Here is a 57,671-nt window from a genome sequence, read left to right as displayed (position 1 = left end):
TGCGGCAGGATCGCCGCAATGCCATCCGCCACCATTTCGCGAGCGCGAACGATATCCTTGGAACCCTTGGGCAGACCGCCGACGACGAGAACAAGACAATCGGCATTCAGCGCCGCCGCTTCGTCGATCGCCCGTCTGTTGTCATCGATTGCCGCCCTCAAGCCCTCCGGATCCGCCGCCGGGAACATGCCGCCACGGCATAATCCCGTGACCTTCAACCTGTTATCGGCAACGATCCTTGCCGCTTCCGCCAGGCCAATCGCATGCACCTGATCACGCCATGGCGCGATCGCGACGATATCCTGCTTCAAGCAGGCCTCGACCGCCTGGCGCATATCATATTGCTGGCGCACGGTCGCAAGATTGATGGAAAGGCCGGACACAGCCATTCTGATGATCCTCCCAGACCCTGTTTCCGATTAAGCGACGCCGACCGTCGCAAGGATCGTCTTCATCCGCTGCACGGCAAGATCGGGGTCTCTGAGCACACGCGCCGTATCGGCCAGACGGAACAGCTCCGACAGATGCACGATGGATCGCGTGCTTTGCTGGCCGCCGAGCATCTGGAAGTGGTCCTGGAAGCCGTTGAGATAGGCGAGGAAAACCACGCCGGTCTTATAGAAGCGTGTCGGCGCCTTGAAGATGTGGCGCGAGAGCGGAACGGTCGGCGCCATCATCTGGTGGAAGGCGTCGAGATCGTTTTCGGCAAGCTTCGCGAGAGCCGCGCTCGCCGCCGGCGCAATCGCGTCGAAAATGCCGAGCAGCGCATGCGAATAGCCCTGGCTATCCCCGGCGATCAGTTCGGCATAGTTGAAATCGTCGCCGGTATACATCTTCACCACTGGATCGAGGCGGCGGCGCATGACGATCTCTTTTTCCGCCGACAGCAGCGAGATCTTGACGCCGTCGACCTTCGCGGCGTTGTCGTTGATGATCGCAACCGCCGTCTCCATCGCGCGCATGTCGTCCGACGAGCCCCAATAGCCAGCCAGCGCCGGATCGAACATCGAGCCGAGCCAGTGGATGATCACCGGTTGCCGGACTTGCCCGAGGATGCGGTTATAGACGCGAATATAGTCGTCCGGGCCTTTGGCGGCGGCGGCAAGTGCGCGGCTTGCCATCAAAATGATGCGCCCGCCCTGGCTTTCCACGAAAGCAACCTGCTCCTCATAGGCGCGGATGACATCATCAATGGTGACGTCGGGACCGGGTGCCAGTTGATCGGTGCCGGCACCGTAGGCGATCAGCGAGTCCGAGCGATTGCGGGCGGCCGATTGTGCATGCGTGATCAGCTCCTTGGCGCCGGTCCAGTCGAGGCCCATGCCGCGCTGCGCCGTGTCCATGGCTTCCGCGACGCCAAAGCCGAGATCCCAGAGATATTCGCGGAAAGCGATCGTCCGCTCCCAATCGATGTTGCGGTCGAGCCATGGATCGTTGTCGGCCAGGGGATCGACGACGACATGCGCCGCGGCATAGGCGACGCGATTGAAGCGATGGCCACCTGCCGGGCGCTCCGGAGGGCTAAGCGGCGAATTGACGACCGTGAATTCGGTAAGCTTGCCATCGGCGCCGGGCAAACGAAGGGTCTTTGTCATGATCCTATATCTCCTAGCGAGCGGAAAGCGAGGGAACGTCGACCCAGCGGCGCTCCGCCCAGCTCTTTTGGGCGAGTTCGGCGAGTTGAACGCCCTTGGCGCCCTCGCGCAAGGTGAATTTCCACGGCGTATCGTCAACGACGTGGCGCAGGAAATCTTCCCACTGCGCCTTGAAACCATTGTCGAAGGCCTGCGTGTCCGGCACCTCATCCCAGGTCTCGAAGAAGTTGATCGGCTGCGGCTGGTCCGGATTCCAGACCGGCTTCGGCGTATTGACGCGATGTTGCGTCCAGCAGCGCATCAGCCCGCAGACCGCAGACCCATGCGTTCCGTCCACCTGGAAGGTGACGAGATCGTCGCGGCGGACGCGCACGGCCCAGGAGGAATTGATCTGCGCGACCACGCCGCCGTCGAGTTCGAACGTGGCATAGGCCGCATCGTCAGCGTCAGCGACATAGGTCTTGCCGTTCTCATCGACGCGGCTCGGAATATGCGTCGCGCCGTAGCAGCTCACGGCTTTGACCTCGCCGAAGAGATTGTCGAGCACATAGCGCCAGTGCGGCAGCATATCGAGGATCATCCCGCCACCCTCGGCCTTGCGGTAGTTCCAGGAGGGACGCTGTGCCTTTACACCCCAATCGCCTTCGAAGACCCAATAGCCGAACTCGCCGCGAACGGAGAGGATCTTGCCGAAAAAGCCGCTGTCGCGGAGCATGGCGATCTTGCGCAGACCCGGCAGATAAAGCTTGTCTTGAACGACGCCATTCTTGACGCCGCGGCGCTCCGCCGAGTCTGCGACCGAAAGCGCTTCGTCCAGCGTCTCGGAAATCGGCTTTTCGCAATAGACGTGCTTGCCGGCCGCAATGGCCCTCTCCAGCAGCGAGACGCGCATCTGCGTCGAGCCGGCGTCGAAGAAGATCGTGTTGTGGGGATCGGCGAGGGCGCTGTCGAGATCGGTGGTCGTTTTCGTAAGACCGTGCTTGCGGGCGACGTCCGCGATCTTTTCGGCGTTGCGGCCGACCAGGATCGGGTCCGGCATCAACCTGTCGCCATTGGCAAGCAGCACGCCCCCCTGCTCGCGGATCGCCAGAATCGATCGCACGAGATGCTGATTGTAGCCCATACGGCCAGTGATGCCGTGCATGATGATGCCGATCGGCTTCGTCACCATATCCCACTCCTCCCGTAAATAACTATATAGTTACATGACTGACACGACGAAGCGACACTGTCAACGGCCATCATCGACAGCCGCAGCGGCAATTGCGCGGATTCGGCGGAGTTGCGAGGTACTAAGGACGGAGGTAGGCGAAGATCACGTCGACGATATGCTCGCCCCAGGCATCGATCTCCGACTTGTCGGAGAGGTTCCGCCGGAAGATCGTCGACAGCGTCCATCGGTTTGTCAGGAAAAAGGAACCGAGGGCCGCGATGCTCATATAGATCTTGACCGGATCGCAGCCGGGGCGGAAATCACCGGCCGCAGCGCCACGATCGAGCAAACCGGAAATCTCTGAAACCAGGGGCGAGTGCAGCTCGAAAATCCGCGCCGATCGCTTCAGAAAACGGGCCTTATGCAGGTTTTCCGTGTTGAGAATGCCGAGAAACTCAGGGTGATCCAGAAAATATTTCCATGTAAAAACAACAAGCTCCCGCATCCCTTCGCTAGAGCTGCGGTGCGAGAGATCAAGCCTTGCCTCCGCTGAGCGGATGGCAACGTAACTGCCTTCCAGAACAGCGACATAGAGCGCGTCCTTGCCACCGAAATAGTGATAGAGCATGCGCTTATTGATCTTGGCGCGCTCGGCTATGGCGTCGACGCGGGCTCCGCCATAACCGCGCTCGGCAAATTCCTTAGTCGCCGCAGCCAGAATCGCCTTGCTCGTGCGTTCCGCATCCCTGAGGCGCGGTCGCTCAGTGGGTGAACCCGATGCCGGCTGACCGGTGGGCTCGACCACAGTTTCAGCCTCCGGGCTCTTTGATCGGCCCTTTGTGATTTTGGCTTCGCTCATCGCCGCCCCCGATTGCATCTGGCAAGGCCTGTGCGGCCTCTTAACCGCCGACAATTACTCGATCATGGCACAAGTTGACAGTCCTTCGAAAATCGAAGGCGATAGTAACTATATGGTTATATAAAACCACGACAATGGCAATACGAGTTTAACGCGCAAGCTTGAAGCGCCGCGACGGTCACCGATCATGCTTTCGTGGAACATGGGCGAGCGGAGCGGCGGATTTTCGGCAGCTCCGCTCGCAGCCCGCACTTACATCGGTAGTGCCTCGCCGGCTTGTTCCCGGACCATGTACTCGGCGTACCAGTCCGGCCAATTCTCATCGCGTTGGCCCCCGGTTCGCCTCTCGTGTTCGCCATGCGCCTCCGCCGCCCGTCGGAGCGCAGCCGCAAGCTCCGTTGGCGAGGTGAATGACGTGACATTCGTGTCCACACGGCCGGGCAATCGCGCGGTCACCTCCTGCAGCAGCCAGGTGTTGCCGTCCGGATCGTTGAATGCGGCGAGCGAAGCGTAGCTGCGGCGCTCGGGATCCGTCCCGCTCACACGGCCCGGCCCTTCGCCGCGATGGAATATCTCGCTGACCTCGACGCCGTGTCTGGCGAGCTCGGCATGGGCCATTTCGATATCGGATACGACGAGAAAAAGGGCCGGTTTCTCTCCCAAATGGATCGAACATGGCGAGCCGGGAGGCGTGAATTGGACGGCGCGAGATCCATCCTTTCGAACAAAGTCTGCATCCAGCCGCCAGCCGAGGTCTCCATAAAAACGTTTGGCACGCTCGACGTCCGCGGCGGGAAGGACGGCGACCTCAAGCTTCAGCGCGACCGTCGGTGTTGTCGAGGCCTCCCTCGCCGTTGTGCTTTGTGCCTGAATGTTGCTCATGCTGGGCTCCCTAGTTTAGAGGTTTAAGACGAGGTCGGGGATTATGAAACTGCACGAGTAGCGATGACTTAGAACAATCGTTCGGCTGATAGATAGCCAATCAGTGATCTAGGCGGCATGGCGGCCTTGGCTAGAGAGGCAGCCACTCCATAGTTGATGATCGGACACGCGTCAGACACCTTGCTTTCAACGCCGGCTCGGCTCAAGAGAACGAAAACAATTCAACACCGGGCAGCTTCATGACAGGAAAGCAAATCGCGATCATCGGTGGCGGCCCAACGGGCCTGATGGCGGCCGAAGTGCTATCGCTCTCCGGCCATCAGGTCACCGTCTACGACAGCATGCCGACGGTCGCGCGCAAATTTCTGCTGGCAGGGAAATCCGGCCTCAACATCACGCATTCGGAAGAATACACCCGCTTCGCCGGTCGCTTTGGCCAAAGCTCCAATCGGCTGCGTTCGGCGCTCGACGCTTTCACCCCTGACGATATCAGGACGTGGGCCTCTGGGCTTGGCACGGAGACATTCACCGGCTCCTCGGGCCGCGTCTTTCCAAAGGTCATGAAGGCCTCGCCGCTGTTGCGCGCTTGGCTCGGCAGGCTGGAGGCGCAAGGCGTAAAAGTTCTGACACGGCATCGTTGGTCCGGTTTTGCCGAAGGCGGCTTTGCCTTCGAGACGCCGGAGGGACGGACGATCGTTCAATGCGACGCCGCCCTGCTCGCGCTCGGCGGTGCGAGTTACCCCCGGCTTGGCTCGGACGCAGCCTGGACTACCCGGCTTCGCGATAAGGGCGTCGATATCGGCGACTTCGAGCCCGCCAATTGCGGCTTCGACGTTGCCTGGCGCGCGGTTTTTAGAGAGCGCTTCGCCGGCGAGCCGCTGAAGGCGGTGACGGCGACGTCCGATGCCGGCACCTTTCCCGGCGAATTCGTCATCTCCCGGCACGGTATCGAAGGCAGCCTCGTCTATGCCCATGCCGCCAGCCTGCGCGACCGGCTTGCGAGCAACGGCAAAGCCGCGCTCACAGTCGACCTCGCTCCCGGCAGGACAGTAGAACGGCTATCGCGCGATCTGGCGCGGCAAGATGTCAAAGCCAGCTTTTCCAATCGCCTGCGCAAAGGCGCGGGGATCGATGGCGTCAAGACGGCGCTACTGCGAGAACTCGCGTCGCCTGCCAATCTGGCAGACCCGGAGCAACTATCGCGGCTGATCAAGGCCTTGCCAATCCCGCTCCTGAGACCTCGGCCGATCACGGAGGCCATCTCGTCGGCCGGCGGCATTCGCTGGAGCGGCATCGACAATGGATATATGCTAAGAGCCCTCCCCGGCGTGTTCGTCGCCGGAGAAATGATCGATTGGGAGGCGCCAACCGGCGGTTATCTTCTCTCCGCCTGCTTCGCCACCGGACGCGCGGCAGCGAGAGGAATGGAGGCTTGGCTGCAGTGATGAGGATTTCGGCCTCTGTTGAAGTGAAGGCCGGTCACCCAATCCGCCCGTTCGCCATCAGCCAGGTCACCGACTCCTGCACAGCCTGCAGCGAAGTGTAGCGCGGTGCATAGCCGAGAAGCCGTTCGGCCTTGGCGATCGAGCAATTCGGGCTGCGGGCGATATGCTCCCATGTCGCCTCCGCATCCTCCGGCGTCTGGCTTTCGGCCCATTTGTCATAGGGAAGAAATTCCAGTTTCGGCTCATGGCCGAACCAGCGCGACATTGCCTCGGCATAGCCTCTGAGCGTCAGTGCGCCGCTCGATACGGCATGGAAACTCTCGCCGGTCGAGGCACGCCAATTGGCAATTGCGCCCATGAACATCTGGGCGACATCGTCCGCATGCACATGATGGACCGTTTCCAGGCCGAAATTCGGCAGTACGAGCGTTTCACCCCGCGCCAACGTCGAAAACGCAGCGAGGTTGAAATGGCCGGCCGGATTGAGCGGCGCCCAACCGGGGCCGACGATATGGCCGGGGTGGATCAATGTCGCAGGGAAACCTTTTGTGCGCGCTTCTCCGAGCAGATAGCTTTCAATAGCGGCTTTCTGCGTTCCGTATTCGCCGAACGGACGCTTCGGCGCCGCCTCCAGCGTCGGCACGACGGTCGGAAAGCCATGCGTCCAGATCGTGCCCGTATGCAGGAAGTGGCCGACATGGCCGGAGAGAGCCTCAGTCAGATGTCTGGCGCTTTCCAGGGTGAAACAGATCATGTCGATGACGATATCGACTTTCAGCGCCCGGATCGCCGGCCCGAAACCGCCGTCCTTTTCCATCGCCGCGCGATCCATCGTCAATTGCTCGACGGCATCCCATGTCCGGTTCGGCGAATAGGGTTTTGCCTGGCCGCGGCTCACCGTCACCACCTCATGCCCGGCCTCCACCAGCCGCGGCACGAGATACGTGCCGACATGGCCGGTTGCTCCTATGACCAATACGCGCGTCATGATGTCCTCCCAAGGATATTTTCAAAATCGGGTGATGTCGGAATCTGGAACGAAGAGAATGATCCCCCAAAGAATAGGCGCATACGTCGCCTTGTCATCCCTACGGGAAGGAACTTTCTCGCTGCTAGGCGCCGCTGCGCAGCCTTAACGGTTCAAGCTCGCCGTCCTCATCCTCGGACTTGATATAGACCTGCAGCGTATAGCCTATGTGCTCGGTCATCAGCGCTCTGGCACGCTCGATATCGCGGTCGAGGGCCGCTTCCATCAGCTCCGTGTGATGCTCGATCGCCATCGCGTCGCGCAAGGCGGCGACCGCCGTCTCGTAGCCGATGGTCAGGCCGGCGGCGGCGCGCTGCGTTGGCGCCAGACCGAGAAAGCGGTGATGACGGCGGAGCTGGTCGGAAATCGTGCTCTGAAAGCGCAGGAGCCAGCTCGATGTCGCAGCACTCAAGAGAGCGGCATGAAACGCCGCATGCTTTTCATCCCATTCGTCCGCCATCTCCTCGGAGGCGGCATCGGGTACGATCTTGCAGCGGGAGAGGCGGTAATGCGCGGTGACCACAGCGGATTCCCAGACCGGTCCGCCTTTCTCGATCGATTCCAGCAGCAGCGGCAGCTCGACAACCATCCGCGCCCGCATCAGGTCTTCCAACTCCGTGCGGGAAACCGGCGCGACGGCAAAGCCGCGATTGCTGATGGCCGTTACCAGCTTTTCGGCCTCCAGCCGCGACAAGGCTTCGCGCAGCGGAGTCCAGCCGACCCCATAGGCATCCCGCAAGGCGCTGAGCTTCAACGCGGCACCCGGCCGGAGCTTCGTGTTGAGAATATCCCGCCGCAGCAGCCAATAGGCCGCTTCCGTCTTCGTAAGGGGTTCCTTGTCCTGCATCGCGTCGTTCCCGGTCTCCGCGGTAGGATTATATATAAATCGCGCTCTACGCCAAATTATATATCAAACGCGTTGATGGGGCATATCATATATCGCAAATTGACAGGGACACCGTAGCCGCTATGATCCCTGGTAACAAAGCTGAGAGAGCTAGGCTCTCTATAAAATCCGGGAGGAAATCATGAGGAAGTCCACATCCAGATGGTTGTCGGGGCTGGTTGTCGCCGGCGCGTTCATGGCGAGCGTCGTCACGGCAAGCGCCGAGCCGATCAAGATCGCGATCGCCAATTTCGGCGAACATCCGCAGCTCAATGCTTCGATCGCCGGCTTCAAGAAGGCGCTGGCCGACAATGGCTTCGTCGAAGGCAAGGATGTGGTCTATACCGAGAGCAACACCAGCTTCGATGCGTCGCTGGTGCCGCAGATGATCGCCAAGCTGCAGTCGGACCATCCGAAACTGATGTACACCATCACGACGCCGGTCTCGCAAATCGCCAAGAAGGCGCTCGCCGGCTCCGGCATTCCGATCGTATTCTCGGCCGTGACCGATCCGGTCGCCGCCAAGCTCGTGCCTTCCTGGGACGCCGGCGATGAGGGCATCACCGGTGCAAGCGACCTGCAGGACATCGCTGCCATCTTGACCTTCACCAAGAAGCTGCTGCCGAATGCCAAGCGCATCGGCGTGCCCTACAATCCGGGCGAGGCCAACGACGCCGCCCTGATCGAAAAGGTCAAGCAGGCTGCTCCGGCCGCCGGATTCGAAGTGGTCCCCGTCGGCGTCGACAACGTCAACGATATCCAACAGCGCATCGCATCGCTCGCCGGCAAGGCCGACGTGATCTACACGCCCGCTTCGAACCTGTTGCAGCCGGCAATCACCGCCGTTGCCGCGGCCGCTCGTCAAGCTCAGATCCCGATCGTCAATTCCGACGATGCAGCCGTTCGCAGCGGCGTCGTCCCGGCAAGCTTCGCGGTCAACTATGAGCAGGTCGGTGAAAACGCAGGCAGGATCGCGGCAAAGATCCTCAAGGGTGGCGATCCCAAGACCATCGCGCCGTCGCGTCCTGCCTATGAGGACCATGCTCCGTTGATCAACAAGACGGTCCTGAAGGCTTTCGGGGCCGACGTTCCGGCCTCGCTTGCCGATTGCAATTGCTTCACGAAGTAATAGGCGGCATCTTCGAAGGATCAATCTGATCCATGGCGGCGTTCAAAGCGCCGCCATTTCATAACCCTACAGTACAGGGGAGGCACGGATGCTGGACATCAAATCCGCGCGCAAGGTTTTCTATAGAGGCCAGCCCGACGAAAAGATCGCGCTCAACGGCCTGACACTCTCCCTCAACAGCGGCGAATTCGGCGTCGTCATCGGTTCGAACGGCGCTGGCAAGAGCAGCATGCTGAATGCGATTTCCGGTGCTCTCAGCCTCGATTCCGGTCAGATCCTCATCAATGGCAATGACGTTACGAACATGCCGGTCCACAAACGCGCCGCGCGCCTCGCCCGCGTGTTCCAGGATCCGATGAAGGGCACCGCCGCCAGCATGACCGTCGGCGAAAACATGCTCCTGGCGGAGCTGCGCGGCAAGAGCCGTGGATTTCGCCCCGGCCTGAATGCCGCACGTCTCGCCGCCTATAAGGAACGCCTCGCCGTTCTCGGGCTCGGCCTCGAAAACCGGCTGGATACCAAGGTGGAGCTTCTTTCGGGCGGCCAGCGTCAATCGCTATCCCTTATCATGGCGGTCGGCGGTTCGCCCGACGTGCTGCTGCTCGATGAGCATACCGCCGCCCTCGATCCGCGCACGGCCGACATCGTGATGCAGGCGACGGTGCGGACCGTCGAGGCGCTGAAGCTGACGACCCTGATGGTCACGCATAACATGCAGCACGCCGTCGATTTCGGTGACAGCATCATCATGCTTGATGCCGGCCGCGTGCATCTTGAAATTACCGGCGACGGAAAGCGGCGCATCACAGTGCCCGAACTGATCGGCCACTTCGCCGTCAAGACCGACCGCATGCTGCTGGTGAGCTGACATCATGATGGATTTCATTCAGACAACCGTTTCGAGCTTCGTCTCGCTCATCCCGGTCACCCTGGCGCAGAGCTTCATCCTGAGCTTCGTCGTGCTGGGGATCATGGTCCCCTTCCGCATGCTGAGCTTTCCGGACCTGACCAGCGAAGGCGCATTTCCGCTGGGCGGCTGCGTCTGCGGCATCCTCTTGGCCGCGGGCATCGCACCGCCGCTGGCGATCATCTCGGCTTTCGTCGTTGGTCTTGCCGCCGGTTGCTGCACGGCTTTCATCCACCTGCGCTTCCGCATCCATACGCTGCTCGCCGGCATCTTGATGTCGACGATGCTCTACAGCATCAATCTCGGCATCATGGGCAAATCGAACCTTTCGGTCTTCGGCTCGCCGACGGTGTTCGATTGGGTGCCTCTGACCCAGCCGGGCTTTCCGGCCAGCAAGATCGTCATCGCCGGCATTCTCGCTGTTATCGTGTTGATCGCCCTCAATCTCTATTTCAAGACGGAAAAGGGCACGGCCATGCGCGCCGTCGGCTCCAACCCGGATATGGCCGAAGCACAGGGCATCAATGTCTGGGCTGCGACCATCGGCGGTGTCGGCCTGGCCAGTGCCTTTTCCGCCTCCAGCGGCGCCCTAATGGTGCAATCGCAAGGCTTTGCCGATGTGAATATGGGCATCGGCATTTTGATCAACGGTCTCGCGGCGCTGATGATCGGCGAGGCCTTCACCGGCAAGCAGACCGTGCTCAGGCAGTTACTCGCGCCCTTCGTCGGCTCGATCATCTATTACCAGCTCGTCTCGCTCTGCCTCGCGGCCGGCATGCCGCCGCCGAACCTGAAGCTCGCTACCGGCCTGTTCGTCCTCCTGATGCTGGCCCTGCCAAGCATCAAGCGCAGCCGCGGCGGCGCGCCAGCCCGGGAAACCATCCGCGAATAAAGTGAGAGCCGACGTCATGACCAGCCTTCCCGATCTCGCTGCTGTCGAGGCCATGGATGCGGCCGATCCGCTGCGTTCCTTCCGCAGCCGCTTCGCCCTGCCCGAAGGTGTCATCTACCTCGATGGCAATTCGCTCGGCGCCGCCTCGCATGACGTTTTCGCCGAATTGCAGCAGGCGGCGACGGAAGAATGGGGCAATGGTCTGATCCGTAGCTGGAACAGCGCCGGCTGGTTTCATCTGCCGCTCGACCTCGGCGACAGCATCGGCCGGCTGATCGGCGCCGCACCCGGGCAGACCGTGGTCACCGACTCGACCTCGATCAACATTTACAAGACCCTGCATGCCGCGCTCGCCATGCGTCCGGGCCGCAGCGTCATCGTCGCGGAAGGCGACAGCTTCCCGACCGATCTCTACATGGCCGAAGGTGTGGCCTCGACGCGGCCAGGCGTTACCCTTCGCCTCGAAGGCCGGGATGCGGACACCATCGAAGACCTGATCGACGATCAGGTCGCGGTCGTCCTGGTCAATCATGTCAACTACAAGAGTGCCGAGCTGCGCGATATGGCAGCGCTGACGCGCCGGATCCACGAGGCGGGTGCGCTAGTGATCTGGGATCTCTGCCACAGCGCCGGCGCATTGCCGGTCGATCTCGACGGCGCCAATGCCGATTTCGCCGTCGGCTGCACCTATAAATACTTGAATGGCGGCCCCGGCTCGCCAGCCTTTATCTACGCCGCCCGCCGTCACCATGATGCGATCACCCAACCGCTCAGCGGCTGGTGGGGTCATGCCCGCCCCTTCGCCTTTGAGCAGAATTTTGCCGGTGGCGAGGGCATCAAACGCTTTCTCTGCGGCACGCAGCCGATCCTGTCGCTGCGGGCGCTGAAGGGCGTGCTCGGCGTTTGGGATGAGGTTGACATGGGCGCGCTTCGCAAGAAGAGCATCGCGCTGACCGATCTCTTCATCCAGTTGGTCGAGGCCAAATGCGGCCAACATGGCGTCGTCTTGGAAACCACGCGCGACAGCGAAAAACGCGGAAGCCAGGTCTCCTTCATGCACAGCAACAGCTACGAAGTGATGCAGGCCTTGATCGAACGCGGCGTGATCGGCGATTTCCGCGCGCCCGCCACCCTGCGTTTCGGCTTTACGCCGCTTTATGTCGGCTATCGCGATGTCTGGCGGGCGGTGGAGGTGCTGGAGGATATTCTGCGCAGCGGTTCATGGAAGGATGCGCGTTTCGCTGTGCGGTCGACTGTGACCTGATATCGGATTGGCGCTCGCAAAGCTGGGAGATGGGGCGATGAGCTATTTCAGCATTACCGACTGGGAAAGTGCCTATACCAGCGACGCCTATGTGGTCGGCGGTGACCGCTGGCCGGCAGCCTGGGTGGAGCCAGCACAGGCCTTCCGCGATAGCCTGGCCACGACCGGTCGCGCCAAACTCGACCTCGCCTATGGGCTTGGCGAGCGCAATCGCTTCGATCTCTTCCTGCCCGCTAGGAGCCCGAAGGGATTGGTGGTCTTCATCCATGGCGGCTATTGGCTGGAACTCGACAAGAGCTATTGGTCGCATCTCGCCGCCGGCCCGATCACTAATGGTTACGCGGTCGCCATCCCCTCCTACACGCTGTGTCCTGAAAATCGCCTCACGGTCATCGCCAAGGAGGTTGCGGCGGCGATCGGCGCTGCCGCCGATATGGTCGATGGCCCCATGATGCTCGCCGGACATTCGGCCGGCGGCCAGCTCGCAACCCGCATGGTCACCGCGACCTCTCCGCTCGCGGCCTCCATCCAGGCCCGCATTCGCCATGTGGTCTCCATCTCCGGGCTGCACGACCTGCGCCCGATCATGAAGAGGGCCATGAACGAATATCTGCGCATCGACGCCGCCGAAGCCATGGCGGAAAGCCCGGCCCTACTGGAGCCCGCGGAAAATGTCCGCCTCACCTGCTGGGTCGGCGGCGCCGAACGCGCCGAATTCATCCGCCAGAATGCTCTGCTTGCCAATATCTGGACCGGCCTCGGAGCTGCAACCGCCGCTATCGTCGAGCCGGATCAAAATCACTTCACAATATTGGACGGCCTAACCGACCCCATACACCCGCTGACGCGAACCCTGCTCTCTGATTAGGCTGACGTCGACAACGCGGACTGGACATAGCCATCACAGCGGGTAGTTCGAATAGATCATCCTGAGATTCGGATCATCGGCGATGCTCACGGGTGTCACGAGGTTCTGATTGAGGATGTATTGATAGCACTGATCGAAATCGTAACCGCGCCCAGTACATTCGCTGTCGCGCTGCCATCGTGATTGCACCAGGTTTCTGACAAGCATGTTGTCGATGTGTAGCTCAGATATTTTCTGCACTTTGCCAATCTCAATGCCCATAGCTTTGTACGCGAGATAGGGCAGTTCGCTGCAGTAAATCGCATCGTTATTGAACGAGAAAAAGAGGTCGTAGGGTTTGCCGTAGAGTGCCTGGGCGTGGGACAGAAGCTGCCGTGCGGTTTCGGGCGTGAGGCGTGGATCGCGATAGATCGCTACCCGTCCCAACAAGCCGCGATTGACCCAGGTTTTCAGCGGTGTTTCCTTGACCTTTGCCGCGGCCTCGATGACCGTGACTACGCCATTGTCGTTTTTGATGATGCCCATATGTGAAAAGGCGGAGCCAGTGGCGAATATGATCGCGCTTGATTGCTTGCTGGTCGATGTCTGAAAAATCAGATCGCCGTCTTTGAGCGGCGGATAATCGCCGCCCGCAATGGCATAGAGCGTTCCTACGACAAGACAAACGCACAAGATCGCAATAGCCATCAGCTTCTTCACGCCATCTCCAGAACCGTATGAAAAACTTCGTTCAAGTTGTCTTTATCAAACGTCTTTTGCGCTGAAAGATGGCACCCAGAAGGCCGATCATAAAACTCACGGTCGCTATCGCGGCACGTCTTCGAGAAGACCAGGGTTCGCGCTCTTCGAACCCGGGCCTTGCTCTGCAGAGTTTATTTCTTAACCGGCGCGTTCATGGACCAGATGACGCCAAAGGGATCGCGAAGCTGGCCCCAGCGGTCGCCCCAGAACATCACCTCAAGCGGCATGACGACCTCGGCGCCAGCATCGGCGGCGCGTTTCCACCAGGCATCGATGTCATCGACAAGCAATTGCAGAGTAAAAGCCTGCGGTTTTTCCAGCGCGTGACCATGTTCCGGATAGGCGTCGCAGAGCATCAAGGAACTGCCGTTGATATAGAGATGGATATGCATCGTCCGGTCCTGCTCGTCGGCCGGATACATGAAGGCCTGTTCGGCACCGAAGGCGCGCTTGTAGAACTCGGCCGCCTTCACGGCGCCGCCCACGGTCAAATAAGGCACCAGGCCGCCGAGTACCGGCACCTTGGGCTGCTGTGATTGCGTTTGTTCTGCTGCATCGGTCATGATCGTCTCCTCGGAACGGATTTGCGGGTTGGCCCAAAAGGACGGGCTGTTCCAAGGACGGTCGTCGATCCAACTTTCCGACATGCGATATGAGGATTTTTCGATAGATCATTTTGTGGCAAACGCACCTGGCATTCTCACAAGGACAAGAGGCTCATGAACCGATGGCGAACACCGTTTCTCTTCCTATACCTGTTGGCTGGAGCCGCGCCGAATTGTTTGGCTTCCGGCACCAGCTATCACGGTATAGAAGACGACAGGACGAACGGCGTGAAACACGGTCTTTTCGAGATAAGGGAAAAAGCGAGGCAATTCATCGCCAGCGAAAATATGTCTGGCGGCACCCATTGGGAGGTGCTTGACCCGAATCTGAAGATTCAGGTGCCGAGATGCGCCGTCCCGTTGACGGCCAAATGGGTTCCCAAAACCTACGGCCTGTCCGCGCCGAATGTCGCCGTGACCTGCAGCAGGACGATCGACGGCAGTTCCGAAAGACATTGGGATGTCTTTGTTCCCGTCAGTTCAAAGCGATGAAAGCCGCTTCACCCAACTTCTAAAAGTTCTTCCAATGCTTTGATAATTCGTCGGTTTTGCCAATCGCGTGGATGACGCCATGCAGTTCCGCCAGGCCTTTGAGCCGCCCGATGAGCGAATAGCCGGGATTGGTCGGCTTATCGACATCGTCGCCGATCAGGTGCCCGTGGTCCGGGCGCATCGGAATCAGTTGGTCCGGCCGGCCATCGGCGCGGCGACGAGCCTCCTCCGCCAGAAGCGTGCGAAGGATCGCGTACATATCGCTGCGCCCCTCCAGATGGGCGGCCTCGACAAAGGAACCGTCCGGCTCAATCGCCACATCGCGCAGATGGGCGAAATTGATGCGCGGCGCAAATTCGCGGGCGATGGCGAGCACATCATTGTCGGCGCGCGAACCGAGGGAGCCGACGCATAGCGTCAGGCCGTTGGCGGGATGATCGACGCTGCTGACGATACGGCGGAGATCCGCCGCCGTCGAAACCACCCGTGGCAGGCCGAAGAGCGAAATCGGCGGATCGTCGGGATGGATGGCGAGCCGCGCTCCAACTTCGGCGGCGACCGGCACGACCTCGCGCAGAAAATTGTCGAGGTTCGCCTGCAGATCCTCCGCCGTCAGTCCCTCAAAGGATTCGATGGCGGCACGGATCGCCTCTCGCCCGTAGCTGTCCTCGCCGCCCGGAAGTCCGGCAATGATATTGCTCTCCAGCCGGCGAACCGCCTCCTCCGAAAGCCCCTTCAGCCGCTCTTCGGCACGCTGCAAAAGCTCTGGCCCATAGCTCGTCTCGGCACCTTTTCTGCGTAGGACGAAAATGTCATAAGCGACGAACTCCACCATGTCGAAACGCAGGGCAAGCGCCGTTGTCGGCATCTCGAAGCGCAGGTCCGTGCGCGTCCAATCAACCACCGGCATGAAGTTGTAGCAGATCGTCTTGATGCCGGCTCGGGCGAGATTGACCAGCGTGTCCTTCCAGACGCCGATCGCCTGAGTAGCGCCGGCACCACCGAGCTTGATGGCGCTCGGGACAGGGATCGATTCGCAGACGCTCCACCGCATGCCTGCCGCCTCCACGAGGGTCTTGCGCGCCTCGATCTCCTCGGGCGTCCACACGCGGGAATGGGAGATTTCGTGGAGTGCCGTGACAATACCCGTGGCGCCGGCCTGACGCGCGTGAACGAGTGGAACGAAATCCTTCGGCCCGAACCAACGCCAACAGCTCTCCATGCCATGTCTCCCTTATTTGTTGGTCAACATATCCATAAACCCGCGAAAGTCTATTATCTCCCGTGCTTGACATCCTTTATTGACCAACAATATCCTTTCGGCAGTTGGAGGACGCATGGCAATGGAAACCGCTGAGATCGAGGATAAGGGATCGGCGGTAGACCAGGTGGTCGACGCGATCCGGCGGCTGATGCGCGAGCGCAATCTCGGGCTCGGCGACGCCCTGCCCTCGGAAATCGAGCTGGCGGCGATGTTCAACAGCAGCCGCAATACCGTGCGCGAAGCGATACGCATCCTGAAGGCCTATGGCATCGTCGAAAGCCGGCAGAAGGTCGGCGCCGTCATCACCGACCGCCGCCAACAGGCGCTGATGGAACTGTTCTCCTTCGCCATCGACATGTCCGCCGAAAGCTTTTTGGACATCCAGGGGTTTCGTCGGCTGATCGAGGTCAATCTCTCCGATCTTCTGTTTCAGACCATCGACGAAGCCGCCATTGCGCGGCTGGAAGCCATCAACGACGCCATGAGACTTGCACCGGAACTGTCGGAAGCGGCGGAATTCGATTTCAAGTTCCACGCCGAGCTGATCAGCTTTGCCGACAACCGCACGCTGTCACAGGTCTATGGTATTCTGCAGCCGCTGCTGCAGCGACTGATGGAGGCCGGCAAGCGCTCCCGCGCCGCTGTGGAAAGCGCCCATGACGAACATTGCGATATCATCGCTGCCTTGAAAGAGCGGGATCGCATCGCCTATGCCTATCATATGAATCGTCATCTTCATGCCGGGCTGCAGTTCATCCAGCCTCCCAAAGAGCCACGGCAGATTTGACACAATCCATTTCATGACGGACCGCAAGCATGAAGAAACTGGCACTCGACACGGGCTGGACCGTTTCCCGCCTTCGCGCACCGTCCACGGCCCCCTCCCTGCCCGCGACGATCCCGGCCGCCGTGCCTGGAAATGTACATCTCGATTTGCTGTCGGCCCGGCTCATCACCGACCCTTATCTGGATGTCAACGAGATCTCCCAGGACTGGATCGGCCGCTCGGCCTGGCGCTATCGGGTAGCTTTCGACTGGGACGACGAAGAGGCGGATCGCGTCGATCTCTCCTGTCTCGGGCTCGATACGGCGGCGCGTCTGGAGCTGAACGGCACATTGCTCGGCGAGACCAGCAATATGCACCGCGGCTATCGGTTCGATATTCTCGAGCATCTCAAAGAGGGCCGGAACGAGCTGATCGTCGACTTCGATTCCGCCTATGCTCATGGCGAGGCAGTCCGCAGCGCGCTCGGTTCGGCCGCCGATATTCCGGCCAACTATCCCGGACCCGGCAACCTCATTCGCAAGATGGCCTGCAATTTCGGCTGGGATTGGGGGCCGAGCGTCGTCACCTCAGGCATATGGAAGCCGATCGCCATCGAGAGCTGGTCGAAGGCGCGTCTCGCCGTTGTCCGTCCGGAAATCGCTTTGCAAGGCAGTGACGGTGTCGCGCGCCTGCGCATCGAGATCGAATGGGCCGCCGAAGGCACGGATAGCGCCGCTCTCGTGATGTCGATCCGCGGCAAGCGATCCGAGGTCCGAATAGCGCAGGGCGAGACACATGCCCTCGTGGAATGCCGCATCGACAATCCGGAAATCTGGTGGCCGCATGGGCTCGGCGATCAGCCGCTTTACGATCTCGATCTTCAGCTTCTGGGCTCCGACGGAGCGACGCTGGATCGCTGGCAACGCCGCGTCGGCTTTCGCTCCGTGCGGCTCGACACCGCGCCTGATGACATCGGCTCCGCCTTTACCCTCGTCATCAACGACGTGCCGATCTTTGCCCGTGGCGCCAATTGGATTCCGGAGGATTGCTTCCTGCCGCGCGTGACGCGCGAGCGCTATCGCGTGCGGATCGCCCAGGCACGCGACGCCAATATGAATATTCTTCGCGTCTGGGGCGGCGGCATTTACGAGACCGATATCTTCTACGAAGAGTGCGATGCCGCGGGTATCATGGTCTGGCAGGATTTCCTCTTCGCCTGCGCCGCCTATCCGGAGGAGGAACCGGTCTATGGCGAGATCGAGGCGGAGGCGCGCGAGGCGATCACCCGGCTGATGCCGTATCCCTCGCTGGTGCTCTGGAACGGCAACAACGAAAACATCTGGGGCTATTTCGACTGGGGTTGGCAGGATGTGCTCGCCAATCGCCCCTGGGGCGCCGGCTACTATCTCGACCTGCTGCCGAAACTGGTCGCTGAGATCGATCCGACGCGGCCCTATTGGCCCGGGAGCCCCTATTCCGGCTCGATGGATATTGCGCCGAATGCCGACGAGCATGGCTGCAAGCATATCTGGGATGTCTGGAACGAGGTCGGATACGAGACCTACCGCAACTATATTCCGCGCTTCTGCTCAGAGTTCGGCTGGCAGGCACCGCCGACCTACGCGACACTTACCGAATCCGTGCGGGAGAAAAATCGAGCGCCCGCATCGCCCGGCGTCCTGCATCACCAGAAGGCGACCAGCGGCAACGACAAGCTGATCAAGGGATTGGAAGGTTGGTTTCCTGCCCCGGGAAACTTCGACGACTGGCTTTTCGTCACCCAGCTCAACCAGGCGCGAGCCATCAGCGTCGGTGTCGACCATATGCGTTCGCATCGCCCCGCCTGCATGGGAGCGATCGTCTGGCAGCTCAACGATTGCTGGCCGGTGACCTCCTGGGCGGCGATTGACGGTGCGGGTCGCAAGAAGCCGCTCTGGTACGCCCTGCGTAACAGCTATGCGCCGCATCTCCTGACGATCCAGCCGCGCGGCGATGGTCTCGCCGCGATCGCCGTCAATGATGCGACCCTGTTCTGGCGCGTCCCCTTCGCCATCGAGCGCTTCGATTTCAACGGCACGCTTCTCGCCCGCCACTCCGTCTGGCGCATCCTCTGCGACCGCTTCGAAAATGCCGAAATCCCGATTCCCAAGGATGTTGCGACGCCCGGCAATCCTGAGCGCGAGTTCCTGCGTGCCCGCCTCGGCGATACTGAAGCCTGGTGGTTCTTCGAAAAGGATATGAAGCTGCAATATCCGGAGCCTCGCTTCGAGCTTCAGGCCGAACAGATCGCCGACGGCATCGCCGTCACGATCACGGCGCAATCCTTCCTGCGCGATCTCTGCCTATTTGCCGACCGCATCAGTCCGAATGCCGAGGTCGACGATATGCTGGTCAACTTGATGCCCGGCGAGAGTAAGACGTTTCGCATCAAGGGCGTGTCGAAAGAGGCTTGGGACGATGCCGATCTTTCCTCTGTTGTTCGCACGGCCAATCAGGTTGCAGGTACAGCCCGGCCTCGATGATGCCGGTCACGGACCGAAAAGGGCGTTGCGAAACATTGCGATCGGAAACGGCAAATTGCCTCCTATGATCGAGCGGCGGCTTATGATCTAGTGTCGCTCACCCGACCCATGAATCAGCGAGACACCGGTTATGTCCTTGGAATCCAATCGCAGCTTTCAGACGCCACGGCGCGAAGAACTCGGTCTTTCCACGCTTTCCAATACTGCCGGCCTGTCGGTATCGGCGCTGCCGAACGGCACGCTGTTTGCCATCGACTTCGCTGACAAGCAGGGTGGCGTGATGATCAACCAGGTGCTGGGGTCGCCTGTCTATGGCGGCATCGGGCGCCTCTATCTGCGCGTCGGCGGCTCGCAGCCCGAGGTCGCCGAAATCGTTGGTCCGAAAGCTGCGGTGCGTTTCGGCCAGGACGAGGCGAGCTTTTGCTGGGGCGGCGAAACCGCTGGCATCAGGCATACGGTGCGGTTGCAGCTCCATTCCAACGAAAGCGCCTGGTTCTGGCAGGTTTCGCTTGAAAATACGACCGGCGACGCGCTTTCGGCCGATCTCGTGTTGGTGCAGGACGTCGGCCTCGGCGATCGCGGTTTCCTGATGAACAGCGAGGCCTATGCTTCGCAATATATCGACCATCATATTGCCGAGCATTCCGCCTTCGGCCCGGTCGTGATGAACCGACAAAATCTCAAGCAGGGCGGCGGGCGCAATCCTTGGCTGGCGCAAGGCTGCCTCGATGGCGCGGCCGCCTATGCCACGGACGCGATCCAGTTGGTGGTGCCTGCCCCAAGCGGCGATGCGCAGATGGTGCCAGGCTTTGGTGAAAGCCTGCCGAGCACGCGCCGACAGCACGAGGTCGCGTGCCCGGCAATCCAGTCGAAGCCGCTCACGCTCACGCCAAAGACTGCGGCAACCACAACATTCTTCGGCCTGTTCGTTGCCGATCATCCCGCAGCTTCCAGCGATGCCGACCTTGCAAGGCTTGATGTCCTACCGCAGGCCCCGAGCGAACTGGTAAAGACCGATATTGCCGGCGAAACGCCGGTTCGCAGCCTCGTGCAGGACGCGCCGCTGTTCGTGACCGAGCCTTTGGACGAAGCGACGATCGAGCGGCTTTATCCCAAGCGGATGCTGGAAGAACGCATCGATGGCCAGCTTTATTCCTTCTTCGTGCCGGAAGGCACGCTGAACCGCCATATCGTACTGCGTGAGAAAGAGCGTGTCGTCGCACGCCGTCACGGCGCCATCGTCCGCAGCGGCCAGAACATGCTGCTGGATGACCAGACGCTGGCCGCGACCTGCTGGATGCAGGGCATCTTTGCCGCTCAATTGACGATCGGCAATACCTCCTTCCACAAGCTCTTCTCGGTCTCCCGCGACCCCTATAATCTGACGCGGGCGAGCGGCCTGCGTATCCTCGTGGATTTCGGCGAAGGCTGGCGCCTCCTCAGCGTTCCCGCTGCTTTCGACATCGGGTTGAGTGATGTCCGCTGGATCTACCGGCTCGCCGGCCGGACCATCACGGTGACTGCAATTGCTTGCGGCGACGACCCGTCCATGCAGTGGAATGTTGCGGTCGAAGGCGCGGCCTGCCGTTTCCTGGTATTCGGCCATATCGTGCTCGGCGAACGCGACTATGAAGCCGTTGCAAACATCGAGATCGACGCTGCGGCCAAGCAGATCTCGTTCCGGCCCCAGCCGTCCTGGCTTTGGGATCGCTATCCGCAAGCCGCATACCACCTCGTCACCTCGACGCCGGATGTTTTCGAGGCGATCGGCGGGGATGAGCTTCTCTATAGCGACGGCACGTCTCGTAATGGCCCCTTCATCGCGCTCAAGTCGCGCCCGACCCAAAGCTTCAGCTTTGCCGTCACCGGATCGATGACCGACACGGCGGCGGGTGAGCGTCTTGCCGCACGGTATAAGGCTGGCGTCAGCAGTGAAGAGATGCTCGCTCCTGCACAGCGCTTCTGGAACCATGTGACGCGGGGCGCCCGCATCGACGGCGATGGGCCGGACCTTACCGCGCAGGCGGTGATGCTGCCCTGGCTTGCGCATGATGCGATCGTACATCTGAGCGTGCCGCACGGCCTCGAACAATATACGGGTGCCGCCTGGGGGACGCGCGACGTCTGCCAGGGACCGGTGGAATTCCTGCTCGCCTATGAACACGATGTCGAGGTGAAGCAGGTTCTGAGCACCGTCTTTTCCGAGCAATATCGCGACCGGGGCGACTGGCCGCAATGGTTCATGCTGGAGCCCTATGCCAATATCCGCGCCGGCGAGAGCCATGGCGATATCGTCGTCTGGCCGCTGAAGGCGCTCTGCGATTATATCGAGACGACCGGCGATCTTGCCTTCCTGGCCGAAACCGTGCCGTGGCGCGCCGACGACACGATGCAACGGACCGAAGAGACAGCGACGATTTCCGCGCATATCGATAAGCTGCTCGACACCGTGCGCAGCCGTTTCGTGCCCGGCACCAGCCTGATCCGTTATGGCGAAGGCGATTGGAACGACAGCCTGCAACCGGCTGATCCGCATTTGCGCGATTGGATGGTCAGCAGTTGGACCGTCTCTCTGCTTTACGAGCAAGTGGTGCGGTACGCCGCGATCCTGACGCTGTGCAGCCGCAGCGGAGAAGCGGAGGCGCTCGAGGAAACGGCCGCCGCCATGCGCAGCGATTTCAACCGCCTCCTGATGCGCGACGGCGTCGTCGCGGGCTACGGCGTCTTCGATCCGAGCCATGATGGCGTCGAGCTGCTGCTGCATCCGCAGGATACGCGCACCGGCCTGCATTATTCGCTGATCGCAATGACGCAGCCGATGCTGGGTGGCCTCTTTACGCCGGAACAGCGGCATGCGCACATGAAGCTGATCGAGGACAATCTCCTTTTCCCGGATGGCGTGAGACTGATGGAAAAGCCGGCGACCTATGCCGGCGGCCCCGAGACTTTGTTCCGCCGCGCCGAATCCTCGTCCTTCTTCGGACGCGAGATCGGGCTGATGTATGTGCATGCGCATCTGCGCTATTGCGAGGCGCTGGCTATCGACGGGGATGCCGAAGGCGTCTGGAACGCGCTGGCACTCGCCAATCCGATCGCGGTCAGCGGCCGGCTCGACCATGCATCGCTGCGCCAGCGCAACACCTATTTCAGCAGCAGCGACGCCGCGTTCGCTGATCGCTATCACGCGTCCGATGATTGGGGTCGCGTCAAGGCCGGCGACATCGCCGTCGATGGCGGCTGGCGCATCTATTCGAGCGGCCCCGGTCTCTATACGAAAAGCCTGATCAACAATGTCTTCGGCTTCAAACGGCACTTCGGCAAACGTAACCGCCAGCCGCTATTGCCGTCGTCAATTGCCGTTTCCAAGGTCGAACTAGATTTCGAAGCGTAATCGCGAAAGGAGCCGCTTGTTGCGGCTCCCTTCGAATTTTGCGGTAGGGCAGTCTTAGAGCAATTCCAGGAAAAGTGCGTAGCGGTTTTCCGTCCGGAATTGCGTGAAAACAAAGAGATAGAGCAGTTCCGCGATTCCGTGAAGCGCGGAACTGCTCTAGGCGATAGCCCCACCGACCTCTCAATAGCCGCTATCGTGCACTACGCCCATAATTTCGCCTCCTCGAGATACGCTCACGAGGAGATTATCGTCGCCGCGCGTCGCCTCAACCAGATAACGGACCCCGACGTCCTTTAAATTTCTGACTTGATAACCGCGCCGTTCCAGGAGGCGTATAACATCATCCGGACCGAAATTGTCGCGACGCTCGCCCCATCTGTTGGCTGCATCGTGATGTCGGTTCCAGGCATGAAGAAAATCGGACTCCGTTTGGTCCCGATCAGAGTAGTCGTCGCTCGACGATTGATCCTCGTGAACGACAACTTGAGCAATAGCGGGACTGACAAGGCCCATCGTAATTGCAGCCGCCACACTCAAGGCGATGAAGGTAACCCTCATTGGCATTTCCTCTGTCGTTTCTTTCCAATAGGAGAGCGATCTAACGCGCTCCCGGCACTGGTCCCTTCAGCTTATGTGCAGGCCTCTTGCGATGAGGCGCTTGGAGTTGGCTTGGCAGCAGACATGGCCTTCCGGCTCGCGCGCTGCATCCAACTCGCCCACTATGCTCACTGGTATTTTGCGTTGTGTTCTTATTTGTTACGAAATTTAACGGTCGCTGTGACTGAGCCATCAGGCGGCGCAGGAGATAGGCTGCGCCACAGAGGCAGAGCGGCGGTCGAGCGCGCCGCTCCAGAGGGTGAGGCCAAGGGCAGCGGCGACCAGGATCGCACCGACCCAGGGCGTGGCGCCGAGGCCAAGCGAGGATTCCACCACCAGGCCGCCGATCCAGGCGCCGGCGGCGATACCGAGATTGAAGGCGGCAATGTTCAGCGCCGAGGCAACATCGACCGCGGCTGGACGCACCTGACGGGCAAGCTGGACGACATAGAGCTGCAAGCCCGGCACATTTGCGAAGGACAGGAAGCCGAGAGCCGCCAGTGTCGGAATTGTCAGCCACGGCGAAACGGCCGTGAAGCTGAAAAGCACGAGTACGATCGCCTGAGCGATGAAGAGTCCCGTCAGCGCCTTGACCGGATTGCCGTTGGCAAGGCGGCCGCCGACGACATTGCCGATCGCGATGGCAACGCCGTAGAGCACCAGGATCAGGCTGACGGCGGAGGCCGCAAAGCCTGTCACTTCCTGCAGTATCGAGGCCAAGAACGTAAAGGCGACGAAGGTGCCGCCATAGCCCAGCGCCGTCATGGCGAAGACGATCAGCAGCCGGCCGCTTCCGAGAACGCGGATCTGCTCGCCGATACCGGCCGGCGGCGCCTTCTTCAGATTTGACGGCAGCAGCAAGGCAATGCCGGCAAAAGCGATGACGCCGAGGACGGCGACGGCGGCAAAGGTAGCCCGCCAGCCGAAGGTCTGGCCGATGAATGTGCCGAGCGGCACGCCGGTGACGATTGCGACCGTCAGCCCCATGAACATCATGGCAATCGCCGAGGCTCGGCGGTTTTCCGGCACGAGATCGGCCGCGATGGTCGATCCGACGGAAAAGAAGACGCCATGTGCGAAGGCCGAAAGCACGCGGGCGACAAGCAGCGGCTCGTAACCGGGGCTCAAAGCCGCCATGCCGTTGCCGGCGACAAACAGCGCCATCAGGCCGAGCAGCAGCGGCTTGCGCTCGATGCGGCCGGTAAGCGCCGTCAGGATCGGCGCGCCGAAGGTGACGCCAAGCGCGTAGACGCTGACGATGAGGCCGGCAAGCGGCAGGGTAATATGAAGATCGGTCGCGACCGTCGGCAGCAGACCGACGATGACGAATTCGGTTGTGCCGATCGCATAGGCCGCGATCGTCAAGGCAAAGAGAGCTGATGGCATGGGATGACCCGATCGAAAAAGGCAGTCGGCAATATCCGGCGGCACTGGTTCTTGTTCGGACAGAATATGGCCCCAAGACATTCGATCGATAATTAGCTACATAAACTCAACACTTGTGAATTGAATTCAAAGATAGAGGGAAGCGTGGATAATCGAGCCGGTGAAATGGACGTCTTCGCGCAGGTTGCCGAGCTTCGCAGCTTCTCGGCGGCGGGACGGAAATTGCGCCTGTCGCCGTCTGCCGTCAGCAAGCTCGTCACGCGCCTGGAGGACCGGCTCGGGACGCGCCTGCTCGTACGCACCACGCGCTCGCTGCAATTGACGCCGGAGGGAGAGGTCTATCTCGAGCGGGCTCAACGTATCCTCGCCGAAATACAGGAGACGGAGCGCATGGTGACTGCCGGAGGTGCCGCGGTCCCGCGCGGGCGTCTGCGCGTCAGCGCCTCCGTTGCCATCGGGGTGCGCTGCATCGTGCCGCTCATCCCGGATTTCCTGGCGCTCTACCCGGAGGTCGAACTCGATATTTCGCTCAGCGACAACATCATCGATATCGTCGGCGAACGGGCCGATGTCGCCATTCGCTCCGGACCATTGCGCGACAGTTCGCTGAAAGCCCGCAAGCTGCTTGAAAGACGACGCGTCATCGTTGCGTCACCGGCCTATGTGGCAAAACACGGCATGCCGGCGACACCGGACGATCTCGACCACCACAATTGCCTGACCTTTAATTTCCGCCCGACCGTCGAAGGCTGGCCCTTTCGCGATCCGGCCACCGGATCGGAATTCGTGAAACCGGTCTATGGCAATCTGCAAGCCAACAATGGACCGACGGTGCGCAGCCTCTGTCTCGCCGGTCTTGGCCTTGCCCGCGTCGGATATTTTCATGTGCAGCCGGATATCGAGGCCGGCGTGCTGGTGCCAGTGCTGGACGATTTCAATGCGGGAGATGTCGAGCTGATCCACGCCGTTTATGCCGGCCATGACTATCTTGCCGCCCGCATCCGCGCCTTTATTGACTTTCTGGCATCGCGAATCACGTAGAACGCTGACTATAAGATATGCAGAGGGCAGGATTTGGAGACGGCGCTTTATCTTCCGATCAAGAATTTCCTGGAAGCGGCCGGCTACACGGCAAAGGGCGAAATCGGCAGTTGCGATCTTGTCGGCCTAAGTGGCGACGAGCCGCCTGTCGTCGTGATCTGCGAATTGAAGCTGGTCTTTAATCTCGAACTCGTGCTGCAGGCGGTCGATCGGGCGGCGGCAAGCGATGAAGTGTGGATTGCTGCTCGCGTCTCGGCGAAGGGCAAGGGGCGAGAAAACGACCGCCGTTTTCGCGATCTCTGCCGCCGCCTCGGTTTCGGCATGCTGGCCGTCTCCGACAACGGCACGGTTGACGTCATCGTGAGCCCCGTCTCGCCGATGCCGCGCAAGAATGTCCGCCGGCGGTCACGTCTTGTCGAGGAACATAAGCGGCGCAAGGGCGACCCCGCGCTCGGCGGCAGCACGCGCGCACCGATCATGACCGCCTATCGCCAGCAGGCGCTTGCCTGTGCGATGGCAATCCAGAACGGACAACAGCGTCCTAGAGATATTCGCGCCAACGCTCCCGAAGCCGCAAAGATCCTGCAGCACAATGTCTATGGCTGGTTTGAACGCGTCGACCGCGGCATTTACGCTCTGACCGAACTCGGTTCGGAAGCGTTGAAGCGCTGGCCTCAGGCGGACGGCGCATAAACAATAAACGTGAAGAAATTCGGGCATTTCAACATTAAATTCTAGTAATGTCTTGCAAAATTGTAATATAAACATGATCAATATTTAATTTGTAAATCTCATCGGGCGGATCATATAAACATCCAGCGCCATTTCTTCTTTCTACTGCAAATTCCGCAGTAACTTCGAATAATCGCAGTTCTCCAGAAGGACTAGAAACGGCACTCCGTTCGACGCCTGGTTCCCGGCATGGGCCCAAGTCGCCATATCGCAACGATCTCGTAAGGGACATTTGCCATGTCAAATCTACTTCGCAAGCATCGCGCCGCAGCCATCGTCGGAGCGGCCATCATCGTCGGCGCAGGCGCCCTGCCCTTCGCCTTCAGCACACCCGCTGCCATAGCCGCCGCCGAACCCAGCGGTATCATTGCGCCAAGCGGTTCCTTCGCGTCGATCGTCGACGCCGACAAGCCGGCAGTCGTCACCGTCACCACGACGATGAAGGCCACCGACACCAGCGCGGATGTCGGCGACTCCCCGATGGATGAGCAATTCCGCCAGTTCTTCGAGAACCAGGGCATCCCCTTCCCGCAGCAACAAGCGCCGCAACATCGTCCATCGCAGCGCCCCATGGCACTCGGCTCCGGCTTCATCATCAGCGCGGACGGCGTCATCGTCACCAACAACCACGTCATTGAAAATGCCACCGACATCAAGGTGACGCTCGATGACGGCACCGAGCTGCCGGCCAAGCTCCTCGGCGCCGACGCCAAGTCCGATCTGGCTGTATTGAAGATCAAGGCGCCGAAGCCACTCGCCACCGTTGCCTGGGGTGATTCCGACAAGTTGAAGCTCGGCGACCAGATCCTGGCGATCGGCAATCCCTTCGGTATCGGTACGACCGTCACCGCCGGCATTGTTTCGGCCCGCGGCCGCGACCTGCACAGCGGCCCCTATGACGATTTCATCCAGATCGACGCTCCGATCAATCACGGCAATTCCGGCGGCCCGCTGGTTGACCGCGATGGCAATGTCGTCGGCATCAACACCGCCATCTACTCGCCCAATGGCGGCAGCGTCGGCGTCGGCTTCGCCATTCCCTCGGATGAAGCCAAGGCGATCGTCGCCAAGCTTGAAAAGAACGGCTCGATCGATCACGGCTATCTCGGCGTCGCCATTCAGCCGGTCACGGCCGATGTCGCCGCTGCCGTTGGCCTTTCGCAGCCGCAGGGCGCCTTGGTCGCGAATGTCAGCGATGGAACGCCGGCCGCTGATGCCGGTCTCAAGAGCGGCGACATCGTCACGGCCGTCGGCAGCGAAACCGTCAAGACGCCCAAGGATCTGTCGCGCCTGGTTGCCGATCTTTCTCCGGGTGACAAGCGGTCGCTCACTGTGTGGCGCAATGGCAAGAGCATCGATGTGAACGTCACTGTCGGCGGCAACGACGACAGTAAGCAGGCGGCCAACGACAAGGGTGACGGTAAAGTTCAGCCGTCCAACCAGCCGAGCATCGGCGTCGGTCTCGCCAACCTGACCCCTGATGTCAAGCAACAGCTAAACCTGCCGCAGAATGTCGAGGGCGCCGTTGTCGCCAGCGTCAATCCGGACAAGCCGGCAGCAGCAGCCGGCATCCAGCAGGGCGACATCATCGTCTCGGTCAACGACAAAGCGGTCCATAATGCCCATGAAGTCCAGAGCGCGGTCGCTGAAGCCGGCAAGGCAGGCCGCAAATCCGTCCTGCTCCTGATCCAGCGCGACGGCAACAAGACCTTCGTGGCTGTGCCGTTCGCAGCAGCATAAGCACCTTTAAAGGACAACTGCTGTAGGACCCGCGCCTCGTCTCCGTCATCGGAGGCGGGGCGCCGGCGTGTTTATTTGGCGTGATAGCGGCGGCAATTCTCCAGACATCGCGTTTTAAGCGACGGCGCAGCGAGGGAATTTTTGAACGGGAATATTGTCGTCAACGACTGATTTACGATGTCGCCACAGAAGACCGAGATACCACAGTCCCGCAACGGGACTTTCACTGATACATAACGATTTGCTCACACTGTAGCAAAGCGTGGATTGTGAGGGACAGATGTACAAGGCGGCAAGTGGACAACAGGTTGCGGCTACGGTACCGGCGGATGCCGAAGAACCGGTTGCGCACGCGCACTTGGCGGATGAGCTTCCGCAGTCCAGCGAGCCCAGTCTTGCCGAGCGTTACGACTGGCTCGAGGCCATGATCAACCATGTGCCCGACTACATCTACGCAAAGGATCTGGAAGGCCGATTCCTCTTCGCCAATAGGGCCATTGTCCTGAACAACGGACTTGAGCGCATAGAGGATATGGTCGGGCTGACTGAATCCGATATCCATCCTTCGGCGGCGGCTGATGCCATAGCTGTCATCGAGCGACGCGTCATGGAGACCGGCGAACCCGATCTTGGATTCGAGGAGCGCCGCCTGAGAGGCGAAGGCTGGCTGATGATGTCGCGCGTTCCGCTCAGGGATAAAACCGGAAAAGTGATCGGCGTCGTTGGCGCATCGCGGGACATCTCGGCCCGTAAACGCGGGGAAGCCCTGATGAAGGCCCAGGCGCAGCTCCTCAAAGCGGTCGCAAAGGGAGTACGCCTTGACCCATTCCTCAGCGACGTCGCCGATCTGCTCGAAGAGGTCATCCCCGGTACGGCCACCGTTATTCTCCTGCACGATGAAGGCGCCCAGGAACTCCATATCGCGGCGGCTTCCCCATCCGCACGCACCGCTTCGGTCTTGCCGGCAGACATCCTCGACAATCCGGCATCATGGCGCCGCCTTGCAATCTCGTCGGGTGACGGCGGACAGCACGGCGTACTCGCCCTCCGAATATCCTGCCATGAAGCAAGCCTGTGGGAGTTCCTGACGGGCGTCGCACAGACGGTCGGTATCGCGATCGACCGTCACTATGACGCCGAGCGCATCACCTTCCTTGCGGAGCACGATGCCCTGACCGGATTGCCGAACCGTACGCTGCTCGACCGAAAGCTCGATGATATGCTGCGGCGGGCCAATAAAACGTCGCGGAAAGTCGCGGTCGTCTTCCTCGACATCGACAATTTCAAACTCGTGAACGACAGCCTCGGCCATGCGGCCGGCGACGAGTTGCTCAAGATCGTGGCGAACCGGATCTCCGCGGAGATCGGACACGGCAATATGATATCGCGCATTGGTGGCGACGAGTTCATTCTGGCGCTGGAGCAGACCGAGGAAGACTTCGTCTCGTGGCTGGCGCGGATTCGCGAAGCCGTCGCAAGGCCACTTACTTTGGCGGGAATGAACCTGCAGCTCACCTGCAGCATTGGAATGGCCTGCTTTGACATGCATGGCAAAACGGCCACGGAACTGTTCGCCAACGCAGATATGGCAATGTATCGCGCCAAGGAGAACGGCCGGAACAGCATCGAGGTGTTCGATCCGGCAATGGCGGAGAGTGCACGGCAGAAACTCGGACGTTCCGAGGAGCTTAGGCGCGCAGTGGAACGGGATGAGTTCGTCCTGCACTTCCAGCCGCAAAAAGATATGATCTCCGGCGAGATTATCGGCGTAGAGGCGCTCGTGCGCTGGAACCATCCGACCGACGGGCTCGTCTTCCCCGGAGACTTCATTCCGCTCGCCGAGGAGTCTGGCCTCATCGTTCCGATCGGAGAGGCCGTCCTGCGGAAAGCCTGCAGCCAGGCGAAAAAATGGCAGGAACAGGGGCTCCCTCCTGTGAAGATCGGCGTCAACATGTCCGCCCGGCAGTTCCAGGAACATGGCATGACCCGGCAGGTGGCCGCGGCCCTCGCCGAGAGTGGTCTTGAACCGCAGTGGCTCGAAATCGAGGTTACCGAGAGCCTTCTGATGCGTGACGTGCAGGGAGCGATCATGAAAATGCACGAACTCAACGCCTTGGGCGTCAGTCTCGCGATCGACGATTTCGGCACGGGTTATTCCAGCCTGAGCACGCTGAAACGCTTCCCGTTGTCGCGCCTCAAGATCGACCGGTCGTTTATCGCCGATATTCCGGACGATGCCGACGACATGGCGATCACATCCGCGATCGTCTCGCTGGCGCGATCGCTGGAACTCGATGTGATCGCTGAAGGCGTGGAAACGGAAGAACAGGCCCGCTTTCTATCGCGGGCCGGATGCCATGCCATCCAGGGATACCTGTTCAGCAGACCCATTCCGGCGGAAGAGGTCACGCGCATAATGCGCAAGCAGCCTTAAAGTCTTTGTCTGCCTGATCTAATCTGACAGGAACGACACGCATGGTTTGGGGTCACGAGAAACCCCATGCAAAAATCCTCAAAAGACCTGTGGCTTTCAACAGAAGGAATGTTTCTGCGCCCAGTGCTGACGGTTTTTGTCCAAACTCTGCCCAGGTGATGATAGAGAAGAAACGGGGACGGATACGAAGCGTCCCTCGGCAGGCACCGCGTCCTGCCGAGATCATCGACGGCATCAGGGCTTCAGGACTTTGGACGGTGCTGAGCGGCAGCAGGAGTTGGAGTGACCGATCCATACGAGATTCTCCGCATCGGACGCGATGCGAGCGAAGAGCAGATCAAGACCGCCTATCGCAAGCGGGCAAAGTCGACGCATCCGGATTCCGGCGGCGACGTCGAGGCGTTCGGGCGGCTGCAGAAGGCCTACGAGCTGCTTCTGGACCCGGTACGCCGAAAGGTGTTCGACGATACTGGCTATGACGTCGAACTGACCGACGCCGTCGATCTGCAGGCGCTGGTCGCCATCGAGAAGCTCATCACCGATATGGTTCTGGACGAGCGCGAGCCTGGAACCTTCGATCCGGTCGCCCATATGCGCGCCAGCCTCTTGGAAGAAATCCGCAAGGCACACTTCAGCAAAAGCGAACTGGAGCGTCATTCCGACCGCATTCGCCTTCATCTGGATCGCCTGGGAAAGCGCCCCGGCAAGGATGTCGTCGGCCACATGCTGCGCGCCCGCATCAAGGCCATCGCGACCGCAATCAGCGAAACGGAGGCAAAGATCGACGCCACCGAGCGCGCGTGCGACATGCTCGACGGCTATCTTTATGTCATGGACGCACCGATGCTCGAGAACGAGGAACAGACATCGGAAGTCGAATGGGGTGACACCGCCGGGGTCCGCTCCGCCGCCCAGTGATTCCCGTCTGTCCAATGCCCGGTCGAATGCTGGAACTTTCGATCGGCAATCGGGTTTTCTCCGGCGTCAGGTCGAATTCCGACAGTGCCATACGACTAGGTATCGGCCCATGGAATCGCAAGGGAGAACATCATGATCAACGAAGATGGATATACACCTGCGGCAGAACTGGCGCAGAAAAACGGTGCCAGATTTCCCAACGAGACCAATGAATATCGGCAGGCACGCAACGCCCTGCTGGCGGAAGAGATCGAACTTCGGCGCCATATAGAGCGCGTCGCCGCGCAACGGCGTGCGCTGCCGCCGGGCGGCATTGTGAAGAAGCGGTATCAGTTCATCAGCCCAGACGGTCCGGTCGATTTCGAGAATTTGTTCGACGATAAGGAAACCCTGCTGATCTACAGCTATATGTTCGGCCCGGAGCGGACACGGCCCTGCCCGATGTGCACCTCGTTTCTTTCGGCGCTGGAGGGCGAAGTGCTCGATATCGAACAGCGAATGGCGATTGCCGTCGTGGCACGATCACCGATCGAAAAACTGCTCGATTTCAAGACGGAACGCCACTGGCAGAATTTGCCGCTCTATTCCGACCCGACGGGCGAATATAGCCGCGACTACCGCGCGCTTGGCGCCAATGGCAACGACAATGCCGCGGTGAATGTCTTTACCCGCAGGGATGGGACGATCCGGCATTTCTGGAGCGAGGAGATGGGTCCCGTGACCGCCGATCCCGGCCAGGATCCGCGCGGTGCACCCGATCTTATGCCGCTCTGGACAATCCTCGACATGACGCCCGAGGGACGGGCAAGGGACTGGTATCCGAAGCTCACCTACGGACATGCCTGAACGGACTAACATTGCCCAGCGATGCCTACGCCTCGCCAGCAGCAGTGCCGGCAAGCGGCGCCTCCATCACGGCTTTTGCAATTACTGCGGCAAGCTGGTCCTGATTGAATGGTTTCGGCAGGCGGAGTAGATCGTTGTTGCTGCCAGCCGGAAGCTCGGCATAGCCGGTCGCGAGAATGACCGGCAAACCCGGCCGCCGCTCGGCGAGCGCCGCGGCGAGCTGAGAACCCGTCATCCTTGGCATGGCGTGATCGGTGATGACGATATGGATGTCATTGTGATCGTCCAGCAGCTTCAGCGCTTCCTCTGCGGAATGAGCCTGCAGCACGGTATGGCCGAGATCTTCCAGCATAATTGCCGTGTTCATCAGGACGAGTACGTCGTCGTCGACCGCCAGGATATTGAAGAAGCCTCCGCCTGCGGGCGCGGCTTCCATCGCCGGCTCTTCCTTCCTCGCCTCCGTTTTCGCTGCGACAGGAAGCCAAAGCTCGGCCGTGGTTCCCTCGCCCTTCCGCGATTTCAGGATCAGCTTGCCACCAGACTGCGCCATCAATCCCTCTATCATAGGCAGCCCGAGACCCGTTCCCTTGCCGACACCCTTGGTCGTGAAGAAGGGCGTGGTCGCATTGGCAAGCGTCGCGCTGTCCATCCCCTCTCCCGCATCCTTGACGGAGAGGCACACATAGGCTCCTGCTTTCGGTCCGTCGGGTTCATCCCTCGCGATCTCCCGGGGTTCCGCGGCAATGACGAGCGGTCCACCCTTTGACATCGCATCGCGTGCATTCGCGACCAAATTCAAGAGAGCGTTCTCAAGTTGGTTCGGATCGGAGGTCACTCTCGGAAGGCCGAGGGGGAAACGTGTCTCGATCGTCATCGACGGATTGATGGTGCGCTGCAGCAGGTCAGCCATATTGCGAACCAGCTCGGTTACGTCGAGCGGCTCGATCTTGAGTTCCTGACGCCGCGAGAAGGCAAGCATGCGCTGCGTCAGCGCGGCACCGCGTTGTGCGCCTTGCATGGCATTGTCGATCAATGGAGTGATATCGGGATTGTCAGCGGTCCGCTTGCGCAGAATTTCCAAACTTCCGAGAACGGCCATCAGTAAATTGTTGAAATCGTGAGCCATTCCGCCCGTCAATTGGCCGACGGCTTCCATCTTTTGTGCCTGGAACAGTTCTTCCCGCACCTCTTCCAGCTTGCGCTGGGCCTCTCTCTTCTCGGTGATATCGCGCGTGACCTTCGCAAATCCCAGAAGCGATCCATCGCCATCACGAAGAGCATCGATGACGACGCTTGCCCAGAACCGGGATCCATCCTTTCGGACCCTCCAGCCTTCGTTTTCGAACCGGCCCTCTCTGGCGGCAATATCGAGCGCTCGCCAGGGAAGCTGCGTCGCGCGGTCTTCCTCCGTATAGAACCGGGAAAAATGCTGGCCTAGAATCTCTTGCTGGGTGTAGCCCTTGATGCGCTGTGCGCCGAGGTTCCAACTGGAGACGTAACCTTGGGGATTGAGCATATAGATGGCGTAGTCTGCGACACCTTGAACGAGGATGCGAAACTGCTCTTCACTCCGCCTGAGCTCGGTTTCCACCTTTTTCCGCCCAGAAAAATCACGCGCAATCTTCTCAAATCCCAACAAGTCGCCTCCGCATTTCTGACTGCATCGATGACCAAATGCATTCGACATCGCGGAAGCATGCTTCCGCTGTCTGCTTTTGGTCTTCGAGTCGCCGTTAAACTACGGAAACGTGATTTGGTTCCGCGGAGGGGCGCATTGTTTCCTGTCAGCGAGTGCGGTTCGTCACTTACGAGAACGGCTCGGTCGGCCCTTTGGCTGGATTGGTGAACCAGCGCGGCCCTTCCGCCGTCATGTAGATATGATCCTCCAGCCGAATACCGAATTTGTCGGGAAAGACGATCATAGGCTCGTTGGAGAAGCACATGCCGGCGGCAAGCGGCGTGATGTTGCCGCGCACGATATAGGGCTCCTCGTGGATCTGCAGACCGAGGCCGTGGCCGGCGCGGTGGGGCAGGCCTGGCAGGCCGTAGTCGGGGCCAAGACTGTGTTTTGAAAGCACTTTGCGCGCGGCATCGTCGAGGCTGGAACAGGGTGCGTCGAGCTTCGCTGCGTCGAAGACCGCTTGCTGGGCTTCCCGCTCGATCGCCCAAGCCGCTTCGAATTCGCGGTTGCCGCTTTCGAGCACATAGGTCCGGGTGAGATCGGAATGATAGCCGTCGATCTGGCAGCCGGTATCGACAAGCACGACGTCGCCTGCGCCAAGTGTCTGATCGCCGTCAGCGCCGTGCGGCAGGGAGGTTGCCGTCCCGAAGGAAACGATACAGAAGGTCGAGCCGCCGTCTGCCCCGACCTGGCGATGCCCTCGGTCGATGAAATCGACGACCTCCGAAGCCTTGATACCTGGCTTCATCATCGCATGCGCCTGCTTCTGAATGTCGAGCGTCAGGTTCATGGCGTATTGAATGAGCACGATCTCGGCTGGAGATTTGATGCGCCGCAGGCTCCGGATGATTTGACCACCGTCCTGCAATCTTTCGGAGCCGAACTCGGCGACGAGCCTATGGTAGAAGAAAAGCGGCAGCTCGTCGTCGAGTGCGAGCGTACCGGCTCGACCCAGTTGACGCACTACGAGCCCGGCACTGTTCTCTTCCTCTTCCCACACCAGGATTTCGCCAGGCAGATGCGGTAGCGTTTCCACGCGGCTGCGCTCGAAACCCGGAACGACGTAATAAAGTGTAGCTGGCGTGACGAGCGCGCCGAGGAAGCGTTCGCTTGGATGCCAGACGAGACCGGTAAAATAGCGCAGGCTCTCCGTGGAGCCGAGCAGCATGCCGGCAATTCCGTTCGTCTCCAGCGCCTCTCTCAGGCGTTTCAGCCGGAGCTGCCTCTCGTCATCGGTGATGCGGGGGATAGGATGGGACCATGTCATCTTGCTTGCCAGTTCCTGTTACGCCGGGCTCTTATGCGGCTGATACCTGTTGAATCGACACTAATGCGGTTGTGGGCAATACGTTGACAGCGAACCGCCTCACGAAATCTCAATCGCAAGGGGACGTTCGAGGTCACGTGCGATGTATTCCTGAATCTGGCGCACGATCTGCGCCGCATGATCGATCGCCAGCCGGTCGGCGCGCTCGACATCGCCAGCCTCGATGGCGGCGATCATCTCCTCGTGTTCGTCCACATATTGACGCGGCAGGCGATCGTCGAAGGTCGAATAGTAGAGACGCAGGATGCGCCGGCCCTCGTCCAGCAGCCGCGCAAAGAACGTGGTGTAGTAGGAATTGCCGGCAAGTTCGGCGATGGCGACATGAAAATCACGGTTCGCCTCGATCATGCCGAAAGCATCGCGGGCGGTCACCGCATCGGCGAATTCCTTCTGCCGGGCGCGCACGCGCTGCATGAGTTCGGCATCCTTCCGCCCCGCCGCCCCGCGCGCTGTCACGCGGTACATCAGCGTCAACGCCTCGAAATAGGTGGGCAGGCTGGCAAAATCGATCGTCGCAACGATGGTGTTGCGGTTGGGCAGCGTCGTCACCAGCCCTTCTGCGGCAAGCCGAAGCAGCGCCTCGCGGATCGGCGTTCTCGACATCTTAAAGCGTTCGGAAAGCCGGACTTCGTCGAGCGGGCTTCCCGGCTCCAGCGCCATCGACAGGATTTCGCGGCGCAGGGCCGCATAGACGCTCTGCGTGCCCGAGCCCCGTACCCGCACATTCTCCGCCTCGTTCCGCATCCGATATCCTTCTTCGAAAGAAAGGTTTTTCTATTTCGTTTTGCCGGCTTTCAGCAACAGCGGGCAATCGACCCATCTTCGTCGTCTGGTCATTCTTGAATCTTGTCGACAGTTTGTATATAACGCAAGCACTTTCAATCGAGGATCCAAAATGACGACAGGATGGAAGGGCGTATTCCCCGCCGTAACGACCCAATTCAACGAAGATCTTTCCGTGGACCTCGCTGCGACGCAGCGCGTCCAGGACGCGCTCGTCAATGACGGCGTCAACGGCCTGATCGTCATGGGAACCTGCGGCGAGAACAATTCACTGGACCCGGAAGAGAAGCGCATGATCCTGAAGGCGGCGGTTGAGGTGGTGAACGGCCGCGTTCCGGTCGTCACCGGCGTTTCAGAATTCGATACGCGCCGCGCTGCCGCCTATGCGCGCGATGCCGAGAAGCTCGGCGCCGATGGCCTGATGCTCCTGCCCGCCATGGTCTATGTTCCGAAGCCGGAGGAGCTGATCGCGCATTTCCGCACGGTGGCGGAAGCGACTTCGCTGCCGATCATGCTCTACAACAATCCGCCAGCCTATCGCGTCAATATCGGCGCCGACGTGTTAGAGGCCCTCGCCGAGGTGCCGAACATCAAGGCCGTCAAGGAAAGCGCGCCGGACCCGCGCCGCTTCACCGACCTCATCAACGCCTTCGGCGACCGCTTCGACATTTTCGCCGGCCTTGACGACGTTGCGCTCGAAGGGCTGATGCTCGGTGCCAAGGGCTGGGTTTCCGGCCTCACCAGCGCCTTCCCGGAGGAATCCGTACAGCTCGTTGCCGCTGCCGAGCGTGGCGATTGGGAAGAAGCGCGCCGCATCTATCGTTGGTTCATGCCGCTCCTGCATCTGGATGCCGAGCATGATCTCGTCCAGTCGATCAAGCTCGCCGAGCAGATCATGGGCCGTGGCTCCGAGCGCGTCCGCATGCCGCGCCTGCCTTTGTCCGGCGCCCGCCGCGCCGAAGTCACCGCCATGGTCGAGAAGGCAGCCGCTACGCGTCCCTCGAAGGCTCGCTAAGCCGCCTGATCACGAACATGTTATGGACGGCAATCGCAGAGATGCGGTTGCCGACTTTGCCATTCCAGGCCCGTCGCAAAGAGAAGTTTCGTGGCGCGTGGGTTCTGCGGGCGACGATTGAGGTCGAGAGCTTAGACGCCGGACACGCGTCGCATTGCCAGTTTTGGCCTTTGAAGCTTCTGCGGAATTCTAGTCAGCGTCTTCCGGTATTGCCTGGATATAGCGCACGACAAGATAAAAAATCCCAAAGATAACAAGCACGGAGATCGCATGACGGATGTCGTGTAGCGCTGCATGGTGATGTCTCACCAGCAGGGAAATCGTATTGTACACGGCGATGGCGAGCGCGGTCATGACCGTTGCCAGCAAAAGCGCCATGTTCCGATGAATAAATTTGACCATCGCTCACCTCTTTTCCGCTTCGCCTCATAGAGGAGAAATTAGGGAGGAATTAGGACAGATCGGACGCCTGCGACAAATCTGATCCAACCCACTCGCCGACAGCCCGTTGAAGCAGTTGACACCTGGACGATAGCCCTATGACGAGGCTCCCTTCAAGGGGGATTACAAATTGTCCATGTCAGAAAAACGCCATAATTTCCGAACTTTCCTGACACAATTGCCTGCGAGCGTATCACCTCAGCGGTGATGCGGTGACAAGCGATGAGCCTTTCATTCCAGACCATGGCGGCACTACGGTTCGGTTACGGTTTTCGCCCCGGTGAAACGCCGCCCGCCAACAAGGACGCGTTGCTCGATCCGATGCGGATCGGCGACGGCAATTGCCTCTTTCCGGTGGGCGGCATCGAGGCGCGCCGCCAGGCGATCCGCAACGTCGCCGACCGTCTCCGCGACATCCGCAGCAGCGACATCGATGATGACGCCAAGCGCGATGAACAGAAGGCAATCTTCAAGGAACTTCAGCAGAGCTACCAGCGCGATGCCGATGCGCGGATTGCCCAGGCGGTCTTCTCGCCGAACGGTTTTTACGAGCGGCTGGCCGTCTTCTGGACGAACCATTTCTCGGTGAGCGTCGACAAGGCTCAGCCGATGAAGCTTATCGTTCCCCTCTTCGAGGCAGAGGCGATCCGACCCCGTATCGGCGGGACATTTCCGGATTTGCTGCGCAGCGCCACCCAACATCCGGCGATGCTGATCTATCTCGATCAGACGCAATCGCTCGGACCTAATTCTCCCGCCGGCATCAAACGCGGCAAGGGACTCAACGAGAATCTCGCCCGCGAGTTGCTGGAGTTGCATACCCTCGGCGCAGGCAGCGGCTATACGCAGGACGATGTGCGATCCGCCGCGATGGTACTGACGGGCATCACTGTTGATCGGCAGTCGGTCGAGGTGGATTTCCGCAAGGCAGTTGCCGAACCCGGCAGCCATCAGGTGCTGGGTGTCAATTATGGCCGAACGCAGCGGTCGGAGCGGGATTGTCTGCAGATGCTGGACGATCTGGCGCTGAACCCGAAAACGGCGGCGCATATCAGCCGCAAGCTTGCACTCCATTTTATTTCCGACACGCCGCCGCAAGCGATGATCGACGCGATGACCCAGGCGTGGCGCAAGACGGATGGCGACCTGATGGCGGTCTATGGCGCGATGCTCGATCATCCGACCGCCTGGACGAATGAAGGAAGCAAGGCCCGGCAACCTTTCGACTTTGTCGTGGCCGGGCTGCGGGCACTCGATCTTCCGAGGAATGCGGCGGCAGGTGCAGTCGTCGATCCGCTCGCCGATGACGAGGGTGCCGGCCAGGCGACGGCCGACGACAATCCGCCCATGCCGAGCAATAGCTCTGCCATACCCGGCAAGACAACTGATCCGCCGGATCCGCAGGAAGCAAAGCGTCGGCAGGCCGCAATCGACGCGACTTTCTACGCGCCGCGCGGTCTCGGCGTCTACGCGTTGCAGCGCATGGGGCAGCCGGTCTGGCGGCCACCGAGCCCGGCCGGCTTTCCCGAGGGTTTTGATGCCTGGATCAATGCCGGCGAACTTTCCGAACGGATTTCCTGGGCGCGGCGCGCGATCGGTCGTTATGGCAAGCAGTATGATCCGAGGCAATTTCTCAAGGAGACGCTGGCGGATGCGGCTCGCGACGACACGATCCGGGTTGTGTCGCAAGCGCCGAACAAGATGACGGGCCTGACGCTCGCGTTTGCTTCGCCCGAATTCAATCGTCGCTAGAGCGAGGAGCATTCTCATGGCAGACGACAAGCCCTTCTCGCTTTCCCGCCGCGGTTTCCTCGCTTCCGCCTGTTGTCTCGCGGCTGCGCCGATCTTTACGCCGGTGACCTTCGCGGCCATGCCCGCAGACAACCGCTTCGTGACCATCGTCTTGCGTGGCGCCATGGATGGGCTCGATCTGGTGCAGCCCTATGGGGAAGCATCCTTCGCCGGCTTGCGGCCGGACATCGCTCTTGCTCCCGACAAGGGGCTTCTCGATCTCGACGGGTTTTTCGGTCTGCATCCGGCGGCCGCGGATCTGCTGCCGCTGTGGAAGGCCAAGGAGTTAGCCTTCGTCCATGCCGTTTCGACGCCCTATCGCGACGCCCGCAGCCATTTCGACGGCCAGGACATGCTGGAATCGGGCGGCGGTCACGTCGCCGAGGAAAGGACGGGATGGTTGAACCGCGCACTCGGAAGCATCGCGCGCTCGACGGCGCACAAGGCGATCGACATCAACACCTCGACCGAATTAATCCTGTCCGGCCCCAATATGGTCGACGTCTGGGCCTCGGATTCCGGCCTGGCCATGGGTGCGGATGAGATGCAGTTCCTGACACGCCTTTATGCGAACGATCCCGCTTTCGCCAAGGCGATGGACGAGGCAAGACGTGCCGATCAATCGGCTAAGATGGGCGAGGCACCGGGCACCAAACGCGGCGAGCAGATAGCCGATGTTGCAGCGCTTGCCGCCAAGATGCTGCTGCGCGAATACCGCATCGCCAGCTTCTCCATCAACGGTTGGGACACCCATGTGCAGCAGGCAGCGCAGTTTCGGAAAGCGGCCAGTGACCTGACGCAAGCGGTGTTGACATTGAAGAATACGCTCGGCCCGGATGCATGGAAGACGACTGTGGTTCTGGCGATGACCGAATTCGGCCGCACCGTCCGCCAGAACGGCTCCGGCGGCACGGATCATGGCACGGGCGGTTGCTGCCTGCTGGCGGGCGGGGCCATCAATGGCGGCCGCGTGCTTGGCAAATGGCCGGGAATTAAAGACGAACAGCTCTTCGAGGACCGCGACCTGATGCCCACCGCAGATGTGCGTGAGATCGCCGCCGCGATGCTCTATCGACAGTTCGATGTCGGCGCCGACGACCTCAGCTCGAAGATCTTCCCAGGCCTGAGCTTCGATAAGTCTTCGCAATTCCTGAAGGTGTAATTCGTCGTCGCGGAGCGCCGGCTGCACTTCATTCGACCATCCAGGTCGGCGCAGCCGTCACGGCCGTTTCACCTTCCAGCTTCTGACCTCGAAGGGCAGGATGTCCGGACCGGCATCGCGTTGGGCTGGTTCCTCCATCAGATTGACAGCCTCGCTAACCGCCCAGCCGTTTGTCGGCATGACGGCAAGTCCGCCGCGCCGGCCGGCCGGTTCGTAGACGCGCAGCACGAGACCATCGCCATCCTCAGCCGGCTTGATGGCCGAAAGCGCGACCGGTGTGCCTGTTACGGCGATCGGAGTGAGCGTCGCCTCCGCAAGATTGGTGGCCGCCGCAACGATCAAAGGCTGGTTCAGGTCATCGGCCTCCTCACGCACGCCACCGGAATGCCATTCGCCGGTGTGCGGCAACAACGCGTAGGTGAAGCGTTGCATTCCCTCATCCGCCAGCGGATCGGGATAGATGGGGCCACGCACGAGGCTGATGCCGAGCACGTTGCCGCGGGCGCTGTGGCCGTATTTCGCGTCGTTGAGCAAAGCAACGCCGAAATCCGGCTCGCTGAGATCGATGAAGCGATGGGCGACCGCCTCGAACATCGCGGCATCCCAGCTCGTATTGGTGTGCGTCGGACGGCTGACGACGCCATAAGCGCATTCGAACGTGGCGGTGCGTGCCCGCGTCGCGACCGGGCTCAATGACCGCAGCAGGGTGCGGCGATCATGCCAGTCGATTTCGGTCTCGATGTCCAGCCGCCGCGCGTTGGCCGTCAGCACGTAGTGCTGCACGATGCGGGAGTCGCGATACCGATGCACGACCTTGATCGCGGCCCGACCTGGACCGTTTTCGACAAGCTCGATGCTTTCCGGCTGCGAGAGACGGATACCCTTTGCAGGATAATCGGCGTCGATATCCCAAGCATCCCAATTGCGCGGCTTGTCGACCGGATAGACCCAGAGCTGATTGGCGGGTTCCGCCAGCGCCTCGCGGCCGGTCGCCTTGTGCAGAAGGCTCCGCACCGCCCCATCCGCACCGATGATGACGGCGAGATGCTCATTCTCCAGCCGCCCCGCTTCGGCGCACAAACCACTAACCGGCTTCAATGTGGCTCGGTCGAAGACATGGATGGCAAGCGGCGAGATTATATCGCTGGTGGAAAGAACCGTGCCGTCGGCGAGGACCGCATGCAACGGCCGGGTATCCAGCGATGGATTGACGACAACGAGGGCGTCCGCAATGCCGCCCCTCGGCAGGGCCGAAACGATGGCATCCACAGCGTCCTTTTGAGCGATCTTGGCGTTATCGATGACGCCGGAAAGTTCGCGCTCGGCGTCCTGATAGACCTCGTTGATACTCGATCCCGGCAGGATATCGTGAAACTCGTTCTTCAAGGTGACACGCCAGTCGGCTTCCAGGCTCTGCGGCGCGGGTCCCCCGATCATATGGGCGACCGAGGCCAGGGTTTCGGCGGTGATCAGCGCTCGCTCCGCCCTGCGGTGCAGTCGCTTGACGCTGCTCTGGCTGGTCAGCGTTGCACGATGCAGCTCGAGATAGATTTCGCCGGACCAGGTCGGAAAGCGCTTTTCCTTAGCGGTTCGATGGGCGCTCGCAAAGAAATCGGCGACCTTGCCCCAACGGGCCTTCGGAATGGCAGGGAAATCGCGTAGCTGCACTTCCCGCTCGACCATCTCCGGCGTCACGCCGCCGCCGCCATCACCATAGCCGACTGCAAGCAGCGAGGTATCGCGCAAGGTTTTCGCCCGGAAGTTCTTCCAGGTCGGCATGAGGCAATCCGGCTGAACAAAGCCGTTATAGCCCTGCATCGGATTGTCGAAAGTATGCGCCAGCACCCGGCTGCCATCCAGACCTTCCCACCAGAAGAGATCATAGGGGAAGCGGTTGGTTTCGCTCCAATTGACCTTGATGGTGAAGAAGCTGTCGATGCCCCCCTGACGCAGCAATTGCGGCAAGGCGCCGGAAAAGCCGAAGCAATCCGGCAGCCAGCAGACCGTGTGACGGGCGCCGAAAGTCTTTTCGAAATAGCGCTGGCCGTACAGGATCTGCCGCATCAGGCTTTCGCCCGTCGGCATGTTCGTATCCGGCTCCACCCACATGCCGCCGATCACTTCCCAGGAGCCATCGGCCACCTTTTCCTTGATGCGCGCAAGCAGTTGCGGATCGTCAGCCTCCATCTGCGCATAATAATGCGCCGTCGACTGGTTGAAGCGGAAATCAGGCGAGCGGTTCATCAAGGACAGCGCCGTATGAAAGGTCCGGCGCATCTTGCGGCGCGTTTCGTCATAGGGCCACAGCCAGGCGAGATCGATGTGGGCATGGCCGGTCAACAGCAATTCGCCATTTTGCGGATAGCGCTCCTGCAGGGTCCTCAGCCGGACAATCAGGCCATCATAGGCCGCAACGACAGTCGCGCGCTCATCCTCGGACAGGCCCGGCGGGTTTTCGACCAACTCGGGCAATTCCCAGATCTTTTGCTGCCATTCGGCGTTGGCCGTACGGGAGACATAAGAAGCCGTGGCGGAGGGCCAGTCCAAACTGCGCAGCGCCATCTCGGCGGCATCGAGGAGATGCGGCACCACCTCATGGCTATCAAGCGCTTCGATCGCCTCGACTATCTGCCGCAACAAAAGGTGCAGCCGGTGCACGGGGATATCCAGCCAGGCGAGCCGCGCCCGGTTTAGCTTCGGCTGGCGGTTCGGTTCGCCGAACGGGAAGCGCGCAACGCTGTCCGTGGCGATCGAGAGATTGCGATCCCTAAGCGGAAATTCCTGGTGGAAGGGGTCGAGGCCGAAGCTCTCGCTCTCGCCTCCTTCATACGCGAGCGTGATCAGGCTCTCACCGCCAAGATCGAGCTGCAGGCGGGTTTCTTCGAGCGGCCAATCGCCAGGCACCTTCGCTTGCGAGGCAAAATGCACCACGCCTTTGCGATGCGGCCAAGCCTCACCGATGGCGATATCCTCGCCTTCGAATGTCCAGTTGTCGATCGCAAGTACAGCGCGCTCGCGCCAATGGCTGAGCTCTGCGGTGCGTACCTTAAGGCGGTCTAAGCGCTGGGCGATGGTGAGCTGCATGGCATGTCCTACATGGTTGATGTCAGGCCGGACCGGAATGGCGGTCGTGGCGTCGAGAATGAGGCATTGCGAAGCAAGAAGGATGATGACGGTTTGACGGGATCAGGCGAGCACGACCGGCAAAAGCACGAAGGCAAGGCGGCCAGAGAAAGGTTCCTCGGCCGGGACTTTGATGCTGGCGCTCACTCGACGGTCTCCTCCTCCTGCGTGAAGCAGACATAGACTACGGCGAAGAAGAGGCCGATGACCAGCCTCAAAAAGGCAGCTATTTTTAGGGCTTGTCTCTCCGCGCAGCCGGCGAGACGGGCAGGCGGGGCTGTAAACAACCCCGCCGCCATTGCTCAACGCCTCGGTATACGAGGCAAGAAGATCGTGAACAGACCGAGCAGAGGCAGATACGAGCAGACCGTGTAGACGAACGAAATGCCGTGCGTATCGGCAAAATCGCCGAGGAACGCCGCACCAAGTCCCCCTGCCCCGAAGGCGAAGCCGAAGAAGATGCCGCCGATCAGCCCGACGCGGCCGGGGATCAATTCCTGTGCGAAGACCACGATCGCCGGGAAGGCCGAGGCAAACACCAGTCCGATCACCACCGTGAGTACGCAGGTCCAGAACAGGTTCGCATAGGGCATCATCAGCGCGAAGGGAATAACGCCGAGGATCGAGAACCATATCACGAAGCGTGCACCGAAACGGTCGCCGACCGGACCACCCATGATCGTTCCGACCGCGACCGAACCGAGAAAAAGAAACAGCATCAATTGCGCATCGCGAACGTCGAGATGGAACTTATCGATGACGTAGAAGGTGAAATAGCTCGATATGCTTGCCATATAGACGTTCTTCGTTGCCGTCAGCAGAATGAGGATCGCAAGCGCCCACACGGCCTTGTTTCGGGCTATCGGCAAGGCGCGGCTCGGAGCCGGACGCGCGGCATGCTGTCGGCGATGGCTGACATACCAGGTGCCGACCCAGCTCAGGACGATGAAACCGATCACCGCCAGAACCGCAAGCCAAGCGACGCTCGATTGGCCGTGCTGGAGCACGAAGAAGGCGGCGATCAGCGGCCCGATAGCAGAGCCGGCATTGCCGCCGAGCTGGAAGAGCGATTGCGCCAGGCCATGACGCCCGCCGGAGGCCAGCCGCGCAACGCGCGAGGCTTCCGGATGGAACACGGCGGACCCGAAACCGATGAGGCTTGCTGCGACCATCAGCATCGCGAAGCTGTTGGCATAACCGAGCAGCACCAGCCCTGAAAACGTGCTGACCATGCCGACCGGCAGGGAATAAGGCATGGGCCATTTGTCGGTGACGATGCCGACCACCGGCTGCAACAGCGACGCCGTAATCTGAAACGTCATCGTCAGAAGACCGATCTGAACGAAATCGAGCGCGTAGTTTTCCCGGAACATCGGGTAGAGCGACGTCAGCAGTGATTGCATGATGTCGTTCAGAAGGTGGCAGACGCTGACCGCCACGACGATTGAAATTGTCGTCTTCTCAAATCGGGCTTGCGCGCCCGAAAATGCCGCAACCATTGAGGATTCCTTCCTGCGCCGGCCGATTCTTTTCAGCCATGCCATTGATCAGCCTTGTACACGGCTTGCAGGTGACCTTCTTTCGTGTTTTGGTCCAGTTCTTTCGCGATCGGGCCAAAATGGAAAAGCTCTCTCAAAAGCTGCTGGCAACCCTCGATAAGGACCATGAGCAAAATATGCTCTGGATGGAGGGATCGAACGCCGGCGTACTCGTCCACAGCTCGGAGCCGCCGCAGGGCTACACTGTTCCCTGGCATCGTCATCGCCGCACACAATTGCTCTGCGTTTTCGCCGGCGTCGTCCTGATCCTGACCACCCGCGGCCGTTGGATGGTGCCGCCCGGGCATGCCTTGTTCATCCCCGTTGGCCTGGAACATTCCGTCGAGATGCTGAGCGATGTCAGCATAAAATCGGTCTACGTCATGCCGAACGATCCGACCCCGCCGGAAGAAGCGCCCCGTGTCGTCGAGGTGACGGATCTCGCGCGCAGCCTGCTGCTTGAGGCCATTCGGCTGCGGGAGGCGCCCCTCGGCAATCGCAAGGCCGAACTCGTCCTCTCCCTTCTCATCGAGGAAATTTCGACGCTCGAGGAACGCCCGCTCGGCCTCCCCTTTCCGTCCGACCGGCGGCTGGCGGCGCTCTGCCGCGACTATCTGGCAAACCCGACGCCGAATGCCCGGCTGGACGATTGGGCCGAGAAACTGGCGACAAGCCGCCGGACCTTTACCCGGCAATTTCGCAAGGAGACCGGCATCAGCTTTACCACCTGGCGCCAGCAGGCGAGCGTCTTCGCATGCCTGCCCCAGCTTGCGGAAGGACAGCCGGTAACCAACGTTGCTTTGGAGGCCGGCTATGAGAGCGTCGCCGCTTTCACCACCATGTTCCGCCGCATGCTCGGAACCTCGCCGCGCACCTATATGGTGAACCGCTGGTCTTTCGACCGACCGTAAAAATCGCACAGACATCCGGCCCGCTTACCGCGAAAGACATCCATCCGCGGGCATGATCAAAAAAATTGAGAAAAGCTTTTCTCATCTTGACTCTCGCTTTGAGAAAAGGTTTTCTCAGCGCAAATAAGTTTGGGAGATGACATCTGGAAAACCAGCGGATCAGAAACGGTCGGGTAACGATTCACGATGTTGCCGCTGCCGCCGGTGTCAGCATTTCGACCGCATCGAAAGCGCTGAACAATACCGGGCGAATGGGCGGCGATACGCGGGAACGGGTCAAGCGTGTCGCGACCGAGATCGGGTTCCGGCCGAATGCCTTGGCCAAGGGCCTGCTCAGCAATCGGAGTTTCACCATCGGTCTTTTGACCAACGATACCTACGGCCGTTTCACTCTCCCTGTGATGGCCGGGATTACCGAGGCGCTCGTCGACCACGGCGTCTCGGTATTTCTCTGCACGATCGAAGACGATCCTGCGCTCGGAAAGGTTCATGTGGACGCCATGCTGGACAAGAACGTCGATGGCATCATCGCTTCGGGAAAGAGGATCGACCGCCGGCTGCCGGTGGATTTGTCCAACCTGCCCGTGCCCGTCGTCTACGCCTTCACGGAGGGGACATCCGATAGTGTTACCTTCTGCGCCGACGATTTTCAGGGTGCCACGCTTGCCGTCGAATGGCTGCTGGGTCTCGGCCGCCGCCGGATCGCCCATGTTACCGGCCCGGATAGCTTCGTTTCGGTGCGTGAGCGCACCAGGGCTTACCACGACTTGGTCGGCGACGCGCTGCCAGTGATGTACGGCACATGGTCCGAGGCCTGGGGACATGAGGCCGTCGCGAAAATCTGGGATGCGCCCGGACCGAAGCCGGACGGAATTTTCTGCGGCAACGACCAGATCGCCCGTGCGGTTGTCGACGCCTTGCGTGAGCGCGACGTACGCGTGCCGGAGGAGGTCTCCGTGGTTGGTTTCGACAATTGGGAGATCGTCGCCGCTCAAACACGGCCGCCGCTGACGACGGTCGATATGAATCTCAAGGCTCTCGGTCGAGAGGCCGGGCTGACGGTGCTGGCACTGGCGGAAGGCCGCGCCGTCGAACCGGGAATCAGGACATTGCCGTGCGAATTGGTCGTGCGGCAGTCGTGTGGGGGAAACCCCGAGCATTAGTTGAGGAAGAGGGGCAGAAGGAAATGCCCCATGGGAGGAGAAACATGATGAAGCGACTTCTGGCCGCGACTGGCCTCATATCCTTATGCCTTATGTCCGGCGCGTCTGCCGCCGAAAACATCACGATGTGGGTGCGCTCCGGCATCGGTGATTCCTTCAAGAAGGTCGTCGAGGCTTATAACGCCAGCCACGACGACAAGGTCACCATGACCGAGGTGCCCTTCTCGGAACTCGTGCAGAAATACGCAACCGCGATCGCCGGCGGACAGGCCCCCGATGCCCTGTCGATGGACCTGATCTACACGCCAGCCTTCGCCGCTGCCGGCCAGTTGGAAGATCTGACCGACTGGGCCAAAAGCCTGCCCTATTTCAACTCGCTCTCGCCGTCGCATGTGAAGCTCGGCACCTATCAGGACCATATCTATGGCCTGCCGCTCTCCGTCGAGACCTCCGTCTTCGCCTGGAACAAGGACCTCTATAAGAAAGCAGGTCTCGACCCGGATAAAGCACCGACGACCTGGGACGAGATCACCAGCAATGCCGAGAAGATCCGCGCGCTCGGCGGGGATACCTACGGCTTCTATTTCTCCGGCGGCGGCTGCGGCGGCTGCATGATCTTCACCTTCACTCCGCTCACCTGGGGTGCAGGCGCCGACATTCTTTCGGCCGACGGCAAGAAGGCGACGCTCGACACGCCGCAGATGCGCAAGGCAGTCGATATCTACCGCAACATGGTCAAGAAGGATCTGGTGCCGGCAGGTGCTGCCAGTGACACTGGCGCCAATTTCCTGAGCATCAGCAACGGCAAGATCGGCCAGCAGAGCATCGGCGCCTTCTCGATCGGCACGCTGATCACGCAATATCCCGATATCCATTTCGGTGTAACGCTGATCCCAAGTGTCGACGGCAAAACGTCCTCCTTTGCCGGCGGCGACAACTTCGTCATCTCCAAGGGCACGAAGAAGCTCGATGCCGTGAAGAAGTTCCTCGAATATACCTATTCGCTGGACGGCCAGAAGATCATGGCGAAATATGGCAGCCTGCCGACGCGCGGCGATATCGCCGACCAAGTGCTTCAAGGTCTCGATCCGCGCATGCAGGTGGGCCTGAAAGCCATCTCCATCGCCAAGACGCCCTATACGCTGCAGTTCAACGACCTGATCAACAGCGCCAACGGCCCATGGGCCGGCTTCACCAACGCCGCAATCTTTGGAGACAACGTCGACTCGGCCTTCTCCAATGCGCAGTCGGAAATGCAGTCGATCATCGACAACGCACAGCAGTAATAAACCATCACAGACCGGGAGGCCTGGCCTCCCGGTCCTCCCCACCAAAACATCAGGAGCATTCCATGGCTGGTCCCGAAGCTATCGGAGCACTGCGTCGTCGAAAGCGGCGGCGACATGCCGGTTGGCACGGATTTCTCTACATCGCGCCGGCCATGGCGCTGGTCCTGGTCTTCTTTGTCCTGCCCGTGCTCTTTACCGGCTGGATGAGCCTGCATAACTGGCCGTTGCTCGGCAATCCGCGCTGGATCGGTTTCGGCAATTATACAAGGATGGTGTCGGACGTTCGCTTCATGTCGGCCTTGCGTTTCACCGCCTACTATACGGTGATCGTCACCATCGTCATCTTCGCTGTTGCCTTCCCCCTGGCGCTCTACGTCGAAAAGCAGCGGCGCCTCGTCGGTTTTTACCGCACCATCATCTTCCTGCCGGTCGTCGTCGGGCTGGCGACAGCCTCGCTTCTCTGGGTCTGGCTCGTCAATGTCGACAGCGGCTTTTTTGTACCGGCAGCTCAGGCACTTGGCCTCATCGGCCGCAGGCCGAACCTGCTTGCCGATTTCGACACCGCCTTTGCCACGATCGTCGTGATGGTGGTCTGGAAGATCGCCGGCTTCACCATGATCATCCTACTTACCGGCCTGCAGGCGATCCCTTCGGAGCTGACGGAGGCCGCTCGCATCGATGGCGCCAGGCGCTGGCAGCGCTTCCGCTTCCTGACCCTGCCGCTGATGCGCCGGACGATTGCGCTTGCCCTGATCATCTCCATCACGGGCTCCGTGCTTGCCTTTGACCAGTTCTACATCATGACCAGCGGCGGACCTCAGAACCAGATGATCTCCGTGGTCTATTACATCTTCAACCAGTCCTTCGTGTCCTTCAATCTCGGCTATGGCGCGGCACTATCGATCGCCCTTCTCGTCATTCTCGTATTGATCAGCATCGTCCAGCTCTGGCTGCTGCGCGTCGGGGAGGATCGCCCATGAGCATCACCAACATGAGCACCACGAACGTCAGAACCGTAAAAGAGCGCCGCGCCAGGCGGAAAATGTGGAGTGCCGTCAGCTATCATGGTGTCGGCGTCATCATCGTCATCTTCTTCTTCGCGCCCTTTGCGATCGCGCTGCTGTCATCGTTCCGGCATGGTACGGAGGCGAGTCTTCCACCTCTGCCGCCCTGGCCGACATCGGGCTTCAGCTTCGATGCCTATCGTGCCCTCGACGGTTTCGGCGCCGGGGTCGTGCAGCATACGCTGAACTCGCTCTTCGTTTCCGTGACGACGGTCATCTTGACGGTCATGGTTAGCCTGCTCGCCGGCTACGGCTTTTCGCGCTACCAGTTCCCGTTCAAGGGCGCCTTCTTCATCCTGATCATCGCAACGCTGATGATCCCGTTCCAGTCGATCCTGACGCCGCTCTTCATCATCCTGGCAAGGCTCGGCCTCAACAACTCGCTGATCGGGTTGACACTTGTCTATGTCACACTGCAGCTACCCTTCTCGGTATTCATGATGCGCAATGCCTTCGACGCGGTGCCGAAGGAGATCGAGGAAGCCGCTCGTATCGATGGCGCACGCGACCTGAAGCTGTTGTTCCGGGTGCTGCTGCCGCTGGTGCTGCCGGGTGTGGCGACCGTTGCGATCTTTGCCTTCCTCAATGCCTGGAACGAATTCCTGGCAGCGCTGGTGCTGCTTTCGAGCAATGAAAAATTCACGCTGCCCGTACTGATGATCGCAGTTCGGACCGGGCGGCTCGGCGCGGTCAATTGGGGCGCGGTTCAGGCCGGCATCGCCGTCATGACCATACCCTGCGTCATCGTCTTCCTGCTTCTGCAACGCTATTACATGCGCGGTCTGATGGCCGGCGCGGTGAAATGAACCTCAAACGAAACGGATGAAAGCCATGTCAGACAAGCAAAATCGCCAATTCCGCCCCCTGCCCGTTCCGAATGTCGAACTTCACGGCCTCTTCGGCGCACGGCAGGACGCGATCTGCAACTCCACGGCCGCCACCCTGCTCGACCGCTGCGTCGAGGCCGGCATGGTCAGGGCAATCGACGTCGACAAGCCGAGCCCCGGCATTATCCTTCCGCTGCAGACCTGGTCAGGTTCGACGCAGATGTTTTGGGACAGCGATCTCGGCAAGTCGATCGAGACCATCGCCTACTCGCTCTATCGCCGCCCGAATCCGGAGCTTGAGGCCCGCGCCGATGCGATCATCGACATGTATGAGAAGCTGCAGCAGGAAGATGGTTATTTGAACGCCTGGTTCCAGCGCGTTCAGCCGGGCCGCCGCTGGACCAACCTACGCGACCATCACGAGCTTTACTGCGCCGGACACCTGATCGAAGCTGCGGTCGCCTATTACCAGGCGACGGGAAAACGCAAACTGCTCGACATCATGAGCCGCTTTGCCGATTACATGATCACCGTTTTCGGCCATGGCGAGGGACAATTGCGCGGCTATTGCGGCCATGAAGAGGTCGAGCTGGCGCTGGTGAAGCTCGGTCGCGTCACCGGCGAGAAGAAATATCTCGACCTTGCCAAATATTTCATCGACGAGCGTGGCCAGGAGCCGCATTTCTTCACGGACGAAGCGCTGCGTGATGGTCGCGATCCGGCAAAATTCGTGCAGAAGACCTATGAATACAATCAGGCCCACCAGCCGGTTCGGGAGCAGAAGAAGGTGGTCGGCCATGCCGTGCGCGCCATGTATCTCTATTCCGGCATGGCCGATATCGCGACCGAATATAATGACGACAGCCTGACGTCGGCGCTGGAGACCTTGTGGGACGATCTGACCACCAAGCAGATGTATGTCACCGGCGGCATCGGACCGGCCGCTTCCAACGAAGGCTTCACCGACTATTACGACCTGCCGAACGAAAGCGCCTATGCCGAAACCTGCGCCTCGGTCGGCCTCGTCTTCTGGGCGAACCGCATGCTCGGCCGCGGGCCGAACCGGCGCTATGCCGATATCATGGAACAAGCGCTTTATAATGGTGCGATGGCCGGGCTGTCGCTCGACGGAAAGACCTTCTTCTACGAGAACCCACTGGAAAGCGCCGGCAAGCACCACCGCTGGACCTGGCACAATTGCCCCTGCTGCCCGCCGAATATCGCCCGCCTGCTCGCTTCGGTCGGTTCCTACATGTATGCGGCTGCCGACAACGAAATTGCCGTCCATCTCTATGGCGAGAGCAAGGCCCGCGTTCCGCTTGCAAGCGGTGTGACAGTCGAACTGTCTCAGGAAACGAATTATCCTTGGGACGGCGCGATCCATTTCGGAGTCAATCCGGACCGCGGCGCATGCTTCGCACTGTCGCTGCGCATCCCCGAATGGGCAGAAGGCGCGACGCTTGCCATCAACGGCGCCTCCGTCGATCTTTCCTCGATCACTGTCGATGGCTATGCTCGCATCGAGCGGGAGTGGCAGAGCGCCGATAAGGTCGATCTCAATATTCCGCTGATCCCGCGCACGCTGTTCGCCAATCCCAAAGTGCGGCAGGATGCAGGCCGCGCGGCGCTAATGCGCGGGCCGCTGGTCTATTGCGTCGAGACCACCGATAATGGCCTTGACCTCAACGGCATCTCGCTTGCCGGCAACCCTGCAACGGCGCAGACGGCAGAAATCGCCGCACTGGAGGGCGCAGTCGCACTCGATATTCCGGTGAACCGCGATGATGCAGATTGGGGATCGGACCTCTATCGAACGGCGCCGCCAAAGAGCCGTTCCGCCACCGCCCGTTTCGTTCCCTATCATCTGTGGGATAATCGCGAGCCGGGTGAGATGCTGGTCTGGGTCCGCGCCGGCCAGACGCAACACGGAGCCTGACATGGGCAAGAACAGCATGAGATTGACCGGCGTCCGCAAGAATTATGGCGGACTGGAGGTCATTCACGGTATCGATCTTGAAGTGCAGGAAGGTGCATTCGTCGTCTTCGTCGGTCCGTCCGGCTGCGGCAAGTCGACCCTGCTCCGGATGATCGCCGGACTGGAGGAAGTGACCGACGGCGAGATCGCCATCAAGGGCCGGGATGTCACCGATCTCGACCCATCCGAGCGAGGCATCGCCATGGTCTTCCAATCCTATGCACTCTATCCGCATATGAGCGTGCGTGAAAATCTCGGTTTCGGGCTGAAAATGGCCCGGACCGATACCGGCGAGATCGAAGCGCGCGTCAAGGCCGCTTCGGCGATCCTCAAGATCGACCATTTGCTAGACCGCCGTCCTGGCCAGCTTTCCGGCGGCCAGCGGCAGCGCGTCGCCATCGGCCGGGCGATCGTGCGAAAGCCGGACGTCTTTCTCTTCGACGAGCCGCTGTCCAACCTCGACGCGGAACTGCGCGTCTCCATGCGCATCGAAATCGCCAGGCTGCACCGTGAGCTTGGCAACACGATGATCTATGTGACGCACGACCAAACCGAGGCGATGACGCTTGCCGACAAGATCGTCGTGCTGAGAGACGGCAAGATCGAGCAGGCCGGCAGCCCCCGCGAGGTCTATGAAGATCCGGCCAATATCTTCGTCGCCGGCTTCATCGGTTCGCCGCGCATGAACATGATCGAAGCCGAATGGGCCGCCGATGGCTCCGCCAAAACTCCCGGCGGCTCCATCAAAACCGATATCGGGCAGGCCGGCATGACGCCGGGCGACAAGCTGATGCTGGGCATGCGCCCGGAACATCTGATCGTCGTCTCCGATAGCAATGATGCCATCCGCGTCACCGTCGATTTCGACGAATATCTCGGCGGCACACGCTATCTCTATTGCCAGACAGAGGACGGTCAGAGCTTGATTGCCGAATATCGCGAAGGTCCGGATATTCAGCGCGGCGATACGCTCTATCTGCGCTGCGCGCCGGAAAGACGCCGCTATTTCGACGGACAGGGAAACCGGCTCCGTTGAAACATCATCTCAAAGCGGTCGCGACCTAATCATTTGACGAACAACTAAAATTATGACGATGTTTGCGGCTAGCACCGGAGCATCTGTTCGGCGAATGAATTGGGAGGCGGCTGGATGGCAAGACTGACCGAGAACGCCAAGGGCGTCTATGTGATCGCCGTTACACCCTTCTCCGACGAAGGCGCGCTCGATTTTGCCAGCATCGACAGCATGGTGGATTTCTACGAGAGCGTCGGGGTGACCGGGCTGACGGTTCTCGGTCAACTCGGCGAGGCGCCGAAGCTGACGGCGGAGGAATCTCGTGCCGTCGTCGAACGCGTGCTGCAGCGCCTCGATGGCCGCCTGCCTGTTGTCGTTGGCGTTTCGGCGCCTGGACTTGCACCGATGCAGGAACTGGCCGAAGCTGTTATGGACCAGGGTGCTGCGGGCGTGATGGTCGCGCCGCCCTGGACAATCCGGACCGACGATCAGGCCTTTGCCTTCTATCAATCGGTCGGCGAAGCGCTGGGCGATACGCCCTTCGTGCTGCAGGACTATCCTTTGACGACCAACGTCACCATCGCGCCCAAGGTCATCGAACGGATCATCAAGGAAGTGCCGAACTGCGTCATGCTCAAGCATGAGGATTGGCCGGGCCTGTCGAAGATTACCGCGTTGCGAGCCTCCGGCGACAAGGGCGAAACGCGGCGTATCTCCATTCTCTGCGGCAATGGTGGGCTTTTCCTTCCCGAAGAAATGGGCCGCGGCGCCGATGGCGCGATGACCGGCTTCTGCTATCCGGAAATGATGGTGGGTGTCGTGCGAGCCTATACGACCGGAAATGTCGACCGGGCGCATGACATCTTTGACGCCTATCTGCCGCTGGCGCGCTACGAACAGCAACAGGGCATTGGCCTTGCCGCCCGCAAATATGTTCTCGCCAAACGCGGCGTCATCAAATCCGCCGCCCTGCGCAAGCCCGGCGCCAAGCTTTCACCGCTCGATGTGAAGGACGTGGAGCGTCTGCTGGCTCGGCAGGCGCTGCGGCTTCAGGAGATTGGCGCATGATCCGATCAATTTAAGATAATGAATATCGGCCAGGGGGGCTTTGGTGGCGAAGACCTATGATTTCATCATTGCCGGCGGTGGCTCGGCAGCTTGCGTCGCCGCCATGCGGCTGGTGCGGGATTTCGGCTTTTCCGTGCTGGTCATCGAGCGCGGGCCGCGCAAGACCGCGAAGCTGATGGCCTTTCCCGCCGGCTACATGAAATACCTCGCCCGCGACGATTTTCTTGAAATGCATCATACCGTTCCGCAGCCGCAACTCGGCGGCCGCGGGCCGATCGTTCCGGTCGCAAAGGCACTCGGCGGCGGCAGCGCCGTCAATGCCATGGTCTATATGCGCGGCCAGAAAGAGGATTATGACGGCTGGGCCACCCATCTCGGCCATGGGATAGAATGGTCCTATGCCAACATGCTGCCGCACTTCAAAGGGATCGAAGCCAATACGCGCTTCAACAACCGATATCACGGCATATCCGGCAACCTGCGCATCTCCGAGCCGGGGCATATTTCCGGGACGACAGAGGATTTCCTTTTAGCTGCACAGGGGCTCGGCCATCCCTATAATCCCGACTTCAACGGCGTCAGGCAAAACGGCGTCGGCATCATGCAGCACACTTTCGGCCAGTGGAACGGCAAGACGGAACGCTCCGATGCCAAGAAGGCGTTCCTCGATCCGCTTGCCGGCGACAAACGGCTGGAGATCATCACCGATGCCCGCGTCGACCGCATCATCATCGAAAACGGCCGCGCGACCGGTGTCACCTACACGCGCAATGGAGAAAGCCACACGGTCCGTGCCGAACGCGAAATCCTTGTCGCCGCGGGCACCTACAACAGCGCCAAACTGATGATGCTATCCGGCATCGGCCCGGCCGATCATCTGCGCGAACATGATATTGCCGTTACTCTCGATCTTCCCGGCGTCGGTGCCAATCTGCAGGACCATCATGAAGTCCCGGTCATCGCCACGACCAAAGCCAAATCCGGCTATTTCGGCGAGGACAAGGGTTGGCCGATGCTCCGCAACGGGCTGCAATATCTGCTCTTCAACTCGGGTCCGGTCACCACGACCGGCATCGAATCCTGCCTGTTCTACGATCCGGATGGCAGCGAACGCCCATCGATCCAGCTCTATTGCGCCCCGATCGTCTATCTCGACCGTGACGTCTCCTCCACCAAGCCAACCTATGGCGTCACCTTCACTTCCTGTCTCCTACGCCCGAAAGCACGGGGCAGCGTCAAGCTCCGCTCGGCCAACCCTGCTGATCAACCGTTGGTCGACTGCAACTTCTTTGGCGATCCAGACGACCTGCGCCTGACGCTCGCCTCATTGAAGGTCGCGCGGCAACTGCTGGAGACGGAACCGTTCAAATCGAAGATAGCGGACGAGGTTCTACCAGGCCGGGCGCTGCAGGACGATGAGGCCCTCGCCAAATTCGCCGGCCAGACCGTCAAGACGAATTACCACCCTTCCGGCAGCCTGCGCATGGGGCCGGACAATGATCCAATGTCGGTGGTCGACGGAAAGCTGCGCGTGCGCGGCATCGACGGCCTGCGGGTCATCGACTGCTCCATCATCCCCTTCATCCCCTCAGGAAATACCAATGCGCCTGCAATGGCGATCGGCTCAAAGGCGGCGGAAATGATTGGGAAGAGTTACTAAAGCCTACCTTGCCGCTAGAATTCCCAGGGCGATATGAGATCGAGGCCCGTTATTCGAAAGTCCGATAAATTGCGCGTCGCCAGACGGCCGCCATTGATGCGGGTAATAGCAGCAATCATGCCATCAGGAGCCGACATTGGCCGCCCTTGTCGCTCCGCAAGGCCCATAATCTCACCATAGGCGAGAGCCGCCTCTTCGGTGAAGCCGAAAATCCGATCGGCAAATCGACGCCGCCATTCAGATAATCGTTGCTCCAAACGTACTGCTCGTTGGTCCGGCATAATTTTATGGATACCGAAAGCAATCTCGGCAATCGTGATAGTAGGCAGTGCAATCTCTGCATCATGCCGGCCTAACCAGGCAATGACGGCTGGCTCGGGCTGCTTGCGGAGGGTTTCAGATATGACGTTGGTATCAAGAAATATCACAGATCAACTCCGTGATTGACTTGGCGCCTCTCTCGTATGACGGCCTCCAGATCAATATCCTCGTCCTCGCTCATGGACATCCGAGCATAGAAGGACGCTGCAGGCTCGCGGCCGGCCTCGCGAATTTCATAGGATTCTAGCGCGCGTTCAACGATATCGGCAATGGTTCGGTTCTCGCGTCGGGCAAGTCGATAAGCGAGATCACGCGCCTTAGCACTGCGGACGGACAGTTGTGGTTCAGCCATTTGGTTCTCCTATGCATGAAAGATAAGCCTCCATCGCTAAGCCATCAAGATGGCAGATGATGGCTAGCTGGCAAAAATGAGATATTCGGGAAAATTTGCATTGCCTCTCCGGCACTCGAAATAGCGAAATTCAGCGTTCTTTCGTAACGCTGTCCATTGCCATGCTCGATGACAAAAGAACCTATGCATTTCCAACAGTTGATCTTCCAGCAAGACCGCATCATTTTCGAGAATCAGAGACTAGTCCTGCTGCCGATGCCACTTCAATTGCTGGCTGAAGGAGATGGGCATCACCCACGGCATGACGGTTATGGCCGCCTGAAAAGAGCACACAGATGAATTTGCGCAACAAGACGCTCAGCGCGTCGGGATTTCATTCGCCGGAGCGCGGCATCATCGACGTTCTGGACGATGCGCTGATCGAAATTGATGCCGATGGTGCGATTACCGCCGTTCATCGTCACGGTGATCCGAATTACCGGAGCATTCGCGACGCGCGCGATGCGTCCGGCGAACTCGTGACCCTGCCGGCCGGCTTTTACATCTTGCCCGGCTTTGTCGATCTGCATGTGCACGCACCGCAATATCCGCAGCTCGGCGATGCGCTTGATGTCCCTTTGGAAGTCTGGCTGCAGAAATACACTTTCCCGCTGGAGGCACGCTATCAGGACGCCGCCTTTGCGCGTCATATCTATGGGCTGCTGGTCGATGACCTGCTGACCAACGGCACGACGACCGCGCTCTATTTTGCCACCATCCATCAGGAGGCGACGCGGGCACTGG

50 protein-coding genes and 1 pseudogene (2 of these 51 only partly in view) are annotated in these 57,671 nt (G+C 60.5%); 30 read left to right on the top strand and 21 right to left on the bottom strand.

Going from position 1 to position 57,671, the window contains the following annotated elements:
* The 5 genes from GGD50_RS14515 to GGD50_RS14495 form a co-directional block, all read right to left on the bottom strand.
* Positions 1 to 389: the 5' end (the start) of a sugar phosphate isomerase/epimerase family protein gene (locus GGD50_RS14515; protein ID WP_183938053.1), read on the bottom strand. 436 nt of this gene lie to the left of the window's left edge; only the first 389 of its 825 coding nucleotides appear in the window; its start codon is at positions 387 to 389; the stop codon falls past the left edge of the window.
* Positions 390 to 419: 30 nt separating this feature from the next.
* Positions 420 to 1,595: a dihydrodipicolinate synthase family protein gene (locus GGD50_RS14510; protein ID WP_183938052.1), complete on the bottom strand. Its 1,176-nt coding sequence runs from the start codon at positions 1,593 to 1,595 to the stop codon at positions 420 to 422.
* Positions 1,596 to 1,608: 13 nt separating this feature from the next.
* Positions 1,609 to 2,766 (bottom strand): Gfo/Idh/MocA family protein, encoded by a 1,158-nt coding sequence (locus GGD50_RS14505; RefSeq protein ID WP_183938051.1) that lies wholly within the window; start codon positions 2,764 to 2,766, stop codon positions 1,609 to 1,611.
* A gap of 121 nt (positions 2,767 to 2,887) precedes the next feature.
* On the bottom strand, positions 2,888 to 3,607 hold the full coding sequence (locus GGD50_RS14500) for a TetR/AcrR family transcriptional regulator (RefSeq protein ID WP_183938050.1): 720 nt from the start codon (positions 3,605 to 3,607) through the stop codon (positions 2,888 to 2,890).
* Between the two features lie 252 nt (positions 3,608 to 3,859).
* Positions 3,860 to 4,489 carry a VOC family protein gene (locus tag GGD50_RS14495; RefSeq protein ID WP_183938049.1) on the bottom strand — a complete coding sequence of 210 codons (630 nt, stop codon included), beginning with the start codon at positions 4,487 to 4,489 and terminating at the stop codon, positions 3,860 to 3,862.
* A 239-nt stretch (positions 4,490 to 4,728) separates the two neighbouring features.
* On the opposite strand from GGD50_RS14495, the gene GGD50_RS14490 reads away from it, so the two are divergent.
* Positions 4,729 to 5,934, top strand: coding sequence for a TIGR03862 family flavoprotein (locus tag GGD50_RS14490; protein WP_183938048.1), 1,206 nt, complete (start codon positions 4,729 to 4,731; stop codon positions 5,932 to 5,934).
* 34 nt (positions 5,935 to 5,968) lie between these two features.
* Here the strand turns inward: GGD50_RS14490 and GGD50_RS14485 are convergent, their stop codons facing one another.
* Both GGD50_RS14485 and GGD50_RS14480 read right to left on the bottom strand, forming a co-directional pair.
* Positions 5,969 to 6,922 carry an NAD-dependent epimerase/dehydratase family protein gene (locus GGD50_RS14485; protein ID WP_183938047.1) on the bottom strand — a complete coding sequence of 318 codons (954 nt, stop codon included), beginning with the start codon at positions 6,920 to 6,922 and terminating at the stop codon, positions 5,969 to 5,971.
* 124 nt (positions 6,923 to 7,046) lie between these two features.
* The gene (locus GGD50_RS14480) at positions 7,047 to 7,808 is read right to left on the bottom strand and encodes a GntR family transcriptional regulator (RefSeq protein WP_183938046.1); all 762 of its coding nucleotides are present in this window, start codon (positions 7,806 to 7,808) and stop codon (positions 7,047 to 7,049) included.
* A 181-nt stretch (positions 7,809 to 7,989) separates the two neighbouring features.
* Here GGD50_RS14480 and GGD50_RS14475 point away from each other — a divergent pair, with 181 nt between their 5' ends.
* The 5 genes from GGD50_RS14475 to GGD50_RS14455 all read left to right on the top strand — a co-directional run bounded on the left by GGD50_RS14475 (position 7,990) and on the right by GGD50_RS14455 (position 12,907).
* On the top strand, positions 7,990 to 8,976 hold the full coding sequence (locus GGD50_RS14475) for an ABC transporter substrate-binding protein (RefSeq protein ID WP_183938045.1): 987 nt from the start codon (positions 7,990 to 7,992) through the stop codon (positions 8,974 to 8,976).
* Between the two features lie 88 nt (positions 8,977 to 9,064).
* Positions 9,065 to 9,844 (top strand): ABC transporter ATP-binding protein, encoded by a 780-nt coding sequence (locus GGD50_RS14470; protein ID WP_183938044.1) that lies wholly within the window; start codon positions 9,065 to 9,067, stop codon positions 9,842 to 9,844.
* Between the two features lie 7 nt (positions 9,845 to 9,851).
* The gene (locus GGD50_RS14465; RefSeq protein WP_183938296.1) at positions 9,852 to 10,775 is read left to right on the top strand and encodes an ABC transporter permease; all 924 of its coding nucleotides are present in this window, start codon (positions 9,852 to 9,854) and stop codon (positions 10,773 to 10,775) included.
* 16 nt (positions 10,776 to 10,791) lie between these two features.
* Positions 10,792 to 12,039, top strand: a complete 1,248-nt coding sequence (kynU, locus tag GGD50_RS14460; RefSeq protein WP_183938043.1) for a kynureninase — start codon at positions 10,792 to 10,794, stop codon at positions 12,037 to 12,039.
* A 37-nt stretch (positions 12,040 to 12,076) separates the two neighbouring features.
* Positions 12,077 to 12,907 (top strand): alpha/beta hydrolase, encoded by an 831-nt coding sequence (locus GGD50_RS14455; RefSeq protein WP_183938042.1) that lies wholly within the window; start codon positions 12,077 to 12,079, stop codon positions 12,905 to 12,907.
* A gap of 33 nt (positions 12,908 to 12,940) precedes the next feature.
* Here GGD50_RS14455 and GGD50_RS14450 read toward each other — a convergent pair whose 3' ends face one another.
* Complete coding sequence (locus GGD50_RS14450; RefSeq protein WP_183938041.1) at positions 12,941 to 13,606, bottom strand: YiiX/YebB-like N1pC/P60 family cysteine hydrolase; 666 nt, start codon at positions 13,604 to 13,606, stop codon at positions 12,941 to 12,943.
* 173 nt (positions 13,607 to 13,779) lie between these two features.
* The gene (locus GGD50_RS14445; RefSeq protein ID WP_183938039.1) at positions 13,780 to 14,211 is read right to left on the bottom strand and encodes a VOC family protein; all 432 of its coding nucleotides are present in this window, start codon (positions 14,209 to 14,211) and stop codon (positions 13,780 to 13,782) included.
* A gap of 219 nt (positions 14,212 to 14,430) precedes the next feature.
* Between GGD50_RS14445 and GGD50_RS14440 the strand changes: the two genes are divergently transcribed.
* Positions 14,431 to 14,745, top strand: a complete 315-nt coding sequence (locus GGD50_RS14440; protein WP_246451199.1) for a hypothetical protein — start codon at positions 14,431 to 14,433, stop codon at positions 14,743 to 14,745.
* 19 nt (positions 14,746 to 14,764) lie between these two features.
* On the opposite strand, the gene uxuA is transcribed toward GGD50_RS14440, so the two are convergent.
* On the bottom strand, positions 14,765 to 15,967 hold the full coding sequence (gene uxuA, locus GGD50_RS14435) for a mannonate dehydratase (protein WP_183938038.1): 1,203 nt from the start codon (positions 15,965 to 15,967) through the stop codon (positions 14,765 to 14,767).
* A gap of 115 nt (positions 15,968 to 16,082) precedes the next feature.
* On the opposite strand from uxuA, the gene GGD50_RS14430 reads away from it, so the two are divergent.
* From GGD50_RS14430 to GGD50_RS14420, 3 genes are all read left to right on the top strand, one after another.
* Positions 16,083 to 16,796: a FadR/GntR family transcriptional regulator gene (locus tag GGD50_RS14430; RefSeq protein ID WP_183938036.1), complete on the top strand. Its 714-nt coding sequence runs from the start codon at positions 16,083 to 16,085 to the stop codon at positions 16,794 to 16,796.
* A gap of 29 nt (positions 16,797 to 16,825) precedes the next feature.
* On the top strand, positions 16,826 to 19,297 hold the full coding sequence (locus GGD50_RS14425) for a glycoside hydrolase family 2 protein (RefSeq protein WP_183938034.1): 2,472 nt from the start codon (positions 16,826 to 16,828) through the stop codon (positions 19,295 to 19,297).
* Positions 19,298 to 19,427: 130 nt separating this feature from the next.
* A complete protein-coding gene (locus GGD50_RS14420; RefSeq protein ID WP_183938032.1) occupies positions 19,428 to 22,688 on the top strand; it encodes a GH36-type glycosyl hydrolase domain-containing protein in 3,261 nt (1,086 codons plus the stop codon).
* 180 nt (positions 22,689 to 22,868) lie between these two features.
* Here GGD50_RS14420 and GGD50_RS14415 read toward each other — a convergent pair whose 3' ends face one another.
* On the bottom strand, positions 22,869 to 23,246 hold the full coding sequence (locus tag GGD50_RS14415) for a hypothetical protein (protein ID WP_183938030.1): 378 nt from the start codon (positions 23,244 to 23,246) through the stop codon (positions 22,869 to 22,871).
* Positions 23,247 to 23,477: 231 nt separating this feature from the next.
* Positions 23,478 to 24,671, bottom strand: a complete 1,194-nt coding sequence (locus tag GGD50_RS14410) for an MFS transporter (RefSeq protein WP_183938028.1) — start codon at positions 24,669 to 24,671, stop codon at positions 23,478 to 23,480.
* A gap of 144 nt (positions 24,672 to 24,815) precedes the next feature.
* On the opposite strand from GGD50_RS14410, the gene GGD50_RS14405 reads away from it, so the two are divergent.
* From GGD50_RS14405 to GGD50_RS14390, 4 genes are all read left to right on the top strand, one after another.
* The gene (locus GGD50_RS14405) at positions 24,816 to 25,712 is read left to right on the top strand and encodes a LysR substrate-binding domain-containing protein (protein WP_183938026.1); all 897 of its coding nucleotides are present in this window, start codon (positions 24,816 to 24,818) and stop codon (positions 25,710 to 25,712) included.
* Positions 25,713 to 25,745: 33 nt separating this feature from the next.
* Positions 25,746 to 26,405, top strand: a complete 660-nt coding sequence (locus tag GGD50_RS14400) for a DUF2161 domain-containing phosphodiesterase (RefSeq protein ID WP_183938024.1) — start codon at positions 25,746 to 25,748, stop codon at positions 26,403 to 26,405.
* Between the two features lie 276 nt (positions 26,406 to 26,681).
* Complete coding sequence (locus GGD50_RS14395; protein ID WP_183938022.1) at positions 26,682 to 28,184, top strand: DegQ family serine endoprotease; 1,503 nt, start codon at positions 26,682 to 26,684, stop codon at positions 28,182 to 28,184.
* 280 nt (positions 28,185 to 28,464) lie between these two features.
* Positions 28,465 to 30,618 carry a putative bifunctional diguanylate cyclase/phosphodiesterase gene (locus tag GGD50_RS14390; protein ID WP_183938020.1) on the top strand — a complete coding sequence of 718 codons (2,154 nt, stop codon included), beginning with the start codon at positions 28,465 to 28,467 and terminating at the stop codon, positions 30,616 to 30,618.
* A 52-nt stretch (positions 30,619 to 30,670) separates the two neighbouring features.
* On the opposite strand, the gene GGD50_RS14385 is transcribed toward GGD50_RS14390, so the two are convergent.
* Positions 30,671 to 30,913 (bottom strand): hypothetical protein, encoded by a 243-nt coding sequence (locus tag GGD50_RS14385; RefSeq protein WP_183938019.1) that lies wholly within the window; start codon positions 30,911 to 30,913, stop codon positions 30,671 to 30,673.
* Between GGD50_RS14385 and GGD50_RS14380 the strand changes: the two genes are divergently transcribed.
* Both GGD50_RS14380 and GGD50_RS14375 read left to right on the top strand, forming a co-directional pair.
* Positions 30,901 to 31,536 carry a DnaJ domain-containing protein gene (locus GGD50_RS14380; RefSeq protein WP_183938017.1) on the top strand — a complete coding sequence of 212 codons (636 nt, stop codon included), beginning with the start codon at positions 30,901 to 30,903 and terminating at the stop codon, positions 31,534 to 31,536. The two genes, GGD50_RS14385 and GGD50_RS14380, sit on opposite strands and share 13 nt — an antisense overlap.
* Positions 31,537 to 31,668: 132 nt before the next feature.
* Positions 31,669 to 32,382 carry a DUF899 family protein gene (locus GGD50_RS14375; RefSeq protein WP_183938015.1) on the top strand — a complete coding sequence of 238 codons (714 nt, stop codon included), beginning with the start codon at positions 31,669 to 31,671 and terminating at the stop codon, positions 32,380 to 32,382.
* A 25-nt stretch (positions 32,383 to 32,407) separates the two neighbouring features.
* Here the strand turns inward: GGD50_RS14375 and GGD50_RS14370 are convergent.
* The 3 genes and pseudogenes from GGD50_RS14370 to GGD50_RS14360 form a co-directional block, all read right to left on the bottom strand.
* Positions 32,408 to 34,059, bottom strand: a pseudogene (locus GGD50_RS14370) (PAS domain S-box protein); the annotation flags it as partial.
* A gap of 128 nt (positions 34,060 to 34,187) precedes the next feature.
* Positions 34,188 to 35,330 carry a M24 family metallopeptidase gene (locus GGD50_RS14365; RefSeq protein WP_183938011.1) on the bottom strand — a complete coding sequence of 381 codons (1,143 nt, stop codon included), beginning with the start codon at positions 35,328 to 35,330 and terminating at the stop codon, positions 34,188 to 34,190.
* Positions 35,331 to 35,429: 99 nt separating this feature from the next.
* Positions 35,430 to 36,134: a GntR family transcriptional regulator gene (locus tag GGD50_RS14360; RefSeq protein WP_183938009.1), complete on the bottom strand. Its 705-nt coding sequence runs from the start codon at positions 36,132 to 36,134 to the stop codon at positions 35,430 to 35,432.
* A gap of 151 nt (positions 36,135 to 36,285) precedes the next feature.
* Between GGD50_RS14360 and GGD50_RS14355 the strand changes: the two genes are divergently transcribed.
* Positions 36,286 to 37,188 carry a dihydrodipicolinate synthase family protein gene (locus GGD50_RS14355; protein ID WP_183938007.1) on the top strand — a complete coding sequence of 301 codons (903 nt, stop codon included), beginning with the start codon at positions 36,286 to 36,288 and terminating at the stop codon, positions 37,186 to 37,188.
* Positions 37,189 to 37,377: 189 nt separating this feature from the next.
* On the opposite strand, the gene GGD50_RS14350 is transcribed toward GGD50_RS14355, so the two are convergent.
* Entirely contained in the window at positions 37,378 to 37,590 is a 213-nt protein-coding gene (locus tag GGD50_RS14350; RefSeq protein WP_183938005.1) for a hypothetical protein, read from the bottom strand.
* A gap of 261 nt (positions 37,591 to 37,851) precedes the next feature.
* On the opposite strand from GGD50_RS14350, the gene GGD50_RS14345 reads away from it, so the two are divergent.
* Both GGD50_RS14345 and GGD50_RS14340 read left to right on the top strand, forming a co-directional pair.
* Positions 37,852 to 39,381, top strand: coding sequence for a DUF1800 domain-containing protein (locus tag GGD50_RS14345; RefSeq protein ID WP_183938002.1), 1,530 nt, complete (start codon positions 37,852 to 37,854; stop codon positions 39,379 to 39,381).
* A 16-nt stretch (positions 39,382 to 39,397) separates the two neighbouring features.
* Complete coding sequence (locus tag GGD50_RS14340; protein ID WP_183938000.1) at positions 39,398 to 40,582, top strand: DUF1501 domain-containing protein; 1,185 nt, start codon at positions 39,398 to 39,400, stop codon at positions 40,580 to 40,582.
* 57 nt (positions 40,583 to 40,639) lie between these two features.
* On the opposite strand, the gene GGD50_RS14335 is transcribed toward GGD50_RS14340, so the two are convergent.
* Complete coding sequence (locus tag GGD50_RS14335) at positions 40,640 to 43,666, bottom strand: alpha-mannosidase (RefSeq protein WP_183937998.1); 3,027 nt, start codon at positions 43,664 to 43,666, stop codon at positions 40,640 to 40,642.
* Positions 43,667 to 43,669: 3 nt separating this feature from the next.
* On the opposite strand from GGD50_RS14335, the gene GGD50_RS14330 reads away from it, so the two are divergent.
* A complete protein-coding gene (locus tag GGD50_RS14330) occupies positions 43,670 to 43,888 on the top strand; it encodes a hypothetical protein (protein ID WP_183937996.1) in 219 nt (72 codons plus the stop codon).
* A gap of 119 nt (positions 43,889 to 44,007) precedes the next feature.
* Here GGD50_RS14330 and GGD50_RS14325 read toward each other — a convergent pair whose 3' ends face one another.
* The gene (locus tag GGD50_RS14325; RefSeq protein WP_183937994.1) at positions 44,008 to 45,204 is read right to left on the bottom strand and encodes an MFS transporter; all 1,197 of its coding nucleotides are present in this window, start codon (positions 45,202 to 45,204) and stop codon (positions 44,008 to 44,010) included.
* 119 nt (positions 45,205 to 45,323) lie between these two features.
* Between GGD50_RS14325 and GGD50_RS14320 the strand changes: the two genes are divergently transcribed.
* The 9 genes from GGD50_RS14320 (at position 45,324) to GGD50_RS14280 (ending at position 56,215) form a co-directional block, all read left to right on the top strand.
* Complete coding sequence (locus GGD50_RS14320; RefSeq protein ID WP_183937992.1) at positions 45,324 to 46,154, top strand: AraC family transcriptional regulator; 831 nt, start codon at positions 45,324 to 45,326, stop codon at positions 46,152 to 46,154.
* A gap of 143 nt (positions 46,155 to 46,297) precedes the next feature.
* Positions 46,298 to 47,317, top strand: a complete 1,020-nt coding sequence (locus GGD50_RS14315) for a LacI family DNA-binding transcriptional regulator (protein WP_183938294.1) — start codon at positions 46,298 to 46,300, stop codon at positions 47,315 to 47,317.
* Between the two features lie 44 nt (positions 47,318 to 47,361).
* A complete protein-coding gene (locus GGD50_RS14310) occupies positions 47,362 to 48,603 on the top strand; it encodes an ABC transporter substrate-binding protein (RefSeq protein WP_183937990.1) in 1,242 nt (413 codons plus the stop codon).
* Between the two features lie 65 nt (positions 48,604 to 48,668).
* Positions 48,669 to 49,586, top strand: coding sequence for a carbohydrate ABC transporter permease (locus GGD50_RS14305; protein WP_183937988.1), 918 nt, complete (start codon positions 48,669 to 48,671; stop codon positions 49,584 to 49,586).
* Positions 49,583 to 50,476, top strand: a complete 894-nt coding sequence (locus GGD50_RS14300) for a carbohydrate ABC transporter permease (protein WP_246451196.1) — start codon at positions 49,583 to 49,585, stop codon at positions 50,474 to 50,476. Before GGD50_RS14305 ends, GGD50_RS14300 begins: the two co-directional genes overlap by 4 nt.
* 25 nt (positions 50,477 to 50,501) lie before the next feature.
* Positions 50,502 to 52,433, top strand: a complete 1,932-nt coding sequence (locus GGD50_RS14295; protein ID WP_183937986.1) for a glycoside hydrolase family 127 protein — start codon at positions 50,502 to 50,504, stop codon at positions 52,431 to 52,433.
* Position 52,434: 1 nt separating this feature from the next.
* On the top strand, positions 52,435 to 53,508 hold the full coding sequence (locus GGD50_RS14290) for an ABC transporter ATP-binding protein (protein WP_183937984.1): 1,074 nt from the start codon (positions 52,435 to 52,437) through the stop codon (positions 53,506 to 53,508).
* Between the two features lie 114 nt (positions 53,509 to 53,622).
* Positions 53,623 to 54,555: a dihydrodipicolinate synthase family protein gene (locus GGD50_RS14285; protein ID WP_183937982.1), complete on the top strand. Its 933-nt coding sequence runs from the start codon at positions 53,623 to 53,625 to the stop codon at positions 54,553 to 54,555.
* Positions 54,556 to 54,598: 43 nt separating this feature from the next.
* Positions 54,599 to 56,215, top strand: coding sequence for a GMC family oxidoreductase N-terminal domain-containing protein (locus GGD50_RS14280; RefSeq protein ID WP_183937980.1), 1,617 nt, complete (start codon positions 54,599 to 54,601; stop codon positions 56,213 to 56,215).
* Positions 56,216 to 56,229: 14 nt separating this feature from the next.
* On the opposite strand, the gene GGD50_RS14275 is transcribed toward GGD50_RS14280, so the two are convergent.
* Positions 56,230 to 56,643, bottom strand: a complete 414-nt coding sequence (locus tag GGD50_RS14275) for a PIN domain-containing protein (RefSeq protein ID WP_183937978.1) — start codon at positions 56,641 to 56,643, stop codon at positions 56,230 to 56,232.
* Positions 56,640 to 56,888: a plasmid stabilization protein gene (locus tag GGD50_RS14270; protein WP_183937976.1), complete on the bottom strand. Its 249-nt coding sequence runs from the start codon at positions 56,886 to 56,888 to the stop codon at positions 56,640 to 56,642. The genes GGD50_RS14275 and GGD50_RS14270 overlap by 4 nt, the downstream gene beginning before the upstream one ends.
* A gap of 335 nt (positions 56,889 to 57,223) precedes the next feature.
* Here GGD50_RS14270 and guaD point away from each other — a divergent pair, with 335 nt between their 5' ends.
* A protein-coding gene (gene guaD / locus GGD50_RS14265; RefSeq protein ID WP_183937974.1) for a guanine deaminase crosses the window boundary here: on the top strand, positions 57,224 to 57,671 show its start. It continues 911 nt past the right edge of the window; 448 of the gene's 1,359 nt are visible here — the first part of the coding sequence; it begins with the start codon at positions 57,224 to 57,226; its stop codon lies off the right edge, out of view.

This window comes from Martinezella paranaensis (assembly GCF_014200235.1).
Lineage (GTDB): Bacteria > Pseudomonadota > Alphaproteobacteria > Rhizobiales > Rhizobiaceae > Rhizobium > Rhizobium paranaense.
This window is presented reverse-complemented; position numbering and strand designations above follow the sequence as displayed.

Bases quoted from the DNA above. Each gene is read 5' to 3' on its own strand.
- GGD50_RS14510 (WP_183938052.1), bottom strand. From the start codon at position 1,595: ATGACAAAGACCCTTCGTTTGCCCGGCGCCGATGGCAAGCTTACCGAA.
- GGD50_RS14505 (WP_183938051.1), bottom strand. From the start codon at position 2,766: ATGGTGACGAAGCCGATCGGCATCATCATGCACGGCATCACTGGCCGT.
- GGD50_RS14500 (WP_183938050.1), bottom strand. From the start codon at position 3,607: ATGAGCGAAGCCAAAATCACAAAGGGCCGATCAAAGAGCCCGGAGGCT.
- GGD50_RS14495 (WP_183938049.1), bottom strand. From the start codon at position 4,489: ATGAGCAACATTCAGGCACAAAGCACAACGGCGAGGGAGGCCTCGACA.
- GGD50_RS14490 (WP_183938048.1), top strand. From the start codon at position 4,729: ATGACAGGAAAGCAAATCGCGATCATCGGTGGCGGCCCAACGGGCCTG.
- GGD50_RS14485 (WP_183938047.1), bottom strand. From the start codon at position 6,922: ATGACGCGCGTATTGGTCATAGGAGCAACCGGCCATGTCGGCACGTAT.
- GGD50_RS14480 (WP_183938046.1), bottom strand. From the start codon at position 7,808: ATGCAGGACAAGGAACCCCTTACGAAGACGGAAGCGGCCTATTGGCTG.
- GGD50_RS14475 (WP_183938045.1), top strand. From the start codon at position 7,990: ATGAGGAAGTCCACATCCAGATGGTTGTCGGGGCTGGTTGTCGCCGGC.
- GGD50_RS14470 (WP_183938044.1), top strand. From the start codon at position 9,065: ATGCTGGACATCAAATCCGCGCGCAAGGTTTTCTATAGAGGCCAGCCC.
- GGD50_RS14465 (WP_183938296.1), top strand. From the start codon at position 9,852: ATGGATTTCATTCAGACAACCGTTTCGAGCTTCGTCTCGCTCATCCCG.
- kynU (WP_183938043.1), top strand. From the start codon at position 10,792: ATGACCAGCCTTCCCGATCTCGCTGCTGTCGAGGCCATGGATGCGGCC.
- GGD50_RS14455 (WP_183938042.1), top strand. From the start codon at position 12,077: ATGAGCTATTTCAGCATTACCGACTGGGAAAGTGCCTATACCAGCGAC.
- GGD50_RS14445 (WP_183938039.1), bottom strand. From the start codon at position 14,211: ATGACCGATGCAGCAGAACAAACGCAATCACAGCAGCCCAAGGTGCCG.
- uxuA (WP_183938038.1), bottom strand. From the start codon at position 15,967: ATGGAGAGCTGTTGGCGTTGGTTCGGGCCGAAGGATTTCGTTCCACTC.
- GGD50_RS14430 (WP_183938036.1), top strand. From the start codon at position 16,083: ATGGCAATGGAAACCGCTGAGATCGAGGATAAGGGATCGGCGGTAGAC.
- GGD50_RS14425 (WP_183938034.1), top strand. From the start codon at position 16,826: ATGAAGAAACTGGCACTCGACACGGGCTGGACCGTTTCCCGCCTTCGC.
- GGD50_RS14420 (WP_183938032.1), top strand. From the start codon at position 19,428: ATGTCCTTGGAATCCAATCGCAGCTTTCAGACGCCACGGCGCGAAGAA.
- GGD50_RS14415 (WP_183938030.1), bottom strand. From the start codon at position 23,246: ATGAGGGTTACCTTCATCGCCTTGAGTGTGGCGGCTGCAATTACGATG.
- GGD50_RS14410 (WP_183938028.1), bottom strand. From the start codon at position 24,671: ATGCCATCAGCTCTCTTTGCCTTGACGATCGCGGCCTATGCGATCGGC.
- GGD50_RS14395 (WP_183938022.1), top strand. From the start codon at position 26,682: ATGTCAAATCTACTTCGCAAGCATCGCGCCGCAGCCATCGTCGGAGCG.
- GGD50_RS14390 (WP_183938020.1), top strand. From the start codon at position 28,465: ATGTACAAGGCGGCAAGTGGACAACAGGTTGCGGCTACGGTACCGGCG.
- GGD50_RS14385 (WP_183938019.1), bottom strand. From the start codon at position 30,913: ATGGATCGGTCACTCCAACTCCTGCTGCCGCTCAGCACCGTCCAAAGT.
- GGD50_RS14375 (WP_183938015.1), top strand. From the start codon at position 31,669: ATGATCAACGAAGATGGATATACACCTGCGGCAGAACTGGCGCAGAAA.
- GGD50_RS14365 (WP_183938011.1), bottom strand. From the start codon at position 35,330: ATGACATGGTCCCATCCTATCCCCCGCATCACCGATGACGAGAGGCAG.
- GGD50_RS14360 (WP_183938009.1), bottom strand. From the start codon at position 36,134: ATGCGGAACGAGGCGGAGAATGTGCGGGTACGGGGCTCGGGCACGCAG.
- GGD50_RS14355 (WP_183938007.1), top strand. From the start codon at position 36,286: ATGACGACAGGATGGAAGGGCGTATTCCCCGCCGTAACGACCCAATTC.
- GGD50_RS14350 (WP_183938005.1), bottom strand. From the start codon at position 37,590: ATGGTCAAATTTATTCATCGGAACATGGCGCTTTTGCTGGCAACGGTC.
- GGD50_RS14345 (WP_183938002.1), top strand. From the start codon at position 37,852: ATGAGCCTTTCATTCCAGACCATGGCGGCACTACGGTTCGGTTACGGT.
- GGD50_RS14340 (WP_183938000.1), top strand. From the start codon at position 39,398: ATGGCAGACGACAAGCCCTTCTCGCTTTCCCGCCGCGGTTTCCTCGCT.
- GGD50_RS14335 (WP_183937998.1), bottom strand. From the start codon at position 43,666: ATGCAGCTCACCATCGCCCAGCGCTTAGACCGCCTTAAGGTACGCACC.
- GGD50_RS14330 (WP_183937996.1), top strand. From the start codon at position 43,670: ATGTCCTACATGGTTGATGTCAGGCCGGACCGGAATGGCGGTCGTGGC.
- GGD50_RS14325 (WP_183937994.1), bottom strand. From the start codon at position 45,204: ATGGTTGCGGCATTTTCGGGCGCGCAAGCCCGATTTGAGAAGACGACA.
- GGD50_RS14320 (WP_183937992.1), top strand. From the start codon at position 45,324: ATGGAAAAGCTCTCTCAAAAGCTGCTGGCAACCCTCGATAAGGACCAT.
- GGD50_RS14310 (WP_183937990.1), top strand. From the start codon at position 47,362: ATGATGAAGCGACTTCTGGCCGCGACTGGCCTCATATCCTTATGCCTT.
- GGD50_RS14305 (WP_183937988.1), top strand. From the start codon at position 48,669: ATGGCTGGTCCCGAAGCTATCGGAGCACTGCGTCGTCGAAAGCGGCGG.
- GGD50_RS14300 (WP_246451196.1), top strand. From the start codon at position 49,583: ATGAGCATCACCAACATGAGCACCACGAACGTCAGAACCGTAAAAGAG.
- GGD50_RS14295 (WP_183937986.1), top strand. From the start codon at position 50,502: ATGTCAGACAAGCAAAATCGCCAATTCCGCCCCCTGCCCGTTCCGAAT.
- GGD50_RS14290 (WP_183937984.1), top strand. From the start codon at position 52,435: ATGGGCAAGAACAGCATGAGATTGACCGGCGTCCGCAAGAATTATGGC.
- GGD50_RS14285 (WP_183937982.1), top strand. From the start codon at position 53,623: ATGGCAAGACTGACCGAGAACGCCAAGGGCGTCTATGTGATCGCCGTT.
- GGD50_RS14270 (WP_183937976.1), bottom strand. From the start codon at position 56,888: ATGGCTGAACCACAACTGTCCGTCCGCAGTGCTAAGGCGCGTGATCTC.